General features: G+C 36.6%; 49 protein-coding genes and 2 tRNA genes (1 of these 51 running past the window's edge). 21 read left to right on the top strand and 30 right to left on the bottom strand.

Annotation, left to right across the window (positions count from 1 at the left end; translation table 11 throughout):
* Together J4050_RS13955 and tgt are read right to left on the bottom strand one after the other, a co-directional pair.
* Positions 1-262, bottom strand: the 5' portion of a protein-coding gene (locus tag J4050_RS13955; RefSeq protein WP_208155211.1) for an LptF/LptG family permease. Its footprint begins 815 nt before the window's first position; 262 of the gene's 1,077 nt are visible here — the first part of the coding sequence; the start codon lies at positions 260-262; its stop codon lies off the left edge, out of view.
* 3 nt (positions 263-265) lie between these two features.
* A complete protein-coding gene (gene tgt, locus J4050_RS13950; RefSeq protein WP_208155210.1) occupies positions 266-1,396 on the bottom strand; it encodes a tRNA guanosine(34) transglycosylase Tgt in 1,131 nt (376 codons plus the stop codon).
* Between the two features lie 166 nt (positions 1,397-1,562).
* Between tgt and J4050_RS13945 the strand changes: the two genes are divergently transcribed.
* The 3 genes from J4050_RS13945 to J4050_RS13935 are packed head-to-tail and all read left to right on the top strand — an operon-like array spanning position 1,563 to position 4,029.
* Positions 1,563-2,408, top strand: a complete 846-nt coding sequence (locus J4050_RS13945; RefSeq protein WP_208155209.1) for a transketolase — start codon at positions 1,563-1,565, stop codon at positions 2,406-2,408.
* Between the two features lie 18 nt (positions 2,409-2,426).
* Positions 2,427-3,380, top strand: a complete 954-nt coding sequence (locus J4050_RS13940) for a transketolase family protein (protein WP_208155208.1) — start codon at positions 2,427-2,429, stop codon at positions 3,378-3,380.
* Between the two features lie 55 nt (positions 3,381-3,435).
* A complete protein-coding gene (locus J4050_RS13935) occupies positions 3,436-4,029 on the top strand; it encodes an outer membrane beta-barrel protein (RefSeq protein WP_208155207.1) in 594 nt (197 codons plus the stop codon).
* A gap of 32 nt (positions 4,030-4,061) precedes the next feature.
* Here the strand turns inward: J4050_RS13935 and J4050_RS13930 are convergent, their stop codons facing one another.
* On the bottom strand, positions 4,062-5,027 hold the full coding sequence (locus J4050_RS13930; RefSeq protein WP_208155206.1) for an FKBP-type peptidyl-prolyl cis-trans isomerase: 966 nt from the start codon (positions 5,025-5,027) through the stop codon (positions 4,062-4,064).
* Between the two features lie 120 nt (positions 5,028-5,147).
* Between J4050_RS13930 and J4050_RS13925 the strand changes: the two genes are divergently transcribed.
* The 3 genes from J4050_RS13925 to J4050_RS13915 are packed head-to-tail and all read left to right on the top strand — an operon-like array spanning position 5,148 to position 6,599.
* Positions 5,148-5,525 carry an RNA-binding S4 domain-containing protein gene (locus tag J4050_RS13925; RefSeq protein WP_208155205.1) on the top strand — a complete coding sequence of 126 codons (378 nt, stop codon included), beginning with the start codon at positions 5,148-5,150 and terminating at the stop codon, positions 5,523-5,525.
* On the top strand, positions 5,512-6,099 hold the full coding sequence (locus J4050_RS13920; RefSeq protein WP_208155204.1) for a methyltransferase domain-containing protein: 588 nt from the start codon (positions 5,512-5,514) through the stop codon (positions 6,097-6,099). The genes J4050_RS13925 and J4050_RS13920 overlap by 14 nt, the downstream gene beginning before the upstream one ends.
* The gene (locus tag J4050_RS13915) at positions 6,096-6,599 is read left to right on the top strand and encodes a phosphoribosyltransferase family protein (protein ID WP_208155203.1); all 504 of its coding nucleotides are present in this window, start codon (positions 6,096-6,098) and stop codon (positions 6,597-6,599) included. The genes J4050_RS13920 and J4050_RS13915 overlap by 4 nt, the downstream gene beginning before the upstream one ends.
* On the opposite strand, the gene J4050_RS13910 is transcribed toward J4050_RS13915, so the two are convergent.
* Positions 6,591-7,112, bottom strand: coding sequence for a shikimate kinase (locus tag J4050_RS13910; RefSeq protein ID WP_208155202.1), 522 nt, complete (start codon positions 7,110-7,112; stop codon positions 6,591-6,593). The genes J4050_RS13915 and J4050_RS13910 overlap by 9 nt on opposite strands.
* 131 nt (positions 7,113-7,243) lie before the next feature.
* Between J4050_RS13910 and J4050_RS13905 the strand changes: the two genes are divergently transcribed.
* The 6 genes from J4050_RS13905 to J4050_RS13880 all read left to right on the top strand — a co-directional run bounded on the left by J4050_RS13905 (position 7,244) and on the right by J4050_RS13880 (position 11,289).
* A tRNA-Lys gene (locus tag J4050_RS13905) sits at positions 7,244-7,316 on the top strand.
* Between the two features lie 56 nt (positions 7,317-7,372).
* Positions 7,373-7,457 (top strand) — tRNA-Leu (locus tag J4050_RS13900).
* 124 nt (positions 7,458-7,581) lie between these two features.
* The gene (locus J4050_RS13895) at positions 7,582-8,481 is read left to right on the top strand and encodes a MerR family transcriptional regulator (RefSeq protein WP_208155201.1); all 900 of its coding nucleotides are present in this window, start codon (positions 7,582-7,584) and stop codon (positions 8,479-8,481) included.
* On the top strand, positions 8,481-9,947 hold the full coding sequence (crtID, locus tag J4050_RS13890) for a bifunctional phytoene desaturase/3,4-desaturase (protein ID WP_208155200.1): 1,467 nt from the start codon (positions 8,481-8,483) through the stop codon (positions 9,945-9,947). Before J4050_RS13895 ends, crtID begins: the two co-directional genes overlap by 1 nt.
* 42 nt (positions 9,948-9,989) lie before the next feature.
* Positions 9,990-10,829, top strand: a complete 840-nt coding sequence (locus J4050_RS13885) for a phytoene/squalene synthase family protein (RefSeq protein WP_208155199.1) — start codon at positions 9,990-9,992, stop codon at positions 10,827-10,829.
* A 13-nt stretch (positions 10,830-10,842) separates the two neighbouring features.
* Positions 10,843-11,289: a sterol desaturase family protein gene (locus J4050_RS13880; protein ID WP_208155198.1), complete on the top strand. Its 447-nt coding sequence runs from the start codon at positions 10,843-10,845 to the stop codon at positions 11,287-11,289.
* Between the two features lies 1 nt (position 11,290).
* Here the strand turns inward: J4050_RS13880 and J4050_RS13875 are convergent, their stop codons facing one another.
* The 3 genes from J4050_RS13875 to J4050_RS13865 all read right to left on the bottom strand — a co-directional run bounded on the left by J4050_RS13875 (position 11,291) and on the right by J4050_RS13865 (position 15,543).
* Positions 11,291-11,863, bottom strand: a complete 573-nt coding sequence (locus J4050_RS13875; protein WP_208155197.1) for a TlpA family protein disulfide reductase — start codon at positions 11,861-11,863, stop codon at positions 11,291-11,293.
* A 72-nt stretch (positions 11,864-11,935) separates the two neighbouring features.
* Positions 11,936-14,203 carry an aconitate hydratase gene (locus tag J4050_RS13870; protein WP_208155196.1) on the bottom strand — a complete coding sequence of 756 codons (2,268 nt, stop codon included), beginning with the start codon at positions 14,201-14,203 and terminating at the stop codon, positions 11,936-11,938.
* Positions 14,204-14,406: 203 nt separating this feature from the next.
* Positions 14,407-15,543: an acyltransferase family protein gene (locus J4050_RS13865; protein ID WP_208155195.1), complete on the bottom strand. Its 1,137-nt coding sequence runs from the start codon at positions 15,541-15,543 to the stop codon at positions 14,407-14,409.
* Positions 15,544-15,579: 36 nt separating this feature from the next.
* Here J4050_RS13865 and J4050_RS13860 point away from each other — a divergent pair, with 36 nt between their 5' ends.
* Positions 15,580-16,728 (top strand): hypothetical protein, encoded by a 1,149-nt coding sequence (locus tag J4050_RS13860; RefSeq protein WP_208155194.1) that lies wholly within the window; start codon positions 15,580-15,582, stop codon positions 16,726-16,728.
* Positions 16,728-17,324, top strand: coding sequence for an SCO family protein (locus J4050_RS13855; protein ID WP_208155193.1), 597 nt, complete (start codon positions 16,728-16,730; stop codon positions 17,322-17,324). Before J4050_RS13860 ends, J4050_RS13855 begins: the two co-directional genes overlap by 1 nt.
* On the opposite strand, the gene J4050_RS13850 is transcribed toward J4050_RS13855, so the two are convergent.
* Genes J4050_RS13850 through J4050_RS13835 form a run of 4 tightly spaced genes read right to left on the bottom strand, consistent with a single transcriptional unit; the run spans position 17,321 to position 22,479 of the window.
* Positions 17,321-18,274, bottom strand: a complete 954-nt coding sequence (locus tag J4050_RS13850; protein WP_208155192.1) for an AAA family ATPase — start codon at positions 18,272-18,274, stop codon at positions 17,321-17,323. The two genes, J4050_RS13855 and J4050_RS13850, sit on opposite strands and share 4 nt — an antisense overlap.
* Positions 18,275-18,277: 3 nt before the next feature.
* A complete protein-coding gene (locus tag J4050_RS13845) occupies positions 18,278-19,717 on the bottom strand; it encodes a peptidylprolyl isomerase (RefSeq protein WP_438874719.1) in 1,440 nt (479 codons plus the stop codon).
* The gene (locus J4050_RS13840; RefSeq protein WP_347879122.1) at positions 19,680-20,534 is read right to left on the bottom strand and encodes a peptidyl-prolyl cis-trans isomerase; all 855 of its coding nucleotides are present in this window, start codon (positions 20,532-20,534) and stop codon (positions 19,680-19,682) included. Before J4050_RS13840 ends, J4050_RS13845 begins: the two co-directional genes overlap by 38 nt.
* A gap of 4 nt (positions 20,535-20,538) precedes the next feature.
* Positions 20,539-22,479, bottom strand: coding sequence for a peptidylprolyl isomerase (locus J4050_RS13835; protein WP_208155190.1), 1,941 nt, complete (start codon positions 22,477-22,479; stop codon positions 20,539-20,541).
* Between the two features lie 265 nt (positions 22,480-22,744).
* Between J4050_RS13835 and J4050_RS13830 the strand changes: the two genes are divergently transcribed.
* The 3 genes from J4050_RS13830 (at position 22,745) to J4050_RS13820 (ending at position 24,416) form a co-directional block, all read left to right on the top strand.
* Positions 22,745-23,653, top strand: a complete 909-nt coding sequence (locus J4050_RS13830) for a T9SS type A sorting domain-containing protein (RefSeq protein ID WP_208155189.1) — start codon at positions 22,745-22,747, stop codon at positions 23,651-23,653.
* Positions 23,654-23,736: 83 nt separating this feature from the next.
* Positions 23,737-24,192 (top strand): SRPBCC family protein, encoded by a 456-nt coding sequence (locus J4050_RS13825; protein ID WP_208155188.1) that lies wholly within the window; start codon positions 23,737-23,739, stop codon positions 24,190-24,192.
* Positions 24,180-24,416, top strand: coding sequence for a hypothetical protein (locus J4050_RS13820; protein WP_208155187.1), 237 nt, complete (start codon positions 24,180-24,182; stop codon positions 24,414-24,416). Before J4050_RS13825 ends, J4050_RS13820 begins: the two co-directional genes overlap by 13 nt.
* Here the strand turns inward: J4050_RS13820 and J4050_RS13815 are convergent.
* From J4050_RS13815 to guaB, 5 genes are all read right to left on the bottom strand, one after another.
* Positions 24,413-25,552 carry a lycopene cyclase family protein gene (locus tag J4050_RS13815; protein ID WP_208155186.1) on the bottom strand — a complete coding sequence of 380 codons (1,140 nt, stop codon included), beginning with the start codon at positions 25,550-25,552 and terminating at the stop codon, positions 24,413-24,415. The genes J4050_RS13820 and J4050_RS13815 overlap by 4 nt on opposite strands.
* On the bottom strand, positions 25,553-26,188 hold the full coding sequence (locus J4050_RS13810) for a carotenoid biosynthesis protein (protein WP_208155185.1): 636 nt from the start codon (positions 26,186-26,188) through the stop codon (positions 25,553-25,555).
* On the bottom strand, positions 26,189-27,664 hold the full coding sequence (crtD, locus tag J4050_RS13805) for a 1-hydroxycarotenoid 3,4-desaturase CrtD (RefSeq protein WP_208155184.1): 1,476 nt from the start codon (positions 27,662-27,664) through the stop codon (positions 26,189-26,191).
* 106 nt (positions 27,665-27,770) lie between these two features.
* Complete coding sequence (locus J4050_RS13800) at positions 27,771-27,947, bottom strand: hypothetical protein (protein ID WP_208155183.1); 177 nt, start codon at positions 27,945-27,947, stop codon at positions 27,771-27,773.
* An 8-nt stretch (positions 27,948-27,955) separates the two neighbouring features.
* Positions 27,956-29,428 (bottom strand): IMP dehydrogenase, encoded by a 1,473-nt coding sequence (gene guaB, locus J4050_RS13795; RefSeq protein WP_208155182.1) that lies wholly within the window; start codon positions 29,426-29,428, stop codon positions 27,956-27,958.
* A gap of 227 nt (positions 29,429-29,655) precedes the next feature.
* On the opposite strand from guaB, the gene J4050_RS13790 reads away from it, so the two are divergent.
* Positions 29,656-31,887 carry a TonB-dependent receptor family protein gene (locus J4050_RS13790; RefSeq protein ID WP_208155181.1) on the top strand — a complete coding sequence of 744 codons (2,232 nt, stop codon included), beginning with the start codon at positions 29,656-29,658 and terminating at the stop codon, positions 31,885-31,887.
* Here the strand turns inward: J4050_RS13790 and J4050_RS13785 are convergent.
* Genes J4050_RS13785 through J4050_RS13775 form a run of 3 tightly spaced genes read right to left on the bottom strand, consistent with a single transcriptional unit; the run spans position 31,884 to position 34,429 of the window.
* Positions 31,884-32,747, bottom strand: a complete 864-nt coding sequence (locus tag J4050_RS13785) for a hydroxymethylglutaryl-CoA lyase (RefSeq protein WP_208155180.1) — start codon at positions 32,745-32,747, stop codon at positions 31,884-31,886. The genes J4050_RS13790 and J4050_RS13785 overlap by 4 nt on opposite strands.
* Positions 32,748-32,792: 45 nt before the next feature.
* A complete protein-coding gene (locus J4050_RS13780; RefSeq protein WP_208155179.1) occupies positions 32,793-33,410 on the bottom strand; it encodes a LysE family translocator in 618 nt (205 codons plus the stop codon).
* The gene (locus J4050_RS13775; RefSeq protein WP_208155178.1) at positions 33,407-34,429 is read right to left on the bottom strand and encodes a quinone-dependent dihydroorotate dehydrogenase; all 1,023 of its coding nucleotides are present in this window, start codon (positions 34,427-34,429) and stop codon (positions 33,407-33,409) included. The genes J4050_RS13780 and J4050_RS13775 overlap by 4 nt, the downstream gene beginning before the upstream one ends.
* 124 nt (positions 34,430-34,553) lie before the next feature.
* Here J4050_RS13775 and J4050_RS13770 point away from each other — a divergent pair, with 124 nt between their 5' ends.
* On the top strand, positions 34,554-35,384 hold the full coding sequence (locus tag J4050_RS13770) for a universal stress protein (protein WP_208155177.1): 831 nt from the start codon (positions 34,554-34,556) through the stop codon (positions 35,382-35,384).
* An 84-nt stretch (positions 35,385-35,468) separates the two neighbouring features.
* Complete coding sequence (locus tag J4050_RS13765; RefSeq protein ID WP_208155176.1) at positions 35,469-36,491, top strand: S1C family serine protease; 1,023 nt, start codon at positions 35,469-35,471, stop codon at positions 36,489-36,491.
* Between the two features lie 14 nt (positions 36,492-36,505).
* Here J4050_RS13765 and J4050_RS13760 read toward each other — a convergent pair whose 3' ends face one another.
* Genes J4050_RS13760 through J4050_RS13740 form a run of 5 tightly spaced genes read right to left on the bottom strand, consistent with a single transcriptional unit; the run spans position 36,506 to position 44,181 of the window.
* Entirely contained in the window at positions 36,506-36,934 is a 429-nt protein-coding gene (locus J4050_RS13760; RefSeq protein WP_208155175.1) for a hypothetical protein, read from the bottom strand.
* Positions 36,935-36,957: 23 nt separating this feature from the next.
* Positions 36,958-37,620 carry an ion channel gene (locus J4050_RS13755; protein WP_208155174.1) on the bottom strand — a complete coding sequence of 221 codons (663 nt, stop codon included), beginning with the start codon at positions 37,618-37,620 and terminating at the stop codon, positions 36,958-36,960.
* A gap of 6 nt (positions 37,621-37,626) precedes the next feature.
* Positions 37,627-40,743, bottom strand: coding sequence for an efflux RND transporter permease subunit (locus tag J4050_RS13750; protein ID WP_208155173.1), 3,117 nt, complete (start codon positions 40,741-40,743; stop codon positions 37,627-37,629).
* A gap of 5 nt (positions 40,744-40,748) precedes the next feature.
* Positions 40,749-41,831 carry an efflux RND transporter periplasmic adaptor subunit gene (locus tag J4050_RS13745; protein ID WP_243878645.1) on the bottom strand — a complete coding sequence of 361 codons (1,083 nt, stop codon included), beginning with the start codon at positions 41,829-41,831 and terminating at the stop codon, positions 40,749-40,751.
* A 10-nt stretch (positions 41,832-41,841) separates the two neighbouring features.
* Positions 41,842-44,181 (bottom strand): TolC family protein, encoded by a 2,340-nt coding sequence (locus J4050_RS13740; protein ID WP_208155172.1) that lies wholly within the window; start codon positions 44,179-44,181, stop codon positions 41,842-41,844.
* A 111-nt stretch (positions 44,182-44,292) separates the two neighbouring features.
* On the opposite strand from J4050_RS13740, the gene pepT reads away from it, so the two are divergent.
* Complete coding sequence (gene pepT / locus J4050_RS13735; RefSeq protein ID WP_438874718.1) at positions 44,293-45,525, top strand: peptidase T; 1,233 nt, start codon at positions 44,293-44,295, stop codon at positions 45,523-45,525.
* A gap of 82 nt (positions 45,526-45,607) precedes the next feature.
* Here the strand turns inward: pepT and J4050_RS13730 are convergent, their stop codons facing one another.
* From J4050_RS13730 to J4050_RS13705, 6 genes are all read right to left on the bottom strand, one after another.
* Complete coding sequence (locus J4050_RS13730; protein ID WP_208155170.1) at positions 45,608-46,021, bottom strand: hypothetical protein; 414 nt, start codon at positions 46,019-46,021, stop codon at positions 45,608-45,610.
* Positions 46,002-46,595, bottom strand: a complete 594-nt coding sequence (locus J4050_RS13725; RefSeq protein ID WP_208155169.1) for an archaeosortase/exosortase family protein — start codon at positions 46,593-46,595, stop codon at positions 46,002-46,004. Before J4050_RS13725 ends, J4050_RS13730 begins: the two co-directional genes overlap by 20 nt.
* Positions 46,592-46,801 (bottom strand): PID-CTERM protein-sorting domain-containing protein, encoded by a 210-nt coding sequence (locus J4050_RS13720; protein ID WP_208155168.1) that lies wholly within the window; start codon positions 46,799-46,801, stop codon positions 46,592-46,594. The genes J4050_RS13725 and J4050_RS13720 overlap by 4 nt, the downstream gene beginning before the upstream one ends.
* Positions 46,802-46,815: 14 nt before the next feature.
* Positions 46,816-52,185, bottom strand: coding sequence for a DUF8693 domain-containing protein (locus J4050_RS13715; protein WP_208155167.1), 5,370 nt, complete (start codon positions 52,183-52,185; stop codon positions 46,816-46,818).
* Positions 52,186-52,743: 558 nt separating this feature from the next.
* Complete coding sequence (locus J4050_RS13710; protein WP_208155166.1) at positions 52,744-52,962, bottom strand: PID-CTERM protein-sorting domain-containing protein; 219 nt, start codon at positions 52,960-52,962, stop codon at positions 52,744-52,746.
* 14 nt (positions 52,963-52,976) lie between these two features.
* Positions 52,977-57,671 (bottom strand): T9SS type A sorting domain-containing protein (locus J4050_RS13705; protein WP_208155165.1); only part of this gene is annotated, 4,695 nt, incomplete at its 5' end.

The raw sequence follows: 57,671 nt of genomic DNA, 5'->3' as shown, positions 1-57,671 counted from the left end.
CTACTATTTCTGTATTGTTAGCTAGTTTAGATGTAAACCATATGACAGATAAAAATAAAAATAATGGAAATAAAAGGTTGGCAAAATAAACGGTAAAATCAATATAATAAGCCACCACTTCATTGAATGGAGCGTTGTTTTCAATAATCTTTCCAATTTTCTCAGCTAAATCAACCGTAATGCCAATTGGGATGAACAACAAGAGCATCATCAAAAAGGTTAACAAATAACGTTTTAATATGTACCAATCTAGGATTTTCAAGTCTTACAAGCGTTTATCCATTTGTTTTACCATTTTATCTTTCCATTCCCTAAAATCACCGTCAATAATATGTTTTCGAGCCTCTCTTACAAGCCACAAATAAAAACCCAGATTATGAATTGTTGCTATTTGCTTACCTAATAATTCATTGACAGAAAATAGATGCTTCAGATACGCTTTGCTATAATCCGTATCAACATATGTAATACTCATATCATCGATTGAACTGAAATCATTTTCCCACTTCTTGTTCTTAATGTTAATGGTTCCATGGGCCGTAAACAACATGCCATTTCGTGCATTTCGCGTTGGCATTACACAATCAAACATATCTACTCCTAACGCTATATTTTCTAAAATATTGATTGGTGTCCCCACTCCCATGAGGTAACGTGGTTTTTCTTCAGGTAAAATATCACAAACCACTTCTGTCATCGCGTACATCTCCTCTGCGGGCTCACCAACCGAAAGCCCTCCTATAGCATTGCCTTTGGCATTAACACCAGCAATATATTCTGCCGATTGTTTCCGTAAGTCTTTAAACGTACTTCCTTGAACTATAGGAAAGAACGTTTGAGAATAATCATACTTATAAGGTGTTTTCTCCAAATGTACTAAACAACGCTCTAGCCATCGATGCGTCATATGCATGGATCGTTTAGCATAATTGTAATCGCAAGGATAAGGTGTACACTCATCAAAAGCCATAATTATATCAGCACCAATGCTGCGTTGGATTTCCATCACATTTTCTGGCGTGAAAACGTGATAGCTGCCATCTATATGAGATTTAAACTTAACACCTTCCTCTTTTATTTTTCGATTTGCTGAAAGGGAATATACTTGGTATCCACCAGAGTCTGTTAAAATATTTCTATCCCAATTCATAAACTTATGTAAACCACCTGCTTCTTCCAAAATTTTAGTTTTTGGCCTTAGATATAGATGATAGGTGTTTCCTAGAATAATATCCGGGTTGATATCATTTTTCAGTTCACGCTGATGAACGCCCTTAACTGAAGCTACCGTACCAACAGGCATAAAAATAGGAGTTTCAATTTTCCCATGATCTGTAGTAATTTGCCCAGCTCTTGCCTTGGACTGTATATCTGTTGCGACGCGCTTAAACTTCATTGGTTCTATGTACAGGCGCAAATATAATTAACTCAGAAACATTGCCATCTTAATTAAAATCAAAATTGTTAGCAAATCATCTAAATCGTTAATAAGTGTAGTTATTGCCAACTTGTGGGACTTTTTTAAAAACTTATTTTTGTACCGATTATTTAACATACAGCAAATGCCAAATATTGAAGAATTACAAGATTTAACCACGCAAGTACGGCGTGATATTCTAAGAATGGTACACAAAGTAAATTCTGGCCATCCTGGTGGATCACTCGGTTGCGCAGAGTTTTTTGTGTGCTTGTACAACGAAATCATGGAATCAAAAAATGGTTTTAATATGGACGGAATTGATGAGGATATTTTCTTTTTATCAAACGGGCATATTTCTCCGGTATATTATAGCGTATTAGCGCGCTCAGGATATTTTCCGGTTGATGAGTTAAATACCTTTAGACTAATTGACTCAAGATTGCAAGGTCACCCAACAACTCATGAAGGACTACCAGGTGTGAGAATTGCTTCTGGATCGTTGGGTCAAGGGATGTCTGTTGCAATTGGTGCTGCTGAGTCTAAAAAACTAAACAAAGACAATCATTTGATATATAGTTTACATGGTGATGGAGAGCTACAAGAAGGACAAAACTGGGAAGCTATTATGTATGCTGCTGGCAATAACATAGACAACTTAATTGCTACTGTAGATTTAAATGGTCAGCAAATTGACGGTTCTACTGATAATGTATTACCAATGGGCAATCTTAAGTCTAAATTTGAAGCCTTTGGATGGACAGTCCTTGAAATTGAAGAAGGCAATGATATCTCATCTATACTCCAAGGAATGGCAAAAGCTAAAACCCTAACTGGGCAAGGAAAACCTGTTTGCGTGTTGCTTAAAACCGTGATGGGGAATGGTGTTGACTTTATGATGCATACACATGCTTGGCACGGAAAAGCACCCAATGACGAGCAGCTAGAGATTGGTCTCGCACAGAACATAGAGACAATTGGTGATTATTAAAGTTTAGCATAAAAAAACATGAAAACATATACAAATACAGGAAGTAAAGATACCAGGTCAGGATTTGGAGCTGGACTAACAGAACTTGGAAAACGAAACGAAAATGTAGTAGCGTTATGTGCCGATTTAACAGGCTCATTAAAGATGGATGAGTTTATGGCTAACCATCCAGAGCGTTTTTTCCAAGTTGGCATTGCCGAGGCCAATATGATGGGTATAGCTGCAGGTATGACTATAGGAGGGAAAATTCCATTTACAGGTACCTTTGCTAACTTTTCAACAGGAAGGGTTTATGACCAAATCAGACAAAGTATAGCTTATTCGGGCAAAAACGTAAAAATATGTGCATCACACGCTGGTGTTACATTGGGAGAAGATGGTGCAACCCACCAGATTCTCGAGGACATAGGCTTAATGAAAATGTTGCCTGGAATGACGGTTATAAACACCTGTGATTTCAATCAAACCAAAGCAGCAACTTTAGCCATAGCAGAACACAACGGCCCTGTTTATTTAAGATTTGGAAGACCAAAGGTTCCTAATTTTACTCCAGAAAATCAGGAATTTAAAATAGGCAAGGCTGTTCAACTTACGGAAGGAACTGACGTTACAATTGTAGCTACCGGACACTTAGTCTGGGAGGCGCTTGAAGCATCAAAAGTACTTGCTGATTCTGGTATTTCAGCCGAAGTGATTAATATACATACCATTAAACCATTAGACGATAAAGCCATATTGGAGTCTGTATCTAAAACAGGATGTATTGTTACGGCAGAAGAGCATAACTATTATGGTGGTCTTGGTGAAAGTGTAGCACGTGTCTTAAGTCAAAACCATCCAGCTCCACAAGAATTCGTTGCAACAAATGATACTTTTGGAGAATCCGGAACACCTGCTCAACTCATGGACAAGTATGGATTAAATAGTGCTGCTATACAAAAAGCTGCAAAAACTGTAATAGCAAGAAAATAATATTGGGGCTTCCAACGTTTTTGATTAAAGACATCTAATCTTTAAAACGAACGTTATGAGAACATTTAAAACAATAGCACTATTGACGCTGTCTTTAGTGCTTTTTTCTTTTGCCTGCCAAGGACAAAGCGGATCGTCATTTGGACTAAAAGCTGGTCTAAATTACGGTGCCAACGGTGATTATTTTGAATCCATAAGTTCTAATGCTCAAAACCCAGATGGCAACATTGGCTATCATATTGGACTCTTTGGTAAATTTGGAAATACCATTTACTTAAGACCAGAATTGGTTTACACGGCGACAAAAAGTGAGTATTCTAGGGGAGATTTTGAAATTAAAAAATTAGACGTACCCTTACTTGTCGGTATTAAAATCATTGGTCCTCTTAGTGTTTTTGCAGGCCCATCTTTTCAGTACATACTAGATACTGATTTTGAGGGTATCTCTGCACGTGATATTGAAAATGACTTATCTATGGGATTTAATTTTGGGATAGGTATAACACTTAACAAAATAGGTGTCGATTTGAGATATGAAAGAGGATTTAGCTCTAATGAGACTATATTTATAACAAACAATAATCTAGATATTGTTAGTATTGACTCAAGACCAAGTCAACTCATTTTAAGCGTTTCATTAGCATTATAAAAAAAAGGCTGCGATTAATCGCAGCCTTTACTTTAATTTTCATCTTGATTCGATTCTGTTTCTTCAGGATCTAAATACTTAGGTATGCCGTTCATACCAATATCGTTTGTTGGATCACCATCTCCATCAATATCTTCAAATCTTGTGATAACACCATCCCCATCGTCATCTATATCTAAAAAATTTGGTATTCCGTCTTCGTCAGTATCGTCATTACTAACATTTCCGTCACCATCCAAATCTTCAATGAAAGATAAAACTAAATCATTATCATGATCTATAACTTCGTATTGCAATAAATCGAACTTAAATACTAGATTAGAATACTGTGGGATACCTGTCACAAAATTAGAGTAATATGCCAAACCTGAAGGTAAGAACATAACTCCCAGCCCATAATTGTCATAGGTTACCTGACCATCATCTTCTATTACAAAATTTTCCGCTGTGTTAAAAGTGGGCATTATTAATTTCCACCCCTCAATTGTTCCGAATACCGTAAAACCATCGCCCTGAAGTGGTACATCTGCTGGTGAAGATTGTTCGTCGAAAACACTTGCACTTGTTACCAAACTACCTTCATATCTCACTCTTACAGCGTCTGTAAAAGCTGGCGAAGCACCACCCCCTTGGTTAATTCGCAATACATAATATTCATAATCCGTATCAGCAAACTCTACTTGATAAGGGTCGTCAATAGCATCAATTAAAAGTGTATTTGATTCTGGATTTGGTAAAGGCAGATAGTTATCGTCATCATCCTTTGGTAATTCTGAAATAATAATGTCACTATACCTATGATTAGTACCCGTTTCAAAAAAACCAGAATTGTAATAATGAGTTGATAAATATTGAAGTAATGAGTCCTTATCAGCTAATTGCTGCTCGGTCCTATCTCTTTCTGGGACAAACTCTTGGGAATTGTCATCTGGTGTGCAGGCAATTATACCTACAACAAATAGAACAAGTAAAAATGGTATAAGAGATTTAATCTTCATAGTCTTGTAATTTCTTGCAAAAAATACTGCAAGGTTCATTATTGCTTTTTTCAGTGCGCAAGATACAATATTATAATATTTTTGCATTAAGGTATTAACGTTGATTTTTACCAAAACAATATGCGTGTAGACAAATATTTATGGGCCGTTAGGTATTACAAAACAAGGAGTTTGGCATCAACCGCTTGCAAGAAGGGTCAAGTACGTGTTAACGAGACCATCGCTAAACCATCTAAGGAAGTGTATCCAACAGATAAGATTACACTAAGAAAAAACCAAATCACTTACACTCTCACGGTAAACGATTTACCTCCGAATCGTGTTGGCGCCAAATTGGTAGATATTTATAGAACAGATACTACCCCTAAAGAAGCCTTTGAAGCCCAAGAGCTGCTAAAATATAGTAAAGATTACTATCGTAAAAAGGGTACTGGCAGGCCAACAAAAAAGGACCGCAGGGATTTAGAAGATTTTTATGAAGAAGATGATACTGAATAAAGAATATTGGAAAAAACGTTATAAAGACAAAACTACAGGTTGGGATATTGGTTTTGTATCACCTCCTATGAAAAATTTCATAGATGGGTTGCAAGACAAAACAGCAAAAATTTTAGTTCCTGGTTCTGGCAATGGCTATGAAGTTGAATATTTGTGGCAAAATGGATTTAAAAATGTCTTCGCTGCGGACTACGCAGAACTCCCTTTAATACATCTTAAGAAAAGGATGCCCAGCTTCCCTGAAACCCAACTTATACACTCTGATTTTTTTGAGATTGACCAATCGTTCGATATTATATTGGAGCAAACGTTTTTTTGTGCGCTTAATCCCTCACTGAGACCTTTATATGCCGAAAAGATGGATGCGCTTTTAAAGCCAAAAGGTATATTGGCTGGTTTACTGTTTAAATTCCCTTTAACCACTTCTGGCCCACCTTTTGGCGGAAGTATCAATGAGTATGAGGAGTTGTTTAAATCTAAATTTCATCTACATAAATTAGAGACAGCATATAATTCTCTGCAAGAGAGAGCAGGTAAAGAACTGTTTTTTATCTTTGAAAAAAAGAGCACATGACTTTAGTTAAGAACACCATCCTCAATCATAAACAGATTGAACACAAAATAAAACGGATTGCCTATCAGATTTATGAAAGCAATGTAGACGAAACCGAGCTCATTGTTGCAGGTATAGAAAGTAATGGATATTTATTGGCAAAAAAAATAAAGTCTAATTTAGATAAGATTTCAGACATAAAATCGACACTTTGTAAGGTGACCATAAATAAATCTGTCCCAACAGAACCAATACTGACATCTATTAAGGTTAAAGACTATTCTAACAAATCAATAGTTTTGGTAGACGACGTTCTTAATTCTGGCAGTACTTTAATATATGGTATCAAACATTTTCTAGATGTACCGCTTAAGCAATTTAAAACGGCTGTCCTTGTTAATAGAAACCACAAGAAATACCCTGTAAAAGCAGATTTTAAGGGTATTAGCCTTTCAACATCTTTGTATGAACATGTCCATGTAAATCTTTCTAAACAACCGTACGAGGCTTATTTAGACTAATTTTCTAACAATATCTTCTGAAATTTCTTGAACGGTTTTTTTCTCGCAATCTACGGTATAAGTGGCCATATTGTAAAAGGTATTCCGTTCAAATAAATGTTTGCCAATAAATTCTAAGAACTCCTCTTGCGTATTTAAATGAGCAATAAGTGGTCTATTCATTTTTTCTGGTATTAATCTATCGACTAAACTTCTTAAAGGTAGTTTTAAGAAAAATGTGTTAATCTTATTCGAGTTATTTAAAAAAGTCATGTTTTCAGAATAACAGGGCGTGCCACCACCAAGTGCCAAAACTATATCCTCACTAGAAGCAATAAGTTGTCTTAAGTATTTTGCCTCCCTAGTTCTAAAATAGATTTCGCCTTTTTTCTGAAATATTTCAGGTATAGAAACTTGCTCATTTTCAGAAATATAATCATCTAAATCAAAGAAGTTATAGTCCAATATTTTCGCTAAGTTTTTACCTACGCTAGTCTTGCCAGCACCCATATAACCTATTAAAACAACAATCATAACTATTTTTTTTAATGCATTTACTTCGTGAAAATTCCTTGACAAAAAAACGAAAATTAAAATTAAAAAAGTATTGTATTATTAATTAAACATTCTATCTTTGCACCCTCGTTTGGGAAACTAAATGAAATGACCGGGTAGCTCAGTTGGTAGAGCATCTCCCTTTTAAGGAGAGGGTCCTGGGTTCGAGCCCCAGCCCGGTCACAAAAGTTAAGCTATTTGCTTAACTTTTTTTTTATCTTTATTGCTCTTAATTTTATGCGCACGTGGCGGAATTGGTAGACGCGCTGGCTTGAGGGGCCAGTGACCGTTTAGGTCGTGGAAGTTCGAGTCTTCTCGTGCGCACTTCTTCATGAATTATTGCTTTTTGTGTAATTAGCAAATTGATATAGTTTTTATTTAAATTATGTTAATTGTGAAGACCGTATCGCTATAAATCTTATTTTTGTTTAAACATTTTTTGCAAAAAATGAACAATATCAAAAATAAGTTCAGTATCAAAGACCTTGAAAACCTAACAGGAATTAAGGCACACACTATAAGAATATGGGAAAAGCGCTATGAATTACTTAAACCCAAGCGTACCGAAACCAATATTAGATATTACGATTTAGCTAGTTTCCAAAAATTATTGAACGTTAGCTATTTAAATAATAATGGCTATAAAATCTCTAAAATCGCGACTATTGAAGAACATAAAATTCCACTCCTTGTCCGAGAGATTGCGTCACAAAACAATATTGAGAGCCATGCCATCAACTCCTTCAAATTGGCTATGCTTAATTTTGACCAAATATTGTTTTATAGCACCTATGAATCTTTACTAAAGGAAAAATCTTTTTCTAAGGTCTTTCATGATGTTTTTATACCATTATTAACAGAAATAGGTTTGCTTTGGCAAACAGATACAATTACTGAGGCTCACGAACATTTTCTAACAACTTTGATTAGACAAAAAATCCTTGTTAATACCGAGAAAGCACAGTCAAGAAACGTTAATTCCTCTAAAAAGACTTTTGTACTTTACCTCCCAGACAATGAAATCCATGAGCTAGGATTAATGTTTATCAATCATGAAATTGTGCACAAGGGGTATCAGTCCATATTTCTAGGACAAAGTGTTCCACTGAAAAGTTTAACAGCACTATTTAATTATTACGAAGACTTAACGTTTGTCTCCTATTTCACAGTAAAACCTGAGAAAGCAGAGATTGATAACTATATTAAGGAATTTAATAACACTATTTTAAGCCGACCAAAAACGGAATTTTGGATTTTAGGGCAAATGCTAAATGCTCTCGATTTAAAAAGCTTGCCTCCAAAAATAAGACCATTTAAAAGTATTGATTCATTAATTAAAGAGCTATAGTGAGTAAAACAATATCTATAATAGGTTCTGGATTTTCAGCGTTGTCAGCATCGTGCTACCTTGCTCAATCTGGCTACAAGGTGTCTATTTATGAAAAGAATAATACCGTAGGCGGTCGTGCACGACAATTAATTAGGGATGGATTTACGTTTGATATAGGTCCTAGTTGGTATTGGATGCCTGATATTTTTGAAAAGTTTTTTAATGATTTTGATAAAAGTACTAGTGATTATTATGAGCTAGATAAATTGAGTCCAGCTTACAAAATATTTTTTTCGGACGAAGTGATTACCATTGGCGATCATATGGACAAAATCTGTGAAGAATTTGAACGTATTGAGTCTGGTAGTTCAGTGCCCTTACGTAAATTCATTTCACGCGCACAAGAGCACTACGACATAGCTATAAATAAGGTAGTTCTTAAGCCAGGTTTATCACCATTTGAATTGGTAACTAAAGAGACTGTTACCAGAGTTGATCAATTCTTTAAAACAATTAGTTCTGAGGTAAGAAAAAATTTCAAAAACCCGAAACTCATATCAACACTTGAATTTCCAGTGTTGTTTTTAGGAGCTAAACCAAATCAAACGCCGTCTTTTTATTCGTTTATGAATTTTGCGGATTTCGGCCTTGGTACGTGGCATCCAAAAGGTGGTATGTATGAAATCATAAAAGGCATGACCAAACTTGCAGAAAGTTTAGGTGTATCCATACATACAAATAGTAACGTTGAAAAAATAACCGTTGAACAGGGTAAGTCTAAAGGTATCGTTGTTAACGATAAATTTATACCTTCAGATGTTGTTTTGAGTGGTGCAGACTACCATCACTCAGAAACTTTACTCGATACGAATTATCGTCAATATAGCGAAGCCTATTGGGAAAAAAGGACTTTCGCGCCATCCTCATTGTTGTTTTACGTAGGTTTTGATAAAAAATTAGATCATATAGAACATCACAACTTGTTTTTTGATACTGATTTCGAAGCACACGCCGAAGAGATTTATGATCACCCTAAATGGCCAAAAGACCCTTTATTTTATGTCAATTTTCCTTCAGTTACCGATGAAAGTATGGCACCAAAAGGATGTGAGGCTGGTTTTTTCCTCATTCCTATTGCTCCAGGATTGGAAGACACTCCAGAGCTTAGACAACAGTATTTTGATATAGTTATAAATAGATTTGAGAAACGTACAAATCAAAATGTACAAAACCACATCATGTTTAAAGAATCCTTTTGTGTTAATGATTTTGTAGAACAATACAATTCATACAAGGGTAATGCTTATGGTATGGCAAATACGTTGATGCAAACGGCCTTTCTTAGACCTAAACTTAAAAGTAAAAAAGTAGACAGCCTCTATTTTACAGGACAGCTTACCGTTCCTGGGCCTGGAGTTCCCCCTTCTTTAATATCTGGGAAATTAGTTGCAGAACTAATTCAAAACAACGAAATTAACCGCTAATTAATATGGTTTTATAAATCGCCAAGCACAAAAAAATTATCTATGAAATCAATTTTTGACAATGTCTCTAATGAGTGTAGTAAGCTAGTTACCAACGCTTACAGCACCTCTTTTTCTATGGCTACTAAAATGCTTTCGGACAGCATTAGACAAGACATTTACAATATCTACGGTTTTGTGAGGTTTGCTGACGAAATAGTGGATACATTCCATGACTATAATAAAGAAACATTATTTAAGCATTTTGAAGATGATTTAGAACGCGCTCTAAGCGATAAAATTAGTCTAAATCCTATTTTAAATTCGTTCCAGGAAACCTATCACAAGTACAACATAGACCAACATCTTGTAGATGCTTTTATGAATAGCATGCGATTAGATTTGCACAAGAAAGATTATTTAACTGATGAAGAATACAAAAACTACATCTATGGCTCAGCCGATGTTGTTGGTTTAATGTGCCTTAAGGTATTTGTTAAAGGAGATGAAGCTAAGTACAATGAACTAAAAGATTCTGCAATGAGCTTGGGTTCAGCTTTCCAAAAGGTGAATTTTTTGAGAGACCTTAAAGCAGATTTTGAAGACCTTAGCAGAACCTATTTTCCGAATACAGATTTAGATCAGTTAGATGAAGCTTCAAAACAAGCTATTATAGCTGATATAGAAAATGATTTTTCAAAAGGCTTACAAGGAATTAAGCGATTACCTCTAGAGGCAAGATTTGGAGTTTTTATGGCATATCGTTATTACAGCAAGCTTCTAGATAAATTGAAAAAAACACCAGCTTTAGAGATAAAATCTGCTAGAATACGCGTACCTAATTATAAAAAAGTAGAGCTCCTTACAAGAAGCTATGTTAAATATCAATTAAATTTGCTCTAAACATAAAGAAGTAATGCAAACGGTATATTGGATATTAATTTTTTTAGCAACCTTCTTCGTTATGGAATTTAATGCATGGTTTACCCATAAATATATTATGCATGGATTTTTGTGGACTCTTCATAGAGATCATCATCATAAGGATCACAAAAGTTGGTTTGAGCGCAATGATGCCTTTTTTCTTTTTTATGCTGTAGTTTCAATGGGCTGTTGGTACCTCTGGGGCGAACAAAATTTATGGTATTTTTTGCCTATTGGTATTGGTATTATGGCTTACGGCCTAGCCTATTTTATAGTTCATGATATTTTCATACATCAGCGCTTTAAGTGGTTGCGTAATATTGATAATAAATACGCAAGAGGCGTACGGAGGGCACATAAAATACATCACAAACACTTAGGCAAAGATAAAGGAGAAAATTTTGGAATGTTAATCGTACCTCTCAAGTACTTTAAGTAATCTATTCTTCTATTAGTGTTTTCAGTAGCTGGTGTATAGCTGGCTGATTCCAGTCAAGAGCACCCTTTTCATCAACAACAATCTCAAGGTTCTTATTTAGAATAAATGTTCTAGGAATAGATTTGGTCATCAATTCCTTTGGAATTCTATTTAGTGGGTTATATGCTTTGAATGAATACCTATTCGCATCCAAAAACGTATTGACTTTCACCAAATCTTCGTTAGTCACAAAAAGAAAAATCACTTCGTCTTGGTATTTTTCATATAACCCTTGTAAACTAGGCATCTCAGCAATACAAGGTGGGCACCAGGTTGCCCAAAAATTGATGAGAACAACTTTATTTTTAGCATCAGATAAATTATACGGTTTATTGTGCTTGTCTATTAACTTCCAATCATAATTACTTAAAACTTGTCTATCACTAGAATCTATCATTTCAACACCTTTAAAGTTTGAAATAATACTATGAAATGCTATTTGAATACGCTGCCGAGATTGAGGAATTAATAATACCAAAACCATAAGTAGCCAAATGACGTTCGTTATTATCCGCTTTTTGTTTTTAGTTTTCAAATCGTCTAAATAGATAACAAAAAAGCCCTTGTTTATTACGCAAGGGCTTTTTTTATTGTTTATAATAAATACTTAAGCGTTCTGTTTCTTAATAAGATTTAAAGCAGAACCTTCTTTATACCACTCGATTTGAGCCTTATTATAGGTATGGTTTAACTCTATTATATCTTTGCTACCATCAGAATGAACAACCTCCATGTGAAGTGATTTATCTGGAGCAAACTCGTTTAAATCTAAAAAGTTGAAGGTATCATCTTCTTGAATTAAATCATAATCAGCCTCATTTGCAAATGTTAACCCTAGCATTCCCTGCTTTTTAAGGTTCGTTTCGTGTATCCGTGCAAAAGATTTAACGATAACCGCGGCAACACCTAAATGTCTTGGCTGCATGGCTGCGTGTTCTCTGGAAGAACCTTCACCATAATTATGGTCTCCAACCACTACCGTCCAAACACCATTCTTTTTGTATTCGCGTTGGGTATCTGGAACACCTCCGTAATCGCCAGTAAATTGGTTTTTAACAAAATTTGTCTGCTTATTAAAGGCATTAACAGCACCTATTAAAGTATTGTTTGAGATATTATCTAGATGTCCTCTATAACGTAACCATGGACCAGCCATAGAAATATGGTCCGTTGTACATTTTCCGTAAGCCTTAATTAATAACTTCGCGCCTTTAATCGTATCGCCTATTGGTGTAAATGGCGTTAGTAACTCTAGACGTTCTGAGTCTTCCGCTACCTTAACTTCTACTCCACTTCCATCCTCAACAGGTTCTAAATAACCATTCTCTTTAACATCAAAACCTTTAGGAGGCAATTCCCATCCTGTTGGTTCGTCTAACATTACCTCTTCTCCATTCTCGTTGATTAAGGTATCAGTCATTGGATTAAAATCTAAACGACCGGCAATGGCGATTGCAGCTGTAATCTCAGGAGATGCAACAAAAGCATGTGTATTTGGATTTCCATCTGCGCGTTTAGCAAAATTCCTATTAAACGAATGCACAATACTGTTCTTAGGTGCATTCTTCGGGTCACTATATCTCGCCCATTGTCCAATACATGGACCACAAGCATTTGTAAATATTTTAGCATCTAATTTTTCAAAGACCTGTAAGATTCCATCGCGTTCAGCTGTATACCTCACCTGTTCAGAACCTGGATTTATCCCAAATTCAGCCTTCGTCTTTAATCCTTTATCCAAGGCTTGCTGAGCAATAGAAGACGCTCTAGACAAATCCTCATAAGACGAATTTGTACAAGATCCTATTAAGCCCCACTCTACCTGCATTGGCCAATCGTTATCCTTGGCCTTATTTGTCATTTCTTTTCCAACAGTAGTTGATAAGTCTGGTGTAAAAGGACCATTCAATAATGGGCCTAATTCTGAAAGGTTGATGTCTATAACTTGATCAAAATATTGCTCTGGATTGTCATACACCTCTGCATCTGCAGTTAAATATGATTTAATTTTGTTGGCTTCATCTGCCACATCCGCTCTGTCTGTAGCTCTCAAATAACGCTCCATTGAGTCATCATAACCAAAGGTAGAAGTTGTTGCGCCTATTTCGGCACCCATATTACAAATTGTACCTTTTCCTGTACAAGACATTGACAAGGCTCCTGGACCAAAATATTCAACAATAGCACCAGTACCACCTTTTACGGTTAAGATTTCTGCAACTTTTAAAATCACATCTTTAGGTGCCGTCCAGCCGGAAAGCTTACCAGTTAATCTTACACCAATTAATTTAGGGAATTTAAGCTCCCAAGGCATTCCGGCCATGACATCTACAGCATCCGCGCCTCCAACTCCAATAGCTACCATGCCTAATCCACCAGCATTTACCGTATGAGAATCTGTACCGATCATCATTCCTCCCGGAAATGCATAATTTTCTAATACAACTTGGTGAATAATACCAGCACCTGGTTTCCAGAAACCAATTCCATACTTATTAGAAACAGATTCTAAAAAATTAAAGACTTCACTACTTGTATTATTGGCGTGTTTTAAATCTACTTCTGCTCCGCTTTTGGCTTGTATTAAATGATCACAGTGAACTGTTGTAGGTACTGCTACCTTAGGCTTACCCGCTTGCATAAATTGTAACAGTGCCATTTGCGCTGTCGCATCTTGACACGCCACACGATCAGGTGCAAAATCTACATAATCTTTGCCTCGAGTAAAGGCCTTATTAGGTGTGCCATCCCATAAATGTGAATAAAGAATTTTTTCTGAGAGTGTTAACGGTTTACCAACAATTTTGCGAGCTGCATCAACGCGCTCGGCCATGCTCGTATAAACCTTTTTAATCATGTCAATATCAAAAGCCATAGATGTGATTTATTTAGTGAATAATTCTATTTTTCTACCTTATTGTAAGGGTCGCAAAATTACAAATTTTTAAGCAGATTTTAAAATATGTAATGAAAACTGTTAATCACTGAATTTAAATCAATAAAACTCAATTTTATCGAGAAAATATTAAGTATATCACAACTATGGATGTGATATATTAAGAGTTTAACAAAAAGGGGTTATTTAAAATTATCCTTGATTTTAGGTAAGTCTCTTAAATCGGTCATCGGTTTTTCATATAAACGATACAGGATATATGCTGACAAGAATGTAATCAATACATAAACCAAGATATATACCACCAAATCCAAACCTGCCATAGTTTCTGAAGGGATAAAATGCTTCATCAGTTGCATAATAATGGAATAATGCAACACATATATGGCATAGGACAAAATGCTTATATAGGTAATTGGCACCTCAATCCACTTACTTGCGGATTGAATCTGGCTAAATAATGGTAAGGTTAAGGCAATTGAAATAGATTTAATTATGAAGTACCATACATTCCAGAATGCAGGATGTTCTGTTATGACCCATTGTTTAATCGGAATTAGAAAATTAATTGCAATAAAGACCAAAATACCAACTCCAAAGGCCAGATATCTCAGTTTATACCAAACTTTTGGCTTTATAACCGAAATATATGCTGCCAAAACACCGTAATAAATAGTATCTATTCTATAAATAACAATCGATTTTACATTAAGAGACCAATGCCTCATATGTCTAATCTCTTGATTGTGATTATACCACAACTTGCTGAGTAAAAACACTACTAAAATGAACAAGGTTACAATTAAAAACAGACGAGGTCTGGGAGTTTTTCTTTTGAAAAACAAAACTAAATACAGTAATAAAGGTCCTAAGATATAAGCAAACTCCTCAACTGATAAGCTCCACGATTCAGGGAAAAACCATGGTAATTGAGCACTGAAATTGTGAAGGAACAAACCGTATTTCCACAGTGCTTCTGGCAGCTGGTTGCCTATGTAAACGGCTAATAGAATATTTAAGATTAAGGTGAGATAATAATTTGGTAAAGTTCTAAACCAACGTCGCACCCAAAAGTATCTAACTTGTTTAAAGCTGAAATCTTTAGTCGTATACATTCGGTAGAGAATTCTTCCGATAAGAAATCCGCTAAGCACGAAAAAAATATCCACTCCTAAAATCCCGAAAATACCAAAGAGATTTCTTGTAATACCTCTCATATCTGGTGCAATCCAAAGAATATGTGAACACATGACCATGACTATGGCTGTTGCCCTCATGATATCCAAGCCAAAAATTCGTTTATCATAATCTATTCGCATAAAAAAAGCCTTAGTTTTGTTTTGGAAGCCGATAGAATGAAGAACAAAATACTAAAATATACGACGCTATTCATAGTTTTACTTACGATAGTTGGTGGTATATATTATTTAAAACTTCCCAATAGGCATAAAGCCATAATTAAGACCAAATTATATCATGGTTTAGGCATTGTAGACGAGCGATGGAATATTATACCTTTGGATAAAGGTATTCGGCTGGTTACTCCAACTTTGGTTATTGACAATATTTACAAATCTATGGAGGGCCCAAAAGTAATGCAGTCTTTCCGTTTAGATGAGAGTAGAAGCGATTTAGTATGGATTACATCTTTTGAAACAAAAGCGTTGAGCACCAACGAAGTTGATCAACTTTCAGACGATTATATTTGCCATACCAATATAGATTTTTATGATGGTGAACATTATGGTAAGTGGAACCTTAATCATAGGATTGGAGAACAATATCCTAGGCTCACATCAATGAGCCATGGGATTGAAAGCTATAGTTTACCACAAGGCTTTGGTTTTCCAATATTTACAGACGAAAATTTGTTTTTAGCCACACAATCCTTAAATCACAATATCAAAGGTGATGCCTTTACCTTAAAACACGATATAACACTTAGGTTTAGAGAACATGAAACATCAATCAAACCCTTGATGAGCAAAACGGCTTTCATTATGTTGCCCTATGATTCTGAAAATCCGTTTGATGGCCCAACAGATAATAATCCAAACATGTGCCTTCCAGTGGAAACCAAAAATCACAGTTATGTCAATGAAGATGGCAAATCACTTTCTGGCCATTGGGTGATTTTCCCTGGAAAGGCTACTTATCGCTACACTATAACAGAACAGCTTAAGTTAAAAGACAGTACAACAATGCATGCTATTTCCTCACATGTTCATCCTTTTGCGGAATCACTTTCCCTTAGGAATAAAACGCAGGATACGACCCTGTTTACTGCTGTAGCTGAAAATTATAACGATAAAATAGGACTTAAATCTGTATCTTATTTTTCCAGTGAAAAAGGTATCATGTTATTTCCAGATGAAGATTACGAACTGGTTTTGGAAACCAATAATACGACAGATGTAAATCAAGATATGATGGCAAGCATGTTTGTTTTTTTGTATGATAAAGAAATGGATAGTAAACTCAAATCCTACAAGCCTTCTAACTAATGCGTCTTTCTGTATTTCTCATTTTTCTGATTAGTGTAAGTTGTAAATCAATTGAAAATGAGCTACCTATACTTAGCTACACCATTAATGATTCAGGAACCAAAGACTATTATTCCGTTTCCTATAAAGAAGATGTTTTCACAAATGAATTGGGCCAGAGTTTTACCACTAGGGATTTAGAAGGAAAAGTTGTAATCGCCAATTTTTTCTTCACACGATGTCCAAGTATTTGTCCGCCAATGCGAAAAACCCTAATTGATGTAGCTCAGGAATTTTCCGAAGCAGAAAACCTAATGCTAATATCGCACACCATTGATTTTAAAAATGATTCTGTAGAAATTTTAAAAGAGTATGCTAAAGCCACAGGCATCCCTCATAAGAAATGGCAATTTTTAAGAGCACCAAAGGTACAAACAGAAGCACAGGCTAAACAATTGATGACCAACATTAGAGCCAATGATGACGAAACAGATTTTTATCACAGTAGTTACCTTACCTTAATAGATAATAAACAACAAATCAGAGGATTTTACAATGCCCTAACGAATGCAGACATTGTACGTTTAAAAAACGATATTAATTTACTTTTAAACTAGTATAGACTTTCAATGATTTTCTCATCTGTGACACCTTCGGCTTCAGCCTTATAATTTTTTATAATTCTGTGCCGTAAAATTCCAGTAGCAATTGCTTGTATATCTTCAATGTCTGGCGAGAATTTCCCTTTGCTAGCTGCGTGTGTCTTTGCTGCAAGAATAAGGTTTTGTGATGCACGAGGTCCTGCTCCCCAATCTACAAATTCTTTAACTATATCTGCAGCTGTATTAGCATTTGGCCTCGTTTTCCCTACAAGAGTAACAGCATATTCTACAACATTATCTGCAACTGGGATACGTCTTATAACATTCTGAAAATCCATAATTTCTTGTCCTGAAAACAAGGCGTTCACGGTTAATTGCAAATCTGTAGTAGTAGCTTTTACCACCTCTACCTCTTCTTTAAAGGACGGATACTCCAGTTTAATCGCAAACATAAAACGGTCTAATTGCGCTTCGGGTAATGGGTAGGTTCCCTCCTGCTCAATGGGATTTTGTGTGGCTAATACAAAATAAGGTAAGCTTAACTTGTATTGATGCCCTGCAATAGTCACTGCACGCTCTTGCATAGCTTCAAGTAATGCAGCTTGGGTTTTAGGTGGTGTTCTATTTATTTCATCTGCCAATATGATATTAGCAAAAATGGGCCCTTTTATAAATTTAAATTTACGATCTTCATCCAATATTTCACTTCCCAAAATATCACTCGGCATTAGATCCGGCGTAAACTGAATACGCTTGAAATCTAATCCTAAGGCTTGGGCAATTGTATTGACCATTAAAGTTTTTGCCAGACCAGGAACTCCGATTAAGAGAGAATGCCCACCAGAAAAAATAGATATAAGAATTTGGTCTATAACTTCTTCTTGACCAATAATGACTTTTGAAATCTCTTCTTTTAGTACTTCGTATTTTTTAACGAAAGATTCGATTAATTGAACATCAGACATGTACTATTGATTTTTTAACCAGTTACTTTGAAACTCACAATCCCTATATTCTCCGTTAACCTTAATATAGGTATCTATAATGGTTTGCTCTTGCCATTTCTCAATAGCCTTTATCTGTTTGTCTTGAAGTGCTAATTCTTTAATTTTCAAATAATCTCTTGCAAAGTCAGCCTCGTGATCATCAATTCTATCAGTAACGGTTAAAATTTTAAACTTCAATCTGTTGATACGATCTTCGTCCTGAAATATTTCACTCACCTCATTATCCTTTAAGTTCTGAATTTGAGCATATAATTCTGGTTCCATTTTAGTCAATTCAAAATTAAAATCTTGAGTTACGGGATTCATTAATTGTCCGCCTTCAAATTTAGTTTCTTCTTCATCACTGAATTCTCGTGCAGCCTCGGCAAAAGAAACCTCACCATCTACTATCATTTTGCGCACCTTTTCAATTTCGTCCTTTGCCTTTTGAACGGCATCTGCCGTCAGTTCTGGTCGAAGCAAGATATGTCTAACGTCGTACTCTTGACCTCTAATCTTTTCTAATAAAATAATATGATATCCAAAATCCGTTTCAAATGGTTCTGAAATTTCACCTTCTTGCAAGGAGAAGGCCACATCCCTAAATTCTTTTACCATTCTTGGACGTTTCCTATTTAAAGTGTACAAACCACCATTTGGTTTTGATGCTGCATCATCGGTGTAGAATAAAACTTTAGTGGTAAAACTAGAGCCGTTCTCTTCAACGTCTTTCTTAAATCCGTTTAACTTATCTATAACCGCTTGCTTGGCTTGTTGAGTAACCTCTGGAATAACCACAATTTGAGCAATTTTCAGTTCTGTACCAAAGGTGGGGCGCTCGTCTTTTGGGATATCATTAAAAAATGTTCTTACCTCCTCTGGTGTTATCTCAATTTCACTGATAACCTTATCCTGCATTTCCTTGGCTAGATAACCATTCTTATTAATTTCAAACATCTCTTCCCTTAAGGCTTCTTCAGAATCCTTTTTGTAGAACTTGAGCATACCCTCCATATCGCCATTAGTTTGGGCAAGTATGCCTTGTATTTGTTGCTCTACCAAAGATTGTATGTAGAGTTCATTAACCATAACACTATCTTGAATGGCTTGGTGTGCATATAGTTTTTGCTCTAATAATCTACCGAACAACTCACAACGGGTTACACCTTCTAAGTCTGCACCTTGAGCTTCTAATTGAGCGATTTCTCTATTTAAATCAGATTCTAAAATTATGAACTCCCCAACTACAGCAGCAACGCCTTCTGCCTTAATTTTTGTCGGATCAATTTCAGTACTGTCTTGCTTTATTTCAGGCTTTTCATCTGGGATTATTTCTTGTGCTCGTAAATCTGCCATTGCAGTAATACAAAGCATAAGACAAAGACTAATTGTAAATTTCAAATTGTTTGTTTTTAATAGCATCTTTTGTAATCTCATTTTCCAGTTGTTTTATTAGCTCCAACTTGCGCTTATTAATAACAATCTGTTGTATTGAAGAATTAACGTATTCTAGCGGTGCGTAATCATTCCGTAATCGTACATCATTCACTTGCATCAAATATAGGTTTATTGAATCTTTGAGTTGTAAGAAATTAGTTTTTTTTAACAATTGCTCTTTATTATTAGCGTTGACAACAGAAACCTTATCTACTACATTGCTCAATTTTACCCAAATAGAGTCATTAAGTAAGTAAGATTTAAATTGTACGGAAATAGAATCTAAATAGCGTTGATCTTTTTGCTCAAACCTTTTGAATCTTTTTTTTATGGTATCTAAATTAATTGGGTTCAATGGCATACTGATATACCTAAACTTAATTAGATCGTCGTTCAATTTATAGGACTCTTTGTTGACCTCATAAAATTGCTCTGCCTCTTCTGGGTCAACCAAAGTGTCGATACTTTTTTTGACCAGAGCTTCCAAATAGGCCTTGGTGTACAGATCGCTTTTGTATTGGTCAATTAGTTTAGAAAACTCTATTTGTTGCCGTTCTGGGAGATTTTGCAAAGCGCCTTCCATTAAAAGAAGTTGTTTTGCCCAACGATTTATGTAGGCATTCATAATTAAAGTACTGTCTTGACGGCTAGCACCTAAGGGAACAACATCTTCAACGTCGTCGGTATAAAGATAAGTTTCATTAACGCGTGCTACAGGTATTTTGTCTTCTTTTGGTTCAAAAAAATCGCAACTCAAAAAGACCATACCAACTACTAACGTATATAAAACCCTTTTTATCAAATGATTAGTCTTTTAATTCTTTCTTAATTCCATCTAAAGACTCTTCATTTATAGTAACCTCAAATCTCGATTTTAAAGTTGTTATCCACTCTGCTTCTAATTGAGTTTGATAATCGTTGATAACACTGCCCTTAGCTTCTTCAAATGTTTTTAAGCCTTCTGGTAAAATGGACTTAACATTTATTACATGGTAAGCATCATTATGTTCATAAATCTCGGAAATACCTTTTTTTACCTTTAAGTTTAAAGGTAATTTGTCACTGTCTAATGGAAATACTCCATTAGTAAAAATAATATTCTGAGTGTCTTTTGAGTTAAGCTTATCTGCAATCTCATCTTTACTCTTATTAGATTTAAGTAATTTACGCGCTTTTGATGCAATATCCTTATTCGCCGAGCTTATCATAACAACATCTAATCGCTTTGGCCATTTATAGTGTTGTGAGTTTTTATTGTAGAATTCCACAAGACCTACAGAATCCTTGGCTGCCTTGTTCCAGATTTCCTTCTCCATAAGATCAAACAATAAAAGGCCGTCTCTATATTCCTTAAGAATATTTGCGAAATCTTCATTTTCTAATTCGAGATTGTCTTCTCTAAATTGTAATATCGATTTCTCGAAAAAACTATCAAACTCCTTATCAATGATAACTTTTGGAGCGGGCTTGCTCTTGGTATAAAATCTCTGCGCTGCGGTGAGGTGCCTGCCAAATTGATCATACGTAAAGGTTATGTCGTTAATTCTAAAAATCATTTTGTCTTTATCAACTATATCAGGGATTTGCCATTGTCCTTTATAAAAATCCTCGGTGATTAATCCTTCAAAATCGTCCTTGGCTCCCTCATTGTATGCTATGTTATACCTCTTTTTTAATTCTTTAACCATAGCCGTGTTAATAAGCTTTGACCGAGAATCTCGCTTAACTCTGTTTTCTAATAAGGGTTTTACTTCATCTAAGGGTTTATTGGGCTCTAATTTAATACGCTTTACAATATGCCATCCATAAGCCGTTTTAAATGGCTCGCTTACATCTCCATCTTGTTGCAAAGCAAAAGCTTCATCTTCAAATTCAACTGAGCTTAATTGTCCACTTTTAAATGGCGCTAACTCTCCACCATTGCGAGCCGAGCTCTTATCATCAGAAAACTGCTTTGCCAAAGACTCAAAACTTTCACCTTGATTGAGTTTAGCGTAAATTTCATTGATACGCTGTTTTGGCACAAGGGTAGAATCTTTTTGATTTAGGGCTATCATTATGTGTGCAGCAGTAATTGTTCCACGAGATTGGCGCCTGTCCTTTACAAGCACAACGTGGTAACCAAATTGTGTTCTAAATGGCTTAGATATCTCACCAACTGGTGTATTGTAGGCCATGTTTTCAAAATCGTAAACCATTTTAAATGCCGAAAAATAACCGAGGTCTTCTAAGAAAATTGTCTTGCCGTTGTGGACCTCAGCTTTTACCTTATCAAAACCTTCATCCAATACACGTTGCCTTAATGCCAAAACCTCACTATAGGCTTTTAAAGTATCCTTTTCTGTTTCAGCTAATCTTACAAGAACATGAGATGCACTAATATCTATGTTACTGCGCTCATAAGCTTCATTTACCAAAGCTTCAGTCACTTTACTTTCTGATAAATAATTTTTAGTTAGTTGTTGTTTATACCGGGCAAATTCCCTGATATATTTACTTTCCTCATCTAATTTTAAGCGCTTAGCTTCCTTTAATTTTAGCTGATATTCAATAAATAATTCTAAATAGCCATCAATATCCTTCTGGCTCTCATCTTGTACAAGATCTAAGTTTTTATTATACACTCTTAAAAAATCCGAAGCCAATATAGGCTCTTCATCAACCGTCATTAAAACCTCGTTTTTATCTTGACCATACATGAGATTAAATGCCAGTGTACCGACCAACAAAAACTTTAATTTATTCATTAGGATAAATTTTTAATTTTTACGTTTAAACATAATTGCTTGAAGCAAGGCAAAAATAACATATTTCGTCACATTATAAATTGAGTGAAACAGGCTTTTTTAATGTAAAGCGTGTAAAAGTTTGAAAGCTATTGAACACTTGCTATTAGTGATTATTGTGTTTAACTTCTTAATTTATCAACACGAAAACGTTTTCGTCATATTTTTTTTTGATGTAAATCCAATTAAATAAATAACTTTGAGATTAGAACCAATTCTAATTTTTATGATGAAAAACTACTTTTTTGCTTTATTATTCTCTATCAGTCTGTCCTTAACTGCTCAAATAAATTATAGCGGTAATGGCAATACTGGTTTTGGAGGTCCAGTTGGACAAAGCTCTTTGTCCATAGATGATGATGGTACAACCATTACTTTTACCTTAACAAAAGGAGGAGGCGATTTTAATGACGCCCTAGTCTTGTATTTAGATACGGGTGCAGCAGGTCGCAATGTTATTGACAGTGAAGTAAATGACAATAACGACCCTTTAAGAGTAGCTATTTCAAATGGCGATTCTAGTGGTACTGCATCAGATGTTACTTTTGCTTCTGGCTTTGAAACGTTCTATGCCATTGGTATTAGTTCTGATTTTATTGGGCTTTTCTCTATTCCGGCAACAGGACCAGTGGGTAATAATGGATTAGGCTTTGAGAAAACGCTTGTAGGTTTCCCAGCTTTTAATACGACCGACCCAATTATTACGTTTACTTTAGATTGGTCAGACATCGGTTTAACCAATACGGATTCGTTTGATTTCGTAGGGTTGTATCTAAGTGGGACAGCCTTTAATTCGGATGAAGCCTATGGTGATGGTATTGCCCCTGGAGCTACAGGCGGTACAAATGTTGCATTTTCTAATTTTCTTACTTACTCCCAGAGTTTAGGTCTAGAATCAACTAGTTTTGAAGACGTCAAAATCATGTCTAAAAATAAAACCATTTCCATATTTGGAATTGATGATAGGGCTAGTGTTGCACTTTTTAACATCTTAGGACAATCTGTTTTTTCTGTTGAAAACATAGATTTGTTTGATGGCAAAACATTTCAATTCAACGAATTAAAAAGTGGCATATATTTATTACGTTTAAACGTCTACGGTGAAACCAAAACATTTAAAGTTTTGCTAGATTAATAGTGAATAGAATTTTATAGTTTAAGAAAGTGTCTGAAAAATTCAGGCGCTTTTTTTTATATTTATACTACGTTACGATAGCAATGAAATACACCACAGAAATTATAATTGAGGCACCCCTAGCTGAGGTCATTCACAAAATGGATTCCGTTGAGAACATGAAGCATTGGCAAAAAGGATTGATTCATACAGAGCATGTCTCTGGTACTCCAGGAGAGTTTGGGGCAAAGATGAAATTACATTACGATTTTGGCAATAGAAAAATGGAACTCATTGAAACTATTACTAAACGAAGTTTTCCAAACGAATTTCATGCTACTTATAATACTAAAGGTATGCACAATATACAACAGAATTATTTTGACAGCATTGGTGAAAATCAAACAAAATGGATTTCTAAAAGTGAATTTCAACCAACTACTTTTTTTATGAGGGCCATGCTTTTTCTTATGCCAAGTGCCTTTAAGAAGCAAAGTGCACAGTATATGTTAAACTTTAAAAACTTTGTAGAACAAGGTCTTTCAGTATGCGACAATTAAAATTAATTTGGGACTTTAGAGGTCCTGCAAGTCAAAAAACAGCCGAACATCATGTCATTCATCTAAAAGACTTTATAAATCGCAGCAAATTAAAGCTAGACATAACAGGTGTTGAAACATTCAATGACATGCATAGTTTAGCATTTTTGGTAGTCGAAGAATCAGAGATGATTGCAGTACGTGACGCCTTAAAACCGCATCGCGGCCAAGTCTACAAGGATTAAAACATACGAGAAAAAAGAGCTTTTATAAAGTTCAAAGAGGGAACAGATGCCATTATTTGAAGTTCCTCTTTGAAGTTAGACTCTTCATCTAAAAAGCGGAAAATGGTTTTCAACTTAGAATTCTTAAACAAGCTTGAAAACAGCTGTGAACCCATTTCGTTATTTCTAGAAAGCACATCTAGCATTAGCATATCATAAAAGGCAAATCTTGTCTTCTTTTCAAATCTAGTCAAGTCAGAATTAGATTTTAGATAACTAATAAGTATTTGTGTCTTTTTTGTGGTGTTTCTAAAGGTATACCCAGTACTCGCTTTGGTCCATCCTCCTGCGGTACCAATGTAAAGGACATTTTTGGTGTTTTTTTCAGAAAATTTAAACGATGTCATAGGTATAGAACCTTGTTCCTTCTCTTCTATCACATAACTTGAAATATTCTTTTTAGACAAATAATCTCTTATAGCATTTTCATAGTCTTCCTTAGGCAACAAGTCTTTAGAAAACAATGTATATTCAAACAAGGCCTCCGATTTACTTGTAGGGAGAATGTACATAAATCTGGTATTACCCTTCTGCTCAATGTCAAAATCCATAAAAGTAGCCACACTTTCATCAAATTGCGGTGTCTCGGTTTTAATAAACCAACCGATAAAATGTTGTTGTAACACTGGATATTTAGTTTGCCTGTTCATGAGATCATCAAACATTACACTACTAAATACCTTTATGCCTTCGAAGTTCTCAGATTCTGCTTTTATGGTAACTTTATCACTTTCATCGGTTAAGCTAATGACTTCATCTTGATGAAATGTAATATTGGATTTAGTCTTTAGCTTATGCCATAGTTTATTATAAAACGATTCACTTTTTATCATTTTATAATTGTAGGGTTTTAGTGGAATTTTATCTGAAAACGTCTTGCTCCCAAAAAAAACAGTTTGCCATGTTTTAAAAACAATATCATCCCATTCGCCATCACCTTCTTCCCAATAGCACCAAGTTCTATCATTGCCTTTATGCTGTGCTTTATCAATGATAATAATAGTGGAATTATCAAAAAATGAATCACATGCCATTCGATATGCCAGCATTAAACCTGAAGCTCCAGCTCCTAATATGATATAATCTGCTTTAATCATTTAGAATATTGTAAATACCGCAAAAAAGAGAGCTATAGATATTAATATATGCCAAGAAATTGAAAGGTTTGTCTTGATTTTAAAATGCTGGTAGCCTAATTGAGCAACAAATGCCGTAATTAACCAACCTATATAATTTTGAAGGGGTACAACGCCATTTTCAAATTCCCAAAAATCGAATCGCGGTGCAGACACCTCTAATAGTACATCCAATCCCGTCATCATTGCTGCAGCAATTAACGCAGTAACAATTCTGTTCTTTGATAAAAGTTTAGAAACATCTGCTGTGACCGCTGTAAGTAATGCCCAATTAAAACATATCATCAAAGGAACACCTGCGATTTTAAATCCTAAATTTTCTCCATAGCTATAACTCCCAAATATTAAACCATAATTGACACCTAGCGCTTCGGTTATAAAGCCCAACAAGAAGGGTATGGCCATTGCAATAGGCAATTTCCAATCATAAGTTTTAATGTTTGCCAGAAGTATAATGAAGGTCAACAACAAGTTGAAAGGGGTCATACTTAAAAACCAATCTGAATACTCTGGAGATAAGATACCTGTAATTCCTGAGATGGAAAATAACCAAATCAAGAAAACCGAGAAGTATTTGATAAATTTTCTATCTACCATTTAGATGGCTTTTTCAATTAATTCCGAAACAATTTTACCAGACAATAGACAAAGAGGAATACCCCCTCCTGGATGTACGCTACCTCCGCAGAAATACAGATTTTTAATACTCTGCTTAAAATTGGGATGTCTCAAAAAGGCAGCGTATTTATTATTACTAGAAGCGCCATATAGGGCTCCTTGATAACTTTGGGTTCTCGACTCAATAGTCCGAGGGTCTAAAATTGCTTCACATTGAATCAGTTGTGAAATATCTTCCTTGAGCAAACGACTCACTTTAGCAATAATGTTTTTACGAGCTTCTGTTATAATGGTGCCCCAGTCCTGACCAGTGTTACTAGGAACGTTAATCATCGTGAACCAATTCTCACAGCCTTCAGGAGCATCATTAGGCTCGTCTTTTGAGGTGATATTTATATAAACAGTTGGATCGTGGTGGACATCCTTTTTGTTGAAAATATAATCGAACTCCGTCTTATAATCTTTTGAAAAAAAGATATTATGCAAGTCCAATTCAGGAAATTGTTTGGTTATTCCCCAATAAAAAATTAATGCAGAACTGCTCCGAGGTTGCTGCAACACCTTTTCAGGAGCCTTATGTTCCTTTAATAAATGACGGTAGGTTGGTACGACATCGGAATTTGTCACTACTACATCTGCTGAAATATCTTTACCTTTTACCACTATTCCAACTGCTCTTTTCTTTTCTACCAGAATCTTTTCAACCTTTGAATTAAAATGGAATTTTACGCCGATATCCTTGGCCAACTGAAACAAGCTCATGGATATTTGATGCATTCCTCCTTTAGGAATATAGGTTCCGAAATACTGCTCTAAATGTGGAATCATACTCATAATACCAGGTGTTTGATATGGAGACGATCCATTATAGGTTGCAAATCTATTGTAGAATTGTTGTAAACGTTCATCTTTAAACACCTTTGCGTTATAGTCTGCCAAAGTTGTATTAATATCTAAACTATTTACTTTGAACATTGCGTTTAAGGTGTCCTTGGATAAGTATGTAGAAACTTTATGTAAGGATTTTTCGAGGAATAAAGAAGCGGTAAGGTCGTATTTTGTTTTACTGTGTTCTAAATACTTTAGAACTGTCTCCTCTGCTACGTTAAACGTCTTTGAAGCTTCTTTAGCAAATTGCTGTTGGTCAGCACGTGCAGAAAAGGTGGTACCATCTTCGTAAAAATAATTGCAAACGACCGACTTCTTTTTGTATTGGAAATAATGCGCTATAGGTTTTTTTGCCGTTTTAAAGATATCTTCTACGAATTGAGGCATGGTAAATAATGAAGGCCCCATATCAAAGCGATATCCTTTTTCTTCAAATGCCGTCAATTTTCCACCAGGATAATCATTGGCCTCATAAACCTCAACCTTATGACCTTGAGACCGAAGTCTTATACAAGCTGAAAGTCCTGCTATACCAGCGCCAATAATTACAATCTTGTGTTGCTTCATGTATTAGCAAAGATACAAGGAATTAAGTGACAAGATCATATCTCAAAATGCTAAAAATGCGTTAATGAATTAAACGTTAAATTTATAACCAAGAAGTATGTTGGCCTTATTTCGTCTTCTTCTCTTTGGCTTGGAAATATAAGGCGTAGACAAAAACGGAAAGTCCAGTAACTTTAAGTAAAAACGCCCAAATATTATATTCTAGACCATTACTGAAAATCACCACAATACTTGCAATGATTAAAGTAGCGGCCAGAAGTATCAATTTATTTGGTTTGGTCATTTGTATGTCTATCTTGAGTAATTTGGTGCTTCCTTAGTAATCGTGACATCATGTGGATGACTTTCATTGATTCCGCTTGAAGTTATTTTTACAAAGCGTCCTGTTTCCTTCAATGTCTCTATGTCATTAGCGCCACAATATCCCATACCAGCTCTAAGACCACCTACAAATTGATGAATACTCTCGTACAATTCGCCTTTATATGGAACGCGACCAACGATTCCTTCTGGGACTAATTTTTTAATATCATCTTCTACATCCTGGAAGTAGCGATCTTTACTACCTTCTTTCATAGCTTCAACAGAACCCATACCGCGATAAGACTTAAACTTACGGCCTTCGTAAATAATGGTTTCTCCTGGGCTTTCTTTAGTACCTGCTAATAAAGAACCTAGCATTACGGTGTCTGCACCAGCAGCTATTGCTTTTGGTATGTCTCCTGTATATCTAATACCACCATCTGCAATTACAGGAACTCCAGAGCCCTTAATGGCGTTAGACACTTCTAATACCGCAGAAAATTGTGGGAATCCCACGCCGGCAACAACTCGTGTCGTGCATATAGAGCCTGGACCTATACCAACTTTTACAGCATCTGCACCAGCTTCAACCAAATATTTTGCAGCCTCAGCCGTAGCAATATTTCCAACAATTACTTCGAGATTTGGAAATTTTGATTTCACCTCTTTTAACACGCTTACCACGCCTTTTGTATGTCCATGAGCCGTATCAATGACCACAGCGTCAACACTTGCACCAACCAAGGCTTCTACCCTATCAATAACATCTCCTGTCACGCCAACCGCAGCAGCTACGCGCAAACGTCCGTAGGTATCTTTATTGGCAATTGGCTTTTGAGTCACTTTAGTTATATCCCTAAAAGTTATTAAGCCCGCAAGCGTATAGTCATCTTCTACAATAAGAAGTTTTTCAATTTTATGAGCCTGTAATATCGCTTCGGCGTCTTTAAGTGAAGTTCCTACTGGTGCGGTGACCAAGTTATCACCAGTCATTACTTCCACAATTGGTCTATTAACATCGTGTTCAAAACGCAAATCACGATTAGTGACAATCCCTTTTAATTTGCCATTAGAATCCACGATTGGTATTCCTCCTATACTATGCTCACTCATGGCATTATTAGCATCAGCAACCTTCGCATCTAATGGTAAGGTAACAGGATCAATTATCATTCCGCTTTCAGCACGTTTTACCTTACGCACTTTCGCGGCTTGCTGTTCTATGGTCATATTCTTATGAAGCACACCAATACCGCCCTCACGTGCCATTGCTATAGCCATTTTACTCTCTGTAACCGTATCCATAGCTGCAGAGACTACAGGAATATTAATTGTAATATTTCTAGTAAACTTTGTTTGAATACTAACCTCTCTTGGTAAGACTTGAGAGTAGGCTGGTACTAAAAGTACGTCATCGTAGGTAAGACCCTCACCTAGAATTTTATTTTGATGTGCTATCATGGCAATTAAGGTATAATTGCGTGCAAATATAAGGCTTTTTTTGGGTTCGACTGTTTACAAAAATGTAAAATTCAATAGCGCATAAAACCTAACTCGACCAACAAATCATTCATTCTCAAAATAGTAGAAATATTATTTTTATTTATTCTAAATAAACTTGCAAGAACAACAATTCAATTATAAATTTGCGACCGTTTTTTATAATTATTTTAATTCAATCTAAATAAATGAATATCAAAACCCCATTATTACTACTGACCTTATCACAACTATCTTTAAGTCTTGCACAGAACAAACAAGCCAAACTAGCAAAGGATTCCATACAAGCCCTAGATGAGGTTATTATAAACAGTAATTTTATTTTTGGCAATAAATACGTAGCTAAAAACAGAACAGGTTCAGCCTATTATATCTCCCCTAAAGAGTTGAAAAAATTCAACTACACTGATATCAATAGAGCTCTCAGAGCTGTACCTGGAGTTACCTTTTATGAAGAAGATGGATTTGGTTTGCGACCAAACATTAGTTTAAGGGGTACATCACCAGAGCGTAGCTCTAAAATCACCTTAATGGAAGATGGTGTACTTATTGCTCCTGCGCCTTATAGTGCTCCAGCAGCCTATTATTTTCCTTCCGTTGCTAGAATGCAAGCTATTGAAATATTAAAAGGTAGCAGTCAAGTTCAATTTGGCCCGTTTACAACTGGTGGCGCAATCAACATGATTTCTACTCAAATTCCTGATACATTCAGTGGCCAAATCCGAGGTAATTATGGAAGTTTTAATACCAGTCAATTACACGCAAGAGTTGGTGATAGCAAACCAACCATGGGATACATGGTTGAATTTTTGAATTACAATTCCGACGGTTTCAAAAATCTACCAGACAACAGTAATACAGGTTTTGATATAAATGAAGCAGTAGCCAAGTTTAGAGTTAATAGTAGACCAGAAGCAAAATTGCAGCAAGCGCTAGAGGTTAAATTCCAATACTACGATGAGGTCTCTAATGAAACCTATCTCGGGTTAACTGAAAACGACTTTGCCACAAGTCCTTATGCCAGATACGCATCTTCTCAATTAGACCAAATGAATGCTGATCATTTGCAATTGATGCTTACTCATACACTTAACCTCTCACAGAACTTTAGGGTTACTACAAATGGTTATTACAACAGGTTTACCCGAAATTGGTACAAACTAGATGACGTCATATTTAATGGTGACAAACAAGGTATTGCCAACGTGGTTTCAAACCCTGACACCTTTAACAATCATATGGCCATCTTAAGAGGAGACGTAGATTCTAGTGATGACGCCCTTTTAGTTAAGGCTAACAATAGAATCTATATATCCAAAGGATTGCAAACTAAACTCGATTATCACTGGTATGGAGAAAATGTATTTCACGATTTAGAAATTGGTATTAGATATCATTATGACGAGGAAGACAGATTTCAATGGGAAGATGGCTATAACCTTGTTAACGGACGCATGAACTTAACATTAGATGCTGTGGAAGGTTCCGAAGCCAATAGAATAAGCAGTGCTACAGCATTGGCGACTTACGCCATGTATAAATTAAAATTTGACAATCTCACTCTTACTCCTGGGCTTCGTTACGAAAATATTAGGCTTCAACGTGATAATTTTGGAACTAACGACTCCAATAGAACAGGTACAGACTTATCGAGCCGTGAGAACGAGATTGATATTTTTATCCCTGGAATGGGTTTTAGCTATGCCATTAAAAACGACATTTCAATATTTGGTGGTATTCACAAAGGGTTTTCCCCACCTAGTAACCAACCTGGACAAAAAGCCGAAGAAAGTGTCAACTACGAACTTGGTTCTAGATTTGCCTTTGGTCAACTAAGAGGCGAGCTCGTTTGGTTTTACAATGATTATAGTAACTTATTAGGTAGTGATTTGGCAGCAACAGGTGGCACAGGATCGCTAGAGCAATTTAATGCTGGTGAAGTTGCCGTAAACGGTATAGAACTGCTCTTAAATTATGATTTTCTATCAGCAAATTCTAAGTTTGCATTACCCGTAACTTTTGGCTATACCTTAACCAACACCGAATTTTTAAATAGTTTTGGTAGTAATGATGATCTTTGGGGAGAGGTAAACGCTGGTGATCAGTTACCCTATATCCCAAAGCATCAGTTTAATGTCATGGTGTCGTTAGAACATGATAAATATGAATTAAACTTAAGTGGCCGATATAATGGTGAGTTTAGAACTCAGGCTGGTTCAGGAACTATTCCCAATGATGAATTAGTAGCTTCAAATTTTATAATAGACTTTTCATCTAGATATCATTTTAACAACCACCTAACCCTATCTGGAAATATCATAAACCTTTTAGATGAAGTATATGCCGTGTCGCGTGTTCCAGCCGGACTAAGACCGGGACACCCTTTTGGCGCTAATCTAGGTTTAGAATATAGTTTCTAGTGGTATTTGGTAAATATTTTAGTCGCTTCGTTGTAAGCACTTTCAAAGCTCATGGCGTTTAGGTTATGAGCTTTTTTTTGGGTAAAGTAAGACAGCATTTTCTCTGTAGGCATATTACCTGTAAGTTCATCCTTTGCCATTGGGCATCCACCAAATCCTTGGATTGCCCCATCAAACCTTCGGCAACCAGCCTTAAAGGCAGAATCTATTTTTTCGTGCCATGTTGAAGGTGTGGTATGCAAATGTGCTCCAAATTCTATTTTTGGATATTGAGGAATTAAATTAGAGAATAAGTAATTAATATTTTCAGCATCCGAACTGCCAATAGTATCGCTCAAAGATAAAATCTCAACTCCCATTTGTGCCAACTTTTGGGTCCATTGCCCAACAATATCCACATCCCAAGGGTCTCCATAAGGATTCCCAAAACCCATGGATATGTATACCACCACTTTTTTATTGCTTTTATCAGCAATTTCTAATATGTCTTTCAAGGTGTCTACAGATTGCGCTATGGTTTTATGAGTATTTCGCATTTGGAAATTTTCCGATATCGAAAAGGGAAAGCCTAAGTAATCAATTTGATTATGTTTAGCAGCATCATTAGCACCTCTGGTATTAGCGATTATGGCCAATAATTTACTTTCCGTTTTACCTAAATCTAACCTTGAAAGGACCTCCGCCGTATCTACCATCTGCGGAATCGCTTTCGGAGAGACAAAACTTCCAAAGTCAATGGTATCAAAACCTACCCGTAACAACGACTGAATATACTGCACTTTTTTATCCGTAGGAATAAAGTCCTTGATGCCTTGCATGGCATCACGAGGGCATTCAATAAGTTTTACGGTTTGACTCATGGAGGGTAAAGATAGGGTTTACGGAAAGGTTTTCATAACCCTTTTTTATACCAATATAAATATGGCAATTCCAACAAAAACAGAAATCTGCAACCACTTAAAAACAATACCCGATTGCTTATGACTTAGAGTATATCGCTTTATCTGTGAGGCTAAAAGGGCTACAGCTGAAAAAATCACAAAAGAAACTAGCATAAAGATTCCGCCAAGAATATAGAATTGCCAGACCGTACTTAAGGTTTCGCTAAATAAGAATCCAGGGAAAAATGCAAGAAAAAAGATAGTAACCTTAGGGTTTAAGACATTCATGAAAAAGCCCTGAACAAATAAGCCTTTTAAGCTTTTTTTAGGCGCCTTGGTTGAATCAAAATCAATTTCAGGATTGGATATAAACACTTTATACGCTAAATAAACTAGATATAAAGCTCCTGCTATTTTAATACCAAAAAAAACAGTGTCATTCTCCTTAATAATGGCAGATACACCAAATGCCAATAAGGTTGTGTGCACAATACAACCTGTTATTAAACCACTCACCGTGGCCAAGCCAAAAGATTTTCCGTTGGTTATGCTTTGTACCAAAACATAAATATTGTCTGGCCCAGGAGACATGGCTAAAGCAGCAGTGGCTCCAACAAATGCTATCAGTGTTTCAGTATTCAATTTACGGAGCTAAGCAAAGCCTTGTTTATTTCTTTTATTAAAGCTGGTCCTTCATAAACAAACCCTGTATATAATTGTACCAAAGTAGCACCAGCGTTTAATTTTTCTATAGCGTCCTCTGCAGAATGGATTCCTCCTACTCCAATTATTGGAAACGCACCATTACTTTTTTCATGTAAAAAACGAATAACTTCTGTTGATCGATTGTTTAAAGGCTTGCCACTTAAGCCACCGATTTCTTTTTTATTCTCACTTAAAAGACCTTCTCTAGATATCGTAGTATTAGTTGCTATAAGACCATCAATTTTTGTTTCCTTAACAATTTCGATAATATCAAGAAGTTGTTCATCCGTTAAATCCGGAGCTATTTTGAGAAGTATCGGCTTACTTTTTTCTTTTTGAAAATTTAAAACTTGTAATTGCTTAAGTAATTTGGTTAGAGGTTCCTTATCCTGTAACTCCCTTAAACCAGGCGTATTTGGCGAACTTACATTCACCACAAAATAATCGACATAATCAAACAACCCATTAAAACACAATTCATAGTCATTAACAGCAGCGTCATTTGGTGTAATTTTATTTTTACCAATATTACCCCCTATCAATACACCTTTATTCCTTTTAAGGCGTTGAACAGCTTCATTAAGACCTCCATTATTGAACCCCATTCTGTTGACAATAGCAGAATCTGATTTTAAACGAAATAAACGTTTTTTAGGATTACCAACTTGTGGTTTTGGGGTAATTGTACCTACTTCTATAAATCCAAATCCAAAATTAGACAACTCATTGAATAGCTTGGCATCCTTATCAAAGCCAGCAGCCAAACCCACTGGATTTTTAAAATTCAAACCAAAGACAGTACGCTCTAATTTTTTATCCTCAACAACGTACAAACGTCTAAAAATTGATTTTACTCCAGGTATTTTTGATAAAAACCGAATTAATCCAAAAGTGAAATAATGAACTTTTTCTGGGTCGAACTGAAATAAAATCGGACGAATAATTGTTTTATACATGTTGCTGGTTTTGCACTGCAAAAATAACCATACAGATGCTAATTTTTCATATTTCCTATCATTTATCATAATAAAATTATAAGCAATTGCTTAACTTTAGAATCTAAATAAATCATAAGACAACATGAAAAAAATCATTATTCCTGTAGATTTTTCAAAACATTCAGAATATGCCCTAGAGACTGCCGCAGCATTAGCAAAGGTTCACAATGCCGAATTAATTGTTATGCACATGCTAGAGCTTTCAGACTCCATTTTTTCTACTACCAGTTCTCAAAAAAATGAGGAAACCCATTTTATGCTTATGGTAGCTAAGAAAAACTTCGAAGAATTTTTAGATAAATCGTATTTAGAAGAGCTCACTGTTACACCTATGATAAAACACCACAAGGTCTTAAAGGAAGTCTCAGAGGTAGCCAGTAGCGTTAAAGCAGATTTAATTGTTATTGGGTCTAGAGGCCATAGTGACTTTGATGGTATTTTCACTGGATCAAATACAGAAAAAGTAGTGCGCCATTCTACGACACCAGTTTTGGTAGTTAAATCGAAACCAAAATCTGTTGAATTTAACCATGCCGTTTTAGCTATAGATTTTAACGAGAACAGTATTTCCCCAGTTAAAAGTGCATTAGAATTATTAAATCAACTCGCTAAAAAAGTGACCTTACTGCATATCAACTTACCTAATTTAGGATTTCTAAGTACGGACGAAATCCATGACCAAGTTGAAGAGTTTCTTAAGCTTGGTAAATTTGAAGATTTAAAGAGTAGCGTTGATTTTACCGCTGACCATAACGTAGAGGATGGTGTTAGAAATTACGCTAAAAGAGAAAATGCAGATGCTCTAGCCATTATTACACATGGAAGAACAGGTATCAATCATTTCTTTGGAGGTAGTATTTCTGAAGATTTAGTAAATCACTCTAAATTACCAGTTATCACATTTAAAAAGTAAACAAATATTTTTTAAAGCCCTGTCTCTTCAGGGCTTTTTAATGTTTTAAAAATTGTTTGTACTGTAAATTAAAATTAAAAACTAATGAAGACATCTTTACTTTTTTGCATTTTGGCTGTAGGTTTATTACAACTTCATTCTCAAGACTTGTCTAGTATTTATGAAAAAGTAAGTCCAGCTGTGGTAGTAGTGCTAACCACAGAAAAAGATATTGTGGCTACACCAGATCATAGAACCGTAAAAGTTGATCAAAATGGCTTAGGATCAGGATTTATGATTTCCGACAAATATGTCATAACTGCAGCACATGTGGTTACGGTACCTGAGCGTTTGAAAATACAATTTAGCGATGGTGAAGTCATACCTGCAAAAGTAATTTCTTCATATAAAACCGCTGATTTAGCACTTCTTGAATTATTTAGACCAAGGTTTAACGCCACCACCGTAAAATTAGGTGATTCGGACGAGCTCAAGGTGGGAGAACAAATTTTCATTGTTGGTGCACCTTATGGATTAAGCTCATCACTTTCCTCTGGTTACGTTAGTAGTTTTAGAAGAACAAATGTTGGCAAAAACCCTTTTACAACATCTGAGTTTATACAAACTGATGCTGCTATTAACCAAGGCAATTCAGGAGGGCCAATGTTTAATTTAGACGGTGAAGTTGTAGGTATCGTGAGCTACATTACTACTCAATCCGGTGGTTTTGACGGTATTGGATATGCCAGTAGTTCAAACCTTGCATCTAACCTGCTTATTAACAATAATATGCCATGGCTAGGCGCTGATATGCACTCATTAACAGCGGAGGAAGCGAAAATCCTTAATATTCCACAGAAGCATGGTTTATTGGTTCAGCGTGTGTCCTCTTCTTCTATTTTTGGTCGCATGGGTATAAAAGGAGGCGATACAGAAGCCGTTCTCAACGGAAAAAAAATAATCCTTGGCGGTGACATTATCCTAAAATTTAATGATATAAAATTTAACCTAGATGATGACACGCTTATGAACCTTAGTCAATTTGCTGAAAACCTTTCCGATAATTCTAAATTTAAGGTTACGATAATGCGCAGTGGCGAACTACTAACTCTTGAGTCGAAAGAGTAAAAACTAAATGGATATTAATCCATGTCCCAATCCCAATTCTTGGCTCTATAGGCACTTTGCAGAACATCTCTAAAATTTTTGTGATGCATTTTGTATTGTTCAGCCGTTAAAATTGGTTTCACCTCTGCATCCATTTTTTTTACAAGAGCTTTCAGTGCTGTTCTAATTTCTTCGTCCGTATTGTTTTTATCTTTGTCGTATAATCTACCCATGTCATAGACATGATATACTATGATTCTATAATACTCCGCTTCAGCATCATCATCTAATTTTAATTCTTGTGTCTTCTCATAAAAATGATACTGCACATTTGCACGTTCCTCATCATTAAATATTTGCACTCTATTCTTCTCTAAATTGATTTGCTTTTGTGATTTCTGGGCTGTAGCAACGGAAACCATAATTAAACAAATCATTATTGTTAAAAGCTTTGCTGTTTTCATTTTTAAATTGATTTAGGTTAAAACTATTTTGATTGTTGGTTAATATATTTCCCCACCACAATTGCGGTAAGAATTACTAAATAAAACTGTCCTATTAATGCTACTAATATAGCCCCTTTTTGAGCTAAATCCGAAACAGGAAGAATTTCTCCATAACCAATAGTTAATAAGGTTACATAGCTAAAATATAACAATTGCTCAGTTAGCATTGTTTGTCCATTAGAGCTGATTGCTATTCCAGAGAACGACTGAGGCTCAATAATCTCAATCGTCAAAAACATAAAAAATGCCAATAAACCCAGAGAAATATAACCACTGATAAGACCTAATATTACATTTCGTTCAATGGTTTTAGCTTTTGATACCTGCTTAATCATTTCTAAAGTGACGATAATATAAAAAATAAATAAGCAACTCAGCTTGATAAAACTTATACTCTCAATTTTATTACCAGTAAGGAAATATTGAATAGAAATACCGGTACAAATAAAAAGCAGCACCAATGTAAAACCATAAAGTAATTTTTTCTTAACTAGAAATAAGGTGCCAAATGCCATGTTTACAATAAGTAAAATGGGTGATATCCACATTTCAAACCAATAAGTTGGAACAAATAACGATCCAAACAAGATAGCGACCTGGGTAAATAAAAATAGTTCAAAGCGATATGGTAGTAGCTTAATCAAATATTATTAAGTGTCTTTTAAAATTGATTCATCAAACTCGTATTCTTTATAGTTCACTTTATACAAAACACTGTAAAAGGATGGTATAAACAGTAAGGTGATTACTGTACCGAATAACAATCCAATCATTATACTTACTGCCATGCCTTCCCACATGTCGCCACCACTTAAATACAATGGAATCAGTCCTAATACTGTTGTAAAGGTGGCCAATAGAATAGGTCTGAAGCGCTGCAAGCAAGCCGCAATAATGGCATCTTGAATGGGTCTTTTAATCTCGGTTTCTTCAATTTGTATTCTATCGATTAGTACAATAGCATTATTAATTACAATTCCTGCTAGAGAAATAACTCCTAAAAATGGCATAAAACCAAAAGGCTGCTGAAACAATAATAATCCTATTACAACGCCTATGATACCAAGTGGAATGGTTGATGCAACCATAATAGTCTTTCTAACAGAGTTAAATTGAATAATTAGTAATAGAATAATAATAAATCCAGATAAAGGCAAGTACCCTAGAACAGCACCCATATTCTCAGCTGTATTCTCTGCATCACCACCAAATTTAAAGGTATAGCCTTCAGGCCATGTTTTCGAATCCTCTTCAATCCAAGGTGTAATTTCCTTCATTATTGCAGATGCGTTGCCGTCGGCATTTAACTCACTACTAATTACAATAGTACGGTCTATATCCAAACGTTTTATTTTGGCGTATTGCCATTGAGGCTCAATACTAGCCACTTGTAATAAGGGTACACTTTTACCAGAATTTTGAGCATAAATATTTAAGGTTTCAATAGAAGCCAATGTTTGTTGCTGGCTTTCGTTCCCTCGCATCATTATAGGAATGGACTTGTCATCTTCTCTATACTCACCAGTTTTAAAACCATCTAATACCGTTTGTAGTGAGGTAGCAATATCAGCACTAGAAATACCAGCTAGTTGCGCTTTATTTTGATCAATTTTTACCACAAATTTCTTTGTTTTCGGGCCCCAGTCGTCCTTTACGTTTTTAGTACCAGAAATTGATGATAATTTTTGCTTCACCGACTCGGATAGAATAGCCAACTGGTCAGGATTTTCTCCAGAAACCTTAATTTCAATAGGTGTTCCTCCACCACCAGAACCCAAAAGACCTACCTTTATATCTGCATTAGGAAAACTTTCAAACCCAAACTCATCTAATTTCTCAACAATTTCATTATTGTAAATATAATCAGAGGTGTTAATCAGCATATGTGCATAACTTGCATCTGGCTCATCGGGTGAATAACCAAGGTCATAAGACTCTGGTCCAGCTCCTATATAGGAGGACCAATCGCTAATTCCGTTAGGTCTAGTTTCAGTTACCAATAATTCATTAGTAATGAAATTCTCTATATCGCTAATAAGGTCTTCGGTTGCTTCAATACGGGTCCCTTGAGGTAAGTTAATATCTACAGTGACCATATTTCTATCACTATCCGGAAAAAAGATAAAGGGTATATAACCAAAGCCATATATTGATAACATAAAACAACCGAGGATACCTATTAAAACCAGGCGCTTATAGGCTAAAGCCATAAGTATAAGATCTTTATAATAGCCTTTCAGTTTATCAATAACTCTGTCTATAAAACTAGGCGTCTTCTCTGCTTTCGGTGTTATCTTTAAGAACAAGAAACACAATAAAGTTATCACTGTCAGTGCTAATATCCATGATGATAATAGGGCAAGTGAAATCACCACAAAAATGGGACCGACAATATCACCCATGGTGGACTCCGCTAAATAAAAGGCTAAAAATGCAGCAGAGGTTGTTAAGGTTGAGATTAATAATGGTGTAAATAATTCACCACAAGCATCAACGGCAGCCTTCTTTGCTTCAATACCATTTTCCATTTTTACCATTATGGTTTCTGCAACCACAATGGCATTATCTACCATCATACCAAGTGCCATAATTAAAGCTGCAAGCGTAACCTGATTCAAGCCCATATCTATAACGCCCATGAGCATCAAGGTCATTATGGTTACCATAGGAATTAAACTAGCAATGATGCCACCTGTTCTAATTCCTAGGAATATAAGCATCACCACAAGCACAATAACAATTGATTGAATAAGGTTAACAATAAAATCATTAATCTTATTATCTATATATGTATCAAGAGAGGATAAACGCTTAAGCTCTAATCCTACTGGTAATCGCTCTTTCCATTCATTGAGGACCGTATTAATATCTGCACCTAATTGAATGATATTGGCGCCCTCTTTTAAGCTCACATGAAGCGAAATAGCTTTTTGACCATTCACTGTAACCACCTGGCTAGGTGGATCTATATACCCTTTTACGACGTTGGTTATGTCTCCCAAATACACCAATTGGCTTCCATCGCCAACTGGGACCAGCATGCGTTCTATCTCTTTTACGGAATTAAAGTTACCTGTTGGCTCTAAAATGATACGCTCATCCCCAAGATTTACCTGCCCACCTGAACTTAAAATATTAGTAGATGCAATAATATTTTGAAGCTTAGAAGAAGACAGTCCGTACTCTTTTAATCTTGAATTATCAAATTCTACAAAAACGCGTTCATCCTGCACGCCACCCAGCTCAACCTTGGCTGCTAGTTCTAATTTAATGAGGTCGTCTTTGATATCATCTACGTAGTCTTTTGCCTCGGCATAGGAAAAACCATCTGAAATTAACCCTATGGCAATACCAAAAACCTCTCCAATACCATCGTCGTCTAAATCTGGCTTAACACCCTCAGGCAGCCCTTGTATTTTGTCAAGTTTGCGTCTCAACCTATCCCAAACAGGCTGTAAATCTTCTGGTTTTACTTCATCTTTTAGCTCTACTGTAACAACCGACAAACCTGAACGCGAAGTACTTGTTACTTCTTTTAATTCTGGTAATTCTTGAGTTACTTTTTCAACTTTGTCAGTAACCAGTTGCTCAACACGCTCAGGACTAGACCCAGGAAATGGAGATACAATATTAGCTACCCTAACGGTATATGGCGGCATACTATCCCTAGACAGGGATTGATACATTACCAAGCCCATTAAGATTATGGTGGCCAGAACCGTGAAGGTAATTCGGTTTCTATTAATTGAAAATTCTGCTAAATTCATTTACATTAATTTATTCTTACTTCTTGTCCATCAAGTAAAGTCTGTAAGCCAGCTGTTGCTACTCGTTGTCCTTTCTTAAGTCCAGCTTTAACCTCAAAACCTTGGGGCGTTAATTCACCTATTTCAATGGTATGCTTTTTAACAACAGCTTTTTCCTTATCGCCTTCGACCAAAAAGACAAATCTACCCTCAGAGTTCTCACCTACTGCGCTTGCTGGAACTACTAGCATATTTTCATTTAAAGCATCTTCTTTAAATTCAAAAAACACATTAGATGCCATACCACTTTTAATCCGTTCATCAGAATCCTTGATTTGTACTGTAACTGGATAAGTTGATGTATTTACATCTAAAGCTGGTGCAACTTCTGTAACAACAGCTTCAAACTCCTCATTAGGGATGGCTGTGAAATCCACTCGAACTAGCATATCTTTTTTAACTGCGTTTATTAAAGATTCTGGCAGTCCTAAGCCAATTTCAATAGCTGTGCCTGCATTTAACACCCCTATTTGCTGACCAGGTGAGACATTTTCATCTATTTCTGCAATAACGGAGGCAATTGCTCCATCCTCGGGCGCATATAAGTACCCAAATTGAATTTGGTCTTGTTGAATAGAAACACTGCGCTTAGCAGATTCAAAACTAGCTACTGCAGTACGGTATGAATTTTTAGCATCTTCATAGTCACTCAAAGAAGAACTTCCTTTTTCATATAACTTCCTAACACGGTTTAAATTGAGCTTAGCCGTGTTCATCTGAGATTCAGAACTATTTTTCTGCTCTATGGCAGATTCATAATTTAAACGCGCAGAAACATTATCCAATCTACCCAAGAGCTGACCTTTTTTCACGGTTTGACCCAACTTCATGTCTAACATTGTAATGATTCCACTGCTCCTAAAACTGAGATTAATAATTTTTTCAGTTTTTGCCGTGCCGCTAAAAACTCTGCTTTTATCGCCTCCTAAATTTGAAATTTCTTCAAATTTTACAGGTCTTACAAGTTTTTCTTCAGGAGCTTTTTTTTCTCCACATGACAACACAAGAAGCAAAAGACCGGTTAAAATTAGATATCGTTTTATTCTCATAATAGTTTGATTAATCATTATTTATTTGCGTAAACTCTAAAAAACGCCTTGTGAATTCCTTGCGCTCTTCTTCGGTTTGTAATAAAAAGAAAGTCCCTAGGAAACGCTCTAATTGAAGTGATGTCAGTAAATAATTATAGGTTGCATTTGCACTTGCCAACTGAGCTTGCAAGTAATTGTTCTGAGCATCTAAAAGTTGAACAATGTTTACGGCTCCACTTGCGTAAGAGGTTTGAGTTAATTCCAAAGCCTCTTTTGCTGTTTCTTCAAATACTTTTGACAATTGAATATTAGAAATCTGATTAATGATCTCGAGAACGGCATCATTAATGTTTTTCTCTATATTTAATTTCACATTGTCTTTACTAACATTAAGCTGTTCCGTTTGAATTTCAGCAATCTGCTGATTAATGTTTTGTTTGTTTTGATTGAAAATTGGAAGGGTAACATTTAAACCAACAGTGTAGAAATCCTTAGGTCGTCTTAGGCCGCCTATAAATGAAGACCCTGCACCTGATCTACTAAATTCGTAATTGTATTGTCCTTGTAAGGCTACTGTTGGCAGAAAACGTCCTGCTCCAAATAGTCGTTCGGATCTTTGAGTAGCCTCTAAATTAAAATCTAGAGCTTTAAGCTCTGGTGCATTATTCATCGCTTCTTGCACTAAAAACTTCACAAATGGCAGTCTTAACGTTGGGTCATCTAGGAATGTACCAAGTTGTTTGTAATTATAGGTTTCAAACACTCCTTTTAACAGTTCAGCTTCCTCAACGTCAATTTTAGAATCAATGGGATTATTTAAGATAAAATTCAATTGGTAAAACGATTGTTCCATTAGATTAACCGCTTCTACCATTTGTTGCGTATTCTGTGCCAATTCTGATCTAAACCTCAAAACATCTGACTTACCAGCTTGACCAGCTTCGTAATTTTCCTCGGCTATTTTTAAATTATACTTCGTTAAACCCAGGTTTTGATTTTGAATACTTAGGTTGGCTTTTAAGATTAGAGCATTAAAATAGGCTTGAGCCGCACTAAAAATGGTATTTAACTCTTCACTGTTATAACTCTCTTGTTGTGCATCTCTCAAAGCTCTTTGAATCGTGATATTTGCATTGGCTGCATTTGAGAAAACCAACTGATTTAAGCTTACGTTTCCGATGGTTTGTACTTCTGGAGTTTGGCCAAAGCCAAGTTCTGCTATAGATGGGTCTGTATAATTTCCGGCCGCATTTGCAGAAACATCTGGTAAATATTCACTTTTGCTTAATTGAAAATCCTTGTTTGTAAGTTCTATATCTTGCCTAAAAGTTTCTAGTTGTAAATTTTCAATTATAGCCTCTTGCATTACAGCCACAAGGTTATAAGTTCTATTTGCCACCTTTTTTTTTGGATCACCAATAAAATTAGTAGTTGCTATTAAGCTATACTTAAGTGGCAATCCAATTCTATCGGCTGTATTATAATTTATTGTTAAGGCCTTATTTGCCTCTAACTTCACTCCTAATGCATCCACGGGATTATCGTTAACAATTGACTCTACAGAAAGGGCAAGACGTCTAAAAAATTGCTCAAGAGATGACTTATCGTGATTTGTTGCCAAAATTCCATTTTCAACATCATCAATTGGGTTAGCCGTAAATGAAGGTATTTTCTTTTCAATTAATAATTCGGCCAATTCTCGAACCTCGTTATTCTCTAAATAATAACCACCAGCAAGATAGAGCGCATCAATATCATCAAGATTATTGGTAATATCTTCTAATTTTTTAAATGAAATTAATTTAGGCTCAAATCCTAATTCTGAACCTAGTTCACTAAATATTGTTTTTACTCGAGAACTTGTTAGGTATCCGGCCTCAAGTACAACTCCAATCTGTTTTGGTTTAGCCAGCTCAATAAGATATTCTAAATCTTCCCTGTAGGATTGGGTAGTAATTATCGATGTGTAATTTTTAATATTTGTTTTTAATTCAAAACCTTCAAGTAGTTCTGTGCTCAATGACCCAAATACTATAGTTGGTTTGGGATAATTTTGTCTTTTGTAGATTATAGCATTATTTACAATCCCAAAGGCAATAATTATATCTATATCTCCATTGAGATACTTATCATAATTTTTATTGGCAATAGCTTCATCAAAATTATTAACTATTCTATTTGATTTGGAAAAATTTACAATAGCATCTTCACCAACTACTGCGGTAATTTCATCTTCTAAGGCATCCAATAAAATCTCAATTTCAGAATTCGTATTGTCCAGCAAGAACCCTATAGTAAAAGTCTTTTTTTGACCATTAAGTAAGCAGACGCTAAATAGAAAAGTAAATAAAAGTAAAATCTGACGCATGGTCTTAATCTGTTAATGAAATGCTAATGTAATTTATATTTTAAAAAAAGTCCAATTATAGTTAGTTTTATTGACTCAACTCAGTATTTTCACATCATAAAAATGAGAAATATGAAACCCATAATAAAAAGGTTTATAAGTTATATTACCATAGATACAGAATCGGATCCGACATCTGACACCACACCTAGCACATCTAAACAATGGGACTTAGCCAATAAGCTTGCTGAAGAACTTAAAGCAATAGGAATGAGTGACGTATCCATTGATGATAATGCTTATATAATGGCAACATTGCCAAGCAATGTTGACCACAAGGTACCAACCATTGGTTTTATATCTCATTTCGATACGTCTCCAGATTTTACCGGTGCAAATGTTAATCCGCAACTCATTGAGAACTATGACGGAAAGGACATCATGCTCAATAAAGAAGAAGGTATTATTTTATCACCCGATTATTTTGAAGACTTACTGCTTTACAAAGGGCAAACCTTAATAACAACAGACGGCACAACACTCCTTGGAGCTGATGATAAAGCAGGAATTACCGAGATTGTAACTGCGATGGAATACCTTATCAATCATCCTGAAATTAAGCATGGCGAGATAAAAGTTGGTTTTACACCAGATGAAGAAATCGGACGTGGCGCTCATAAATTTGATGTTGAGAAATTTGGTGCTGATTGGGCTTACACTATGGATGGTAGCCAGATTGGCGAGTTAGAATACGAAAATTTTAACGCTGCCGGAGCCGTCGTAAAAATTAAAGGAAAGATTGTGCACCCTGGCTATGCTAAAGGTAAAATGGTAAACAGCATGTATTATGCTAGTGAATTTATTAATGCTTTACCTCGCCTAGAAACTCCTGAGCACACCGAAGGATACCAAGGATTTTTCCATTTAACTTCCATAGATGGCAAGGTAGAGGAAACTACCTTACAATACATTATTAGGGATCATAATATGGATAAGTTTGAAGCGCGAAAAGCACTAATGAAAAAAGTCACAGAAGATTTAAACACCAAATTTGAAGCTGATATTTTCTCAATAACTATTACAGATCAATATTATAATATGAGGCAAAAGGTTGAACCTGTAATGCATATTGTTGATATTGCAGAGGAAGCAATGACTTCACTTGGCATAAAACCACTAATAAAACCAATTCGCGGTGGTACCGACGGTTCTCAACTTTCCTATATGGGACTACCCTGCCCAAATATCTTTGCAGGTGGACATAATTTTCATGGTCGCTATGAATACGTACCCGTGGAAAGTATGGAAAAAGCTGTGAAAGTTATTTGTAAAATTGCAGAGTTAACGGCTTTAAGAAGCCTGTAGAATATACCATCTAGCTATTTTAAACTACTAGCCCGAACTTAATATAAATTGCAATGAATACATTTTCCTATTTAAGGGGTTGTTAAACTTTTGGTGGCTTCAATAAGGATTTATACAAAAGACCTATCGCTATATATAATATCGGAGACATTAATAATTCTTGAATGGCCCTAGCAAACATACTTAATTTCACATTTGGCTGTCCAGTAAGAAATACCCAATCATACAATCCAATTAAAGCTATTATGAGCAAACCAAATATATAGACTATGTTCCAAAGTGTTTTCATCCAAACAACACCTATTTTTTTGAGAAATGTAATACCAGCTAAATACACAGCAATAGTAAAACCTAGTGTAATGACATGTCTTAATTTTCTCGGAATAAAATCTATATTTTTTTTATCCGCAAAAAAAATCAAGTAGCAAGAATAAAACAAAAGGATTACAACTAGCCCCAGAATGTAATGGTATCTATTAGGCTTTTGGGATTTCATTTAACAGGTGAATTTTTTTAGCATAAATTATCCATAGTACAAAGGTCACCGCATACAAAACTAGTTTAAACAGATAAGTATGTGCAAAATCGAAATACAGCTCATGATACTCGCGAACATAAATTAGAGCCATGCTCCTTATAATATTTGCTGCATGAAGGATTACAACACCTCCTATGATAAAAAAGATTTTTCGCCAAATATTTGAAGGCATACAAACAATAAAGCCAATATAAAGCACTAGCAGTTCCAAGCCATTACAGCCATCTTCTACATATAGGATTTTCTTGTCATTGTGATATATCTGCGATATTTCCTCGGTAAAGGATTCATTACCCTCTACTTTAGTAACGACCTCTCGTACCGACTTGTACCCAGACATTGAACCAATACTGTTAAGCAACTCTGTTGAAGCCTTGCCGACATTAGTCGTCAAAGGGTAATCCAATACCTTAGACTCCGATAAAAACCCTAGAAAAACGAGTTTCCAAACAATAAAAAACAATAAGGCTTTTCCTAAAAAAAGCCTTATTGGAATTGGAATTTCTCGCAATGTTAAATGCGTTGAAATCACTTTTTATTATCACGCAATTTTTTTACACCAAATGCTGCGGCACCAATTACTAGTGCAATTAAGCCACCATCCAGTGGTATAGCGTCTTGAGTATCAGTAGATCCTCCCGGAGGTCCCTGCGCATTTAAATTGGTTGTTACTACCATGGCAATAACAATTGCCATGGTACTAATGATTTTTAAAAATGTGTTTTTAGAATTTTTCATTATCCTTTAATTTATTAGTTAATAATCAATTTCTTGGTTGTTGTTTTTCCGTTAGAACTCAGTTCCACTAGATATGACCCTGGACTTAACATGCGGTTGGTATCTATTGTGATATTCTGTCCTGCACTAAATCCACTCTCGTTGTAGACTTTAACACCTAACACTGAGTAAATAGTTACATCTAAATCATCCATTCCAACAGGAACATTAATGAAGAATATACCTGTATTTGGGTTAGGATATAATAGAAGGTCTTCTAAATCCTGTGATCCAACAGATAAGGAATTAGCTTCGAATACAATCTTAAAGCGATCACCTGAGACACTTTCGGTTACATTTAGATCTACAGTATAGGTATAACTCACAGATCCAGTTTGTGGAATTTCAGTTAAACTACCTGTATACTGGTCTAATAAGAATGCCGTTGCATCTTGCATTGCAATTCCTTCTGCTACAATAGTATAATTAGTATTTCTATACGTATTGACCTCTAATTGAATCTCGTCTTGATCCTGAGGCTGTGCTCTGTTCTCAATACTTAATAAGTCACCATTATTGTCTATTGCAAAATTCTCATCTAGGTTGGTAATGTTAAGTGCATCATTAGCATCAACTGCATTGTTGCCATTAGCATCAAACATAATCAACACACCATCCGCTGCCGTTTCATTGTTGGCAAGCGCATTACTCTCGTACAAGGATAATCGTAATTTTCCTAAACTACTAACATTACTAGAGTTTCTGAAAACGTCGGTTTCCATACCGATGTACTTACTAGACTGTGTAAAACTTACGGATGACTCTCCGGCAGCTTCCGTGTACACCCAACCTGCTTGACCAGCTTGTAAATATTGGTTAGCATCTGAATCTCCAACTGAAGCTGTACCATCTGCAGCCAATATTGCTGTATAAGCACCTCTTTCACCAAGGGTTGGATCCCAAACCCAATAGAAATTAGGACTGATATTAGTTGCATCAGTAGTCAACACCTCATTCATATCTACCTGAGCTTGGAATGGATTACCAACAGCAATAAAGCGCTGGTCTGGTACATTAACTGCTATGGTTTGAGAACCATTGTTATCAGCTGTTAACTCTCCCGTTGCTCTTAACGTGGTAATCGAAGGAGTGGCATTATTATTGGTCAAGTCTGTATTTCTATCTCCTCTTACTAGAATGTGATACATCGTACCTGGTATGAGGTTAGTAGCGTTGGTATTTGCTAGTTGAATATAATCATAAACAACATTATCAAAAATATACGCTGATGGATTACCGGTTTCCGTCACATCAAATCCGTCTGTATTGCCAGCAGGACCTGTAATATGTGTGTCCTGTTGCCAGTTGTCTGAAATTGGTGTACTCGTTGTAACCGCTGGACTTAACTGACGATAAGCACGCTTAGCCGGAATAAATCGCTCTACCGTGAAGTCTCCTACAAACATTCCCGAACCTGAACCTATATAGGCTGTTCCTGTTTCGTCAGATTCAAATGTCACAGAACCATTGTTAGTAACCATACCATCGTTATTCACTACAACATTAGCATTTACCGTTAACGAGGCATTGCTCTCAACAGTCACTGTTGAACATTCGTTGATGTAAAGGTCTTGACCTACCGTTAAAACAGGGTAGTTGTTTGAAGATACCATTGGAATGGTTATCTCACCGTTTGTTGACAACCCTGGCGCTGCACTGTCTAACCAGTTGGCTGCATTGGTCCAATCAGAGTCGATATCACCTGTCCAAACTGAAGGTGCATTAACGTCACAACCGCCAGAAATACAGAAATTGGTTGTTTCATCAGAGCCAAACTCGCCTCCTGATGCCAAAATTGCACCATTACTATCTGTTACCGAATAAGAACCTTCGCCAAAAGAACAACAAATACCATCACCAAAAGCATCGAAAATTATGAAATCGTAACATCCCTCTTCAAGACATATGTCCTCCATAAAAGTGGATCCATCGGGCTCATCACCATAAGGGCCTCCAGAAGCAACTTCCAATCCGTCACCATCTAAAATTGCCCAACTTGTCTCTTCAGGAAAATTATCAAACGTAATAGATACCGTTACAACATCACCTGTACAAGGGGTTGGTTCTTCTAAGCTAAAGGTAGCAGTTGTTGATGAACTCTGACCACAGGCATCAGTTGCCGTAAAAGTTATTTCAGTGCTTTCACCACATACGTTATTAAAAGGTACACACGCCGTATCTACACCCTCCACAACTACAGTGCCTAGTGAGCCACTATCAGCGCCCAAAGCACCTGGTCCACTAACAATAAATCCGTACTGAACTATACCTGCGTCTGGTATTGTAGCTACATCGTAAGTTAAAGAGAAGGACTCTCCTGCCATTAATGGCATGGTCACTACATCTCGGAAATCAAAACTTGCCGTAAATATTCTTATAAATGCAACAGCATTATATCCTGAATCTAAGGAATTACTAAGGGTGTTACCTGTAAAAGTTAATTCCTGACCTACCAGTGAAGGATCTTCAACATATGTGATTCCTTCTATAGTCACATTTGGATCAAATGGTTGAGATAAGCTAGGCTGCAAAGTCATTTGATTTCCTGGTCCTACTTCTGAGGTAATTGCAGATAATGGTGCTGGTTCACCACCAATAAATCCTCCTCCTGCATCAAGTCTAGCAATAAACCCAATCCAGTTAGCGAATTCATCTACAGTAAATGTATTTTCTGAGCATGCATTGTTACTCCAAGTTACTCCGTTGGCATCTGTGGCCTCAGCACCGCCATTATTAGCTAGCCATGCTTCAAATGCACCTTCTATATCGTCACTACCACAATCAACGGATTCATTTTGAGCTTCCATTGTTATTTCTGGTGCTTCTGTATCACCATCACAAGGATCTACACAAATAAGACTTAAATCAAAATCTCCTGAGCCAGTTCCAAAACCATGAACTAAAACATAGTATTCTACTCCTGCTGTTGTGGCGATAGTAAGCTCTGACGTGAAATCTGCACATCCTGTACCATCATCATTTCCATCAACACAAGTTAAATCATCACAAACTCCAGTAAATACACTAATTTTAGTGTCAAAATTTGCTGTGCCACAAGTACTTATTGTTGCTTCGCCATCGATTCCTACAAATCTATACCAAACTCCATTAGCTGTATTAGAAGTTCCACAAGTACCAACGTCGTCAAAGGTAGCGTCTGCTGTACTTCCGCTGATTGTGTCTCCACAAGCAATTAATGTCGCATCTGCACACAGATCATTATCTGGGCCAGATTGCAATAATCCTACCTCATCACTAGCCGAGTACGTACAGCCATTAGCATCTGTAAATGAATAGGTAATGGTTACAGGTCCGCCATCTAAAAAGGCAGTATCAAAACTATAAGTTTCGCCGTTACCATCATCTGTAACACCAGTTCCGGAGTACACTCCGCCTACTGGCAGACCACCGCCAAGTCCTGTAAGTTCGCCAGAATTGACTTCTTGGTCCCCTGGCCCTGTAAAGGTGACTTCTGTATATGGAAGTGCAACTTCAATAGGATCGCCCATACATTGAGCTGATTCAGCTTCAACAGTTATTGATAAATTATCTATAAACAAATTAGATTGACTTCCTTCAACCCCACCAGTTACAGCAACAACTTGAAAGGACACACCAGCAGACACGTCTGGTCCAGCAGTCACAGTAAATGACAACGGTGTCCACACATTTGGATCTGCATTTAATGGTAAGGGCGCACCTCCTAAAAGGTCGGCTGATGAAACTCCACCACCATCAATTTCAGAGAAAAACTCTGCAAAACCTACGCCTCCATTTGCGCCACTGCCTCGTATATCGAATGAAATAGTGATTTCATCTCCTGGATTTACCGTACCTATACCAATATTTGCATTTTTAAGAACACTCGCTGATGCAGGTTCGTCATTAAATACGTTGGCTGCAAAGTTTCCTTCAGAAGGATTAGAGCCATCAATAGTTTGTGAGCCGCTAGGACTAGGAAATTGTGACCAACCAGTGAAATCACCAGTCTCAAAACCGCCATTTACAGCGAGTTCTGTAGTACCTGAACTTACTGCAGTGTCCACAACTTTAACATTAATAGCTGTTCCTGCGGTTGTCGGTCTTGGTACCGTACCTTCTATGGTAAGGCCTGTTGCTGTTTCAGCAGCAGTAAGTGTTCCTATGGCAGTGTCTGTATCTACATCTATAAGCTCATAGCTGCCAGATCCGTTGGTAACATCAAAAGAAACCGTTACCAATAAATTATCAGCGCCAACACAAAGTGTTGAGACCAATGTTGTATTACTTATGGTGCAAGGTTCAGGGGCACATACGTCACCTTCTAGTCTAACAACTGAGATTGGCTCAGAGAGATCGAAACAACCATCTAAATTTGCAATATTGCCTTGCATCATTAAACCTGTTAAATCATTCTCATAAGCAATCTTGTAGATATTACAAGTTCCTGCTGGAGCAGCACTTAAATCAAAAGGTGGTGCTGTTGGTAAACCTAATATGGTACCATCAGCCGCATCTGTAATTATCCAACCCGTATTTTCTCCTACGGGTTGTCCATCTTCCACGACATTGATAGCAGCTAAATCACCAGTTCCTGCACAGCCTTCAAACTGTGTTGATTGGTCATCGAATAAAATTGAACCTGCAAAAGCGTCGCAACCAGCGACAATATTTCCGAAGGTAATGTCGTCAAAGACTACCTGATTTTCTGCCCCTCCAAAAACAATAGACTTAGCAATTCCCGAAAAAGGAATAGAAACTTCTTGAAAATTATCAAATGCTCCATTTGGATCACCTAAACCTAGACTTGGTGTAATTGGCAAAACAGCAGAACCCAATAAGTTTCCCGTTCCATCCAAACCATCATAAACTTGAACCTCGCTAGCAAAATTAATTGCACAATAAAAGAATGAAAAGCCGGTTTCAAAGCCTGCGGGCAAGTTTAATATTGGAGTACTATCAGAACCCAAGAAAATAAAACCTGTAGAAGGGGAAGGTTCATTTGCAATATTTCCAGAACCGCCTTCATCACTATCAATTAGTGCTATTGCATCAGCGTTAAAGGAAATACCAAAATTCGGCCCACTAAAGCCCTGGTCACTTAAACCGCCATTATAAAAGTCTAAAGGTAAATCAAGGTCACCGAGACCTTCAAAATCTAAAACAAATGTTCCCGTATTCTCTGAGAACCCGTTATTGACAGAAGCCTCGCCAAGTTGTCTTACTTGTTGCGGTGTAATTGTGGCCTGTGTGCCAGGTAAAACAAGACTTGGCTGCTGACCAGTGTCTGTTGTTTGCGCAGATACTCCTTGAGGTAGGAATAATGCATACACAATTAGAAATAAAAATAGTAATCTAATTTTCATAATTAATAAATTTGTTGATTAATAGCTTGTCCGTAACAGGAAGAATAGTGTTAAGCTTACTAAAGATTTGAGTTATCATTAAACCAAAACAAGGAATATTACATACTCTACTAATAAAAAAAGGGTAGAAAATAATTGTCTTAGTCATTTATTGTTGTTATTGGTTATAGCATACCACAACAAAAGACTACTGAGATGTAGCTAATACAGTACTAAATCGTACTACATTTTAAGAATAAAGTATTACAGTAAATCGGAGCGATTATTAGTTGCTATTAATCAATCGCTTTCTTTTAGGTTTCTTAAAACTAATCAAAAAAAAGTGTTAAAATAAAAAAAGTGTTAAATTTCGATGAAATACGAAGATTAAGGGATGATAAACTTCAAATTAGCGAATTAATCTACACCGTAACTTGTTATTTCACATTTCAGATTTGATTTTCTTAAAACATTTTCAACTCAAAAATAAGAGAGCGCACAAATCTAGGTATGCAACAAAAAAATAAGGCCTTTCCTAGAAAAAGCCTTATTGGTAATAGAATAGCCTGTAATACTGATTTAATTCTTATTACGGGCATTGTCGCGCAGTTTCTTTACACCAAATGCCGCTGCACCAATTACTAGTGCAATTAAGCCACCATCCAGTGGTATAGCGTCTTGAGTATCAGTAGATCCTCCCGGAGGTCCCTGCGCATTTAAATTAGTTGTAGATACCATGGCAATAACAATTGCCATGGTAGTAATGATTTTTAAAAATGTGTTTTTAGAACTTTTCATTATGCTTGAATTTATTAGTTAATAATCAATTTTTTGGTAATGGTTTTACCCTGTGAACTCAGCTCTACAAGATAGGTACCAATACTAAAACGTGAAACCTCATCAATAGCAATCTTACTTCCTCCTGCAAATCCAGTTTTCTCATATAACCGTTTACCTGTAACATCGTAAATGGTGATTTCTAAATCATCCATACCTAACGGCACGTTTAAATAGACCTTACCGATATTTGTTGGATTTGGATACAAGAGAACCCTATCGACATCATAATCACCAACAGATAGCACTTCTGCGGAAAATACAACCTTAAAGCGATCGCCAGCTACGGAAGCGGGATTGCCCGAATCTACAACATAGCTGTAATTGACCGCTCCAGTCTGTGGGATTTCTGTGTATATGCCTGTATAGGTATCCCATAAGAATGCTGTAGCATCTTGCATAGAAATTCCTTCTGCCACAATGGTATAATTGGTATTTCTATATGTATTAATCTCCAATTGAACCTCTTCTTGATCTTCTGGTGCAGCTCGAGACTCGATACTCAACAAGACGCCATTATTATTGATTGCAAAATTCTCATCCAAGTTGGTAATATTAAGTGCATCATTGGCATCTATTCCATTATTACCATTAGTATCAAATAAGATAAGGACGCCATCAATGGACGACTGATCGTTGGCAAGCGCGCTGCTTTCATAGAGTGACAAACGCAATTGCCCTAGGCTGGTGGCTGCATTTCCATTTCTAAAAACTTCAGTCTCAGCGCCCGAAGTATACTTATCGGACTGCATAAAACTTACAGAGGATTCACCAGCTCCTGCCGTATAGACCCATCCTGCTTGGCCCGCTTGTAAATATTGATTAGCGTCTGAATCTCCAGCCGAGGTAGTACCACTGGCTGCGATAACAGCCGTATAGGCACCTCTCGCACCAAGTGTCGGATCCCAGACCCAATAGAAAATGGGACTGATATTGCTTGTATTAGTTGTCAATACCTTATTCATATCAATCTGAGCTTGGAATGGATTACCCACCGCAATAAAGCGCTGTGCGGGAACGTTAACGGCTATGGTCTGGAACCCTACATTCTCTGCTGTCAGTTCACCTGTAGCACGCAGAGTGGTTTCAGATGGCGTAGCATTATTATTGGTGAGGTCTGTTGTCCTGTCCCCTCTTACCAAAATATGGTACATGGTCCCTGGGAAGAGGTTGGTGGCATTGGTATTGGCCATCTCAACATATTCGTAGACCGTATTATCAAAGATATACATTGATGGATTACCAGTTTGCGTAACATCAAATCCGTCTGTATTGCCAGCAGGACCGGTAATATGCGTATCCTGTTGCCAGTTCTCCGAAATTGGTGTACTCGTTGTAACCGCTGGACTTAACTGACGATAAGCACGCTTAGCAGGAATAAATCGTTCTACCGTGAAGTCTCCTACAAACATTCCCTCACCAGAACCAATATAGGCCGTTCCTGTATCGTCAGATTCAAAGATCACACTACCATCGTTGGCCACGGTACCGTCGTTGCTAAGCACTACATTTGGATTTACCGTCAACGAGGCGTCACTGGCAACGGTCACCGTTGAGCATTGGTCTATATATAAATCTTGCCCTTGCATTAATACAGGATAATTGGGTAAGCCTGAAGGAACAGTTACCGTACCGCTGACCGACAGACCTGGTGCATCACCGTTTGCCCAGTTACCCGAGTTTTCCCAATCTGTATTTACAGTTCCCGTCCAAACGGCCGCTATGGCTTCGATGCCATAGTTTATTGTAAAGCTACATTCACTATTGAAGTTTTCACATCCATCGGCAAAATCTATTGTATAGGTCGCTGTCCCTCCACAAGCATCACCGTCTATAACGGGATCAGAAATATTGACTCCTCCAAGACCGCTGCAGGTATCTTCATAAAACATATCTATATTCTGGTTAAAGAATTCCTGTTCAGCTTCATCACCAGTTGGTAAATCTGCTTGTGTCGCTACATCCACATACCCAAAATCAGCTGCTGTCGGACAGGCCCCTATCAATAGTGGTGGTGTTTCATCGTTTACAACAATGGTCTGCATTGCTGAGTTGGAATTGCCAAAGCTGTCCGTAGCTGTCCAAGTATTTTCAATTGTAAATTGGTTTGCGCAATTACCAGGCATAATCTTTTGAGAAAAAACTATATCAACACCAGAACAATCCTGTGTTGTGGTATTATTATCAGAACCGCCGATGGTTACATTTACGGTATTTAGTGACATCTGATCCTTTAGGGCAGTACCATAAATGTTCGGTAAAAATATTGATGGAATGGTAACTATTGAATCGTCAATAAACATATTCACAGTACCACCACCAGGTTGGTTATTTATAATAATTACCGCAATTGCTCCTGCATTTTGTGCATTAACAATTTTTGTAGTGAATGCACAGGCACCGCGATCAATAACAGCTATTTTTCCTGCAACATCGTTAAGGATGGGTTCACAGCCATCGGTAACCGAACTGCCACCCATATCCTCTACGAGCACTAAATCACCTGTTATAGCAACATCATCAATAGATGGTCCAGAAACAGCAGTACCATATACGTAGCTATTTTCAAGATTTCCTGCACCACTGTTAATCACAAATGGTGGTGAAGGTACCTCATCGCTGCACTCTAAGACTAAATCAGCAGGACCTATTATCAGTGGTCCCTCGGTATCATTGACAGTGACGTTAAAAGTACATGACGAACTGTTGCCTGCAACATCTGTACTTGTCACCGTAACTACTGTTTGACCTATCCCAAAAATATCTCCCGAAGCAGGTACGCTAGTGGTGGTAACTCCATCACAATTATCTGAAGCTTCAAGATCAAAGTTAACTACAGCACCACAGAAACCAGGATCATTACTTACTGTGATATCTGCTGGGCAAATAATTTGTGGTGGTGTAATATCACCGTTAAGAACTTCGATAGTAAAGACGTCCGTACCACAACCTTGAGCATCAATTGCTCCTACGCCATAAACACCTGGCCCAAGATCGGTAAAGATTGGTGATGCCTGATTGATATCTCCATTTGGTCCTCCCAATAGGAAATAAGTCCATCCATCGGGAAAATCAGGATTATCAACAATAGGTGTCCCGCCGGATTGACCGGAATAGGTAATCGTCCCATCTGCCGAATTTGCGCAGCTCGCTGGTGTAGAAATTGCAGTACCTGAAACCACCGCATCCGGATTGGTAAGCACGTACTCAATAGGTGCTGCTTCACAACCATTTACATCGGTGACCGTAATGGCAACCGTATTGGTTGGCGTTGTAAATCCTTCATATAAGAATACGAAATCTCCCTCGGGTACTGGGTTACCATCCAAATCGGTTGATGAAAGTGTGCTACCACTTGCTGAAATTGTATAAGGTGCTTCACCTCCTAAAGGGATTACCGTTAGTTGATGGGCAAAACCGAAGCAGTCTAGACCTAAAAGTCGAATATCTGCTGTAATTTCCTCACAGCCTAGTACCACCTCTACATCATCCGATGCCGAAGCTGTACAGCCAATTCCGTCTGTAACCGTATAGGTAATCGTCGTTGTACCTACTCCTGCTACTGCAGGATCGAAGCTATAGGTCATACCATTGCCATCATCGGTTACACCAGTACCTGAGTAAACTCCACCTGTTGGAGTACCGCCTCCTAATCCTATCTGTATCCCAGCGCTATCAGCAATGTCTGCTGGTGCGCTAAAGGTGACTGTTGGCAGCGGGTTAACCACAATGGTAATTTCTGCTGTATCAGCACAGCCATTTCCTTCATTACCACTCGTATCGCAATCTGCACCTGCAAAGGTACCAATTGGCATAACGAATTCCGCAGTTGCATTGGATGTTTCACCATCCCATGCTTCTCTACCGGCATAGGTCCAACTGGATTGTACCCATGTATTACCATCTGGTCCAGTTGTGCTATTTCTATAGGCCCAACTATCCGTATAATCCCAAGGCTCAAAATCCCCATTGGTATTAATATCCCCATAAGTATCGATAACCATACTGTCCTTAAATAATTCTATGGCATCATCACCATTGATATTAACCGCACCATTTACGTAATCCGGAACAAATCCAAACCATGTTTCAAAAGCAGTTGCATCAGATGTTATGTAGATATAGTCACCTGAATTACGAGCGTCACTTGGAAAAGTAAACTCCTGGCCGTCACTACCACCACCATTATTGGCAGAACCTACACCATAAATGCTTAGGTCTGGTATATCTTGTAAGACCAATAATTCAATTCCTTTTGGTAGACCACCAGAAAGATCACCGTCAAAAACAGCTGTCAATATTAAAGATGGGCAATCTCCTGTTGCACCACTGCCACTATCGGTATAGGTATAGCTAATTATTTGGTCTCCTGACCCTGCAAGTGCCGGATCAAACATCCCATTCTCATCAACACCTAGACCCTGCCATGTACCACCTGTAGGCGATGCTACCAGTTGCACTGGGTTAGCATCAACACAAATCGCATCAACTGGGTCGATGGTTACCGTTGGTAGTTCAAAGACCTCAATATCGTCCGAGGCCATGCCTGCACAAGAGTTTGCATCTATAAGAGTATAGGTAATCGTATGTATGCCTGTCCCTGCCGCTGCTGGGTCAAAGCTATAGGTCTGGCCGTTACCGTCATCGGTAACGCCTGGTCCTGAGTAGAC

This window comes from Winogradskyella pelagia, assembly GCF_017581965.1.
Lineage (GTDB): Bacteria > Bacteroidota > Bacteroidia > Flavobacteriales > Flavobacteriaceae > Winogradskyella > Winogradskyella pelagia.
The sequence above is the reverse complement of the archived record's forward strand: the minus strand, read 5'-3'. Positions and strand labels throughout refer to the sequence as shown.

Excerpts from the sequence above, each read along its gene's own strand:
- tgt (WP_208155210.1), bottom strand. The coding sequence starts at position 1,396 with ATGAAGTTTAAGCGCGTCGCAACAGATATACAGTCCAAGGCAAGAGCT.
- J4050_RS13945 (WP_208155209.1), top strand. The coding sequence starts at position 1,563 with ATGCCAAATATTGAAGAATTACAAGATTTAACCACGCAAGTACGGCGT.
- J4050_RS13940 (WP_208155208.1), top strand. The coding sequence starts at position 2,427 with ATGAAAACATATACAAATACAGGAAGTAAAGATACCAGGTCAGGATTT.
- J4050_RS13935 (WP_208155207.1), top strand. The coding sequence starts at position 3,436 with ATGAGAACATTTAAAACAATAGCACTATTGACGCTGTCTTTAGTGCTT.
- J4050_RS13930 (WP_208155206.1), bottom strand. The coding sequence starts at position 5,027 with ATGAAGATTAAATCTCTTATACCATTTTTACTTGTTCTATTTGTTGTA.
- J4050_RS13925 (WP_208155205.1), top strand. The coding sequence starts at position 5,148 with ATGCGTGTAGACAAATATTTATGGGCCGTTAGGTATTACAAAACAAGG.
- J4050_RS13920 (WP_208155204.1), top strand. The coding sequence starts at position 5,512 with ATGATACTGAATAAAGAATATTGGAAAAAACGTTATAAAGACAAAACT.
- J4050_RS13915 (WP_208155203.1), top strand. The coding sequence starts at position 6,096 with ATGACTTTAGTTAAGAACACCATCCTCAATCATAAACAGATTGAACAC.
- J4050_RS13910 (WP_208155202.1), bottom strand. The coding sequence starts at position 7,112 with ATGATTGTTGTTTTAATAGGTTATATGGGTGCTGGCAAGACTAGCGTA.
- J4050_RS13895 (WP_208155201.1), top strand. The coding sequence starts at position 7,582 with ATGAACAATATCAAAAATAAGTTCAGTATCAAAGACCTTGAAAACCTA.
- J4050_RS13885 (WP_208155199.1), top strand. The coding sequence starts at position 9,990 with ATGAAATCAATTTTTGACAATGTCTCTAATGAGTGTAGTAAGCTAGTT.
- J4050_RS13880 (WP_208155198.1), top strand. The coding sequence starts at position 10,843 with ATGCAAACGGTATATTGGATATTAATTTTTTTAGCAACCTTCTTCGTT.
- J4050_RS13870 (WP_208155196.1), bottom strand. The coding sequence starts at position 14,203 with ATGGCTTTTGATATTGACATGATTAAAAAGGTTTATACGAGCATGGCC.
- J4050_RS13865 (WP_208155195.1), bottom strand. The coding sequence starts at position 15,543 with ATGCGAATAGATTATGATAAACGAATTTTTGGCTTGGATATCATGAGG.
- J4050_RS13860 (WP_208155194.1), top strand. The coding sequence starts at position 15,580 with ATGAAGAACAAAATACTAAAATATACGACGCTATTCATAGTTTTACTT.
- J4050_RS13855 (WP_208155193.1), top strand. The coding sequence starts at position 16,728 with ATGCGTCTTTCTGTATTTCTCATTTTTCTGATTAGTGTAAGTTGTAAA.
- J4050_RS13850 (WP_208155192.1), bottom strand. The coding sequence starts at position 18,274 with ATGTCTGATGTTCAATTAATCGAATCTTTCGTTAAAAAATACGAAGTA.
- J4050_RS13845 (WP_438874719.1), bottom strand. The coding sequence starts at position 19,717 with ATGCTATTAAAAACAAACAATTTGAAATTTACAATTAGTCTTTGTCTT.
- J4050_RS13835 (WP_208155190.1), bottom strand. The coding sequence starts at position 22,479 with ATGAATAAATTAAAGTTTTTGTTGGTCGGTACACTGGCATTTAATCTC.
- J4050_RS13830 (WP_208155189.1), top strand. The coding sequence starts at position 22,745 with ATGATGAAAAACTACTTTTTTGCTTTATTATTCTCTATCAGTCTGTCC.
- J4050_RS13825 (WP_208155188.1), top strand. The coding sequence starts at position 23,737 with ATGAAATACACCACAGAAATTATAATTGAGGCACCCCTAGCTGAGGTC.
- J4050_RS13820 (WP_208155187.1), top strand. The coding sequence starts at position 24,180 with ATGCGACAATTAAAATTAATTTGGGACTTTAGAGGTCCTGCAAGTCAA.
- J4050_RS13815 (WP_208155186.1), bottom strand. The coding sequence starts at position 25,552 with ATGATTAAAGCAGATTATATCATATTAGGAGCTGGAGCTTCAGGTTTA.
- J4050_RS13810 (WP_208155185.1), bottom strand. The coding sequence starts at position 26,188 with ATGGTAGATAGAAAATTTATCAAATACTTCTCGGTTTTCTTGATTTGG.
- crtD (WP_208155184.1), bottom strand. The coding sequence starts at position 27,664 with ATGAAGCAACACAAGATTGTAATTATTGGCGCTGGTATAGCAGGACTT.
- J4050_RS13800 (WP_208155183.1), bottom strand. The coding sequence starts at position 27,947 with ATGACCAAACCAAATAAATTGATACTTCTGGCCGCTACTTTAATCATT.
- guaB (WP_208155182.1), bottom strand. The coding sequence starts at position 29,428 with ATGATAGCACATCAAAATAAAATTCTAGGTGAGGGTCTTACCTACGAT.
- J4050_RS13790 (WP_208155181.1), top strand. The coding sequence starts at position 29,656 with ATGAATATCAAAACCCCATTATTACTACTGACCTTATCACAACTATCT.
- J4050_RS13785 (WP_208155180.1), bottom strand. The coding sequence starts at position 32,747 with ATGAGTCAAACCGTAAAACTTATTGAATGCCCTCGTGATGCCATGCAA.
- J4050_RS13775 (WP_208155178.1), bottom strand. The coding sequence starts at position 34,429 with ATGTATAAAACAATTATTCGTCCGATTTTATTTCAGTTCGACCCAGAA.
- J4050_RS13770 (WP_208155177.1), top strand. The coding sequence starts at position 34,554 with ATGAAAAAAATCATTATTCCTGTAGATTTTTCAAAACATTCAGAATAT.
- J4050_RS13765 (WP_208155176.1), top strand. The coding sequence starts at position 35,469 with ATGAAGACATCTTTACTTTTTTGCATTTTGGCTGTAGGTTTATTACAA.
- J4050_RS13760 (WP_208155175.1), bottom strand. The coding sequence starts at position 36,934 with ATGAAAACAGCAAAGCTTTTAACAATAATGATTTGTTTAATTATGGTT.
- J4050_RS13750 (WP_208155173.1), bottom strand. The coding sequence starts at position 40,743 with ATGAATTTAGCAGAATTTTCAATTAATAGAAACCGAATTACCTTCACG.
- J4050_RS13745 (WP_243878645.1), bottom strand. The coding sequence starts at position 41,831 with ATGAGAATAAAACGATATCTAATTTTAACCGGTCTTTTGCTTCTTGTG.
- J4050_RS13740 (WP_208155172.1), bottom strand. The coding sequence starts at position 44,181 with ATGCGTCAGATTTTACTTTTATTTACTTTTCTATTTAGCGTCTGCTTA.
- pepT (WP_438874718.1), top strand. The coding sequence starts at position 44,293 with ATGAAACCCATAATAAAAAGGTTTATAAGTTATATTACCATAGATACA.
- J4050_RS13730 (WP_208155170.1), bottom strand. The coding sequence starts at position 46,021 with ATGAAATCCCAAAAGCCTAATAGATACCATTACATTCTGGGGCTAGTT.
- J4050_RS13720 (WP_208155168.1), bottom strand. The coding sequence starts at position 46,801 with ATGAAAAATTCTAAAAACACATTTTTAAAAATCATTAGTACCATGGCA.
- J4050_RS13715 (WP_208155167.1), bottom strand. The coding sequence starts at position 52,185 with ATGAAAATTAGATTACTATTTTTATTTCTAATTGTGTATGCATTATTC.
- J4050_RS13710 (WP_208155166.1), bottom strand. The coding sequence starts at position 52,962 with ATGAAAAGTTCTAAAAACACATTTTTAAAAATCATTACTACCATGGCA.